This window comes from Niastella sp. OAS944 (genome assembly GCA_024809215.1).
Taxonomy (GTDB): Bacteria; Bacteroidota; Bacteroidia; order Chitinophagales; family Chitinophagaceae; genus Niastella.
Genome location: JANUBW010000003.1, coordinates 115344 through 173014, shown reverse-complemented (window position 1 = coordinate 173014; position 57671 = coordinate 115344). Strand labels below are relative to the sequence as shown.

General features: G+C 43.7%; 45 protein-coding genes (1 of these 45 only partly in view). 27 read left to right on the top strand and 18 right to left on the bottom strand.

Going from position 1 to position 57671, the window contains the following annotated elements; all coding sequences use genetic code 11:
* Positions 1-227: the 5' end (the start) of a M60 family metallopeptidase gene (locus GGD38_RS15290; RefSeq protein ID WP_375297114.1), read on the bottom strand. The gene continues 3355 nt to the left of window position 1, outside the view; 227 of the gene's 3582 nt are visible here — the first part of the coding sequence; the start codon lies at positions 225-227; the stop codon falls past the left edge of the window.
* Between the two features lie 181 nt (positions 228-408).
* Here GGD38_RS15290 and GGD38_RS15285 point away from each other — a divergent pair, with 181 nt between their 5' ends.
* The 9 genes from GGD38_RS15285 to GGD38_RS15245 all read left to right on the top strand — a co-directional run bounded on the left by GGD38_RS15285 (position 409) and on the right by GGD38_RS15245 (position 15205).
* Entirely contained in the window at positions 409-2376 is a 1968-nt protein-coding gene (locus GGD38_RS15285) for a WD40/YVTN/BNR-like repeat-containing protein (protein ID WP_375297113.1), read from the top strand.
* A 118-nt stretch (positions 2377-2494) separates the two neighbouring features.
* Positions 2495-3070 carry an RNA polymerase sigma factor gene (locus tag GGD38_RS15280; RefSeq protein ID WP_375297112.1) on the top strand — a complete coding sequence of 192 codons (576 nt, stop codon included), beginning with the start codon at positions 2495-2497 and terminating at the stop codon, positions 3068-3070.
* 88 nt (positions 3071-3158) lie between these two features.
* A complete protein-coding gene (locus GGD38_RS15275; RefSeq protein WP_375297111.1) occupies positions 3159-4373 on the top strand; it encodes a FecR domain-containing protein in 1215 nt (404 codons plus the stop codon).
* A gap of 126 nt (positions 4374-4499) precedes the next feature.
* Complete coding sequence (locus tag GGD38_RS15270) at positions 4500-8033, top strand: TonB-dependent receptor (protein WP_375297110.1); 3534 nt, start codon at positions 4500-4502, stop codon at positions 8031-8033.
* 24 nt (positions 8034-8057) lie between these two features.
* Entirely contained in the window at positions 8058-9806 is a 1749-nt protein-coding gene (locus GGD38_RS15265; protein ID WP_375297109.1) for a RagB/SusD family nutrient uptake outer membrane protein, read from the top strand.
* A gap of 27 nt (positions 9807-9833) precedes the next feature.
* On the top strand, positions 9834-11846 hold the full coding sequence (locus GGD38_RS15260; RefSeq protein ID WP_375297108.1) for a phosphodiester glycosidase family protein: 2013 nt from the start codon (positions 9834-9836) through the stop codon (positions 11844-11846).
* Between the two features lie 142 nt (positions 11847-11988).
* Positions 11989-12861 carry an endonuclease/exonuclease/phosphatase family protein gene (locus GGD38_RS15255; protein ID WP_375297107.1) on the top strand — a complete coding sequence of 291 codons (873 nt, stop codon included), beginning with the start codon at positions 11989-11991 and terminating at the stop codon, positions 12859-12861.
* A 5-nt stretch (positions 12862-12866) separates the two neighbouring features.
* A complete protein-coding gene (locus tag GGD38_RS15250) occupies positions 12867-14087 on the top strand; it encodes a YdcF family protein (protein WP_375297106.1) in 1221 nt (406 codons plus the stop codon).
* A gap of 23 nt (positions 14088-14110) precedes the next feature.
* On the top strand, positions 14111-15205 hold the full coding sequence (locus GGD38_RS15245; protein ID WP_375297105.1) for an SGNH/GDSL hydrolase family protein: 1095 nt from the start codon (positions 14111-14113) through the stop codon (positions 15203-15205).
* Between the two features lie 41 nt (positions 15206-15246).
* On the opposite strand, the gene GGD38_RS15240 is transcribed toward GGD38_RS15245, so the two are convergent.
* From GGD38_RS15240 to GGD38_RS15220, 5 genes are all read right to left on the bottom strand, one after another.
* Positions 15247-15921: a TIGR02117 family protein gene (locus tag GGD38_RS15240; RefSeq protein ID WP_375297104.1), complete on the bottom strand. Its 675-nt coding sequence runs from the start codon at positions 15919-15921 to the stop codon at positions 15247-15249.
* 142 nt (positions 15922-16063) lie between these two features.
* A complete protein-coding gene (locus GGD38_RS15235; protein WP_375297103.1) occupies positions 16064-17122 on the bottom strand; it encodes a DNA polymerase beta superfamily protein in 1059 nt (352 codons plus the stop codon).
* Positions 17109-17873 (bottom strand): DNA polymerase beta superfamily protein, encoded by a 765-nt coding sequence (locus tag GGD38_RS15230; RefSeq protein WP_375297102.1) that lies wholly within the window; start codon positions 17871-17873, stop codon positions 17109-17111. Before GGD38_RS15230 ends, GGD38_RS15235 begins: the two co-directional genes overlap by 14 nt.
* A 1-nt stretch (position 17874) precedes the next feature.
* A complete protein-coding gene (locus GGD38_RS15225; RefSeq protein WP_375297101.1) occupies positions 17875-18198 on the bottom strand; it encodes a S24 family peptidase in 324 nt (107 codons plus the stop codon).
* Positions 18199-18655: 457 nt separating this feature from the next.
* Complete coding sequence (locus tag GGD38_RS15220) at positions 18656-20884, bottom strand: hypothetical protein (RefSeq protein ID WP_375297100.1); 2229 nt, start codon at positions 20882-20884, stop codon at positions 18656-18658.
* Positions 20885-21379: 495 nt separating this feature from the next.
* Here GGD38_RS15220 and GGD38_RS15215 point away from each other — a divergent pair, with 495 nt between their 5' ends.
* Positions 21380-22408 (top strand): helix-turn-helix transcriptional regulator, encoded by a 1029-nt coding sequence (locus GGD38_RS15215; RefSeq protein WP_375297099.1) that lies wholly within the window; start codon positions 21380-21382, stop codon positions 22406-22408.
* Between the two features lie 244 nt (positions 22409-22652).
* Here the strand turns inward: GGD38_RS15215 and GGD38_RS15210 are convergent, their stop codons facing one another.
* Entirely contained in the window at positions 22653-25424 is a 2772-nt protein-coding gene (locus GGD38_RS15210) for a T9SS type A sorting domain-containing protein (RefSeq protein ID WP_375297098.1), read from the bottom strand.
* A gap of 1279 nt (positions 25425-26703) precedes the next feature.
* Between GGD38_RS15210 and GGD38_RS15205 the strand changes: the two genes are divergently transcribed.
* The 5 genes from GGD38_RS15205 to GGD38_RS15185 all read left to right on the top strand — a co-directional run bounded on the left by GGD38_RS15205 (position 26704) and on the right by GGD38_RS15185 (position 30147).
* Positions 26704-27312 carry a hypothetical protein gene (locus GGD38_RS15205; protein ID WP_375297097.1) on the top strand — a complete coding sequence of 203 codons (609 nt, stop codon included), beginning with the start codon at positions 26704-26706 and terminating at the stop codon, positions 27310-27312.
* A gap of 220 nt (positions 27313-27532) precedes the next feature.
* Positions 27533-27853, top strand: a complete 321-nt coding sequence (locus tag GGD38_RS15200) for an ArsR/SmtB family transcription factor (RefSeq protein ID WP_375297096.1) — start codon at positions 27533-27535, stop codon at positions 27851-27853.
* Complete coding sequence (locus GGD38_RS15195; RefSeq protein ID WP_375297095.1) at positions 27850-28347, top strand: SRPBCC domain-containing protein; 498 nt, start codon at positions 27850-27852, stop codon at positions 28345-28347. The genes GGD38_RS15200 and GGD38_RS15195 overlap by 4 nt, the downstream gene beginning before the upstream one ends.
* 285 nt (positions 28348-28632) lie before the next feature.
* Complete coding sequence (locus GGD38_RS15190) at positions 28633-28953, top strand: hypothetical protein (protein WP_375297094.1); 321 nt, start codon at positions 28633-28635, stop codon at positions 28951-28953.
* A gap of 12 nt (positions 28954-28965) precedes the next feature.
* Positions 28966-30147, top strand: coding sequence for a hypothetical protein (locus tag GGD38_RS15185; RefSeq protein ID WP_375297093.1), 1182 nt, complete (start codon positions 28966-28968; stop codon positions 30145-30147).
* A gap of 110 nt (positions 30148-30257) precedes the next feature.
* Here the strand turns inward: GGD38_RS15185 and GGD38_RS15180 are convergent, their stop codons facing one another.
* Positions 30258-32018 (bottom strand): hypothetical protein, encoded by a 1761-nt coding sequence (locus GGD38_RS15180; protein WP_375297092.1) that lies wholly within the window; start codon positions 32016-32018, stop codon positions 30258-30260.
* A gap of 462 nt (positions 32019-32480) precedes the next feature.
* Here GGD38_RS15180 and GGD38_RS15175 point away from each other — a divergent pair, with 462 nt between their 5' ends.
* The 7 genes from GGD38_RS15175 (at position 32481) to GGD38_RS15145 (ending at position 44858) form a co-directional block, all read left to right on the top strand.
* On the top strand, positions 32481-35519 hold the full coding sequence (locus GGD38_RS15175) for a SusC/RagA family TonB-linked outer membrane protein (protein WP_375297091.1): 3039 nt from the start codon (positions 32481-32483) through the stop codon (positions 35517-35519).
* A gap of 19 nt (positions 35520-35538) precedes the next feature.
* Positions 35539-37200, top strand: a complete 1662-nt coding sequence (locus GGD38_RS15170) for a RagB/SusD family nutrient uptake outer membrane protein (RefSeq protein WP_375297090.1) — start codon at positions 35539-35541, stop codon at positions 37198-37200.
* 91 nt (positions 37201-37291) lie between these two features.
* Positions 37292-38368: a metallophosphoesterase gene (locus tag GGD38_RS15165; protein ID WP_375297089.1), complete on the top strand. Its 1077-nt coding sequence runs from the start codon at positions 37292-37294 to the stop codon at positions 38366-38368.
* A 20-nt stretch (positions 38369-38388) separates the two neighbouring features.
* Positions 38389-39696, top strand: a complete 1308-nt coding sequence (locus GGD38_RS15160) for an MFS transporter (protein WP_375297088.1) — start codon at positions 38389-38391, stop codon at positions 39694-39696.
* Positions 39697-39869: 173 nt separating this feature from the next.
* On the top strand, positions 39870-41267 hold the full coding sequence (locus tag GGD38_RS15155) for an FAD-dependent oxidoreductase (RefSeq protein ID WP_375297087.1): 1398 nt from the start codon (positions 39870-39872) through the stop codon (positions 41265-41267).
* Between the two features lie 9 nt (positions 41268-41276).
* Positions 41277-42221, top strand: a complete 945-nt coding sequence (locus GGD38_RS15150; RefSeq protein ID WP_375297086.1) for an endonuclease/exonuclease/phosphatase family protein — start codon at positions 41277-41279, stop codon at positions 42219-42221.
* Between the two features lie 75 nt (positions 42222-42296).
* Positions 42297-44858: a ShlB/FhaC/HecB family hemolysin secretion/activation protein gene (locus GGD38_RS15145; RefSeq protein ID WP_375297085.1), complete on the top strand. Its 2562-nt coding sequence runs from the start codon at positions 42297-42299 to the stop codon at positions 44856-44858.
* 2 nt (positions 44859-44860) lie between these two features.
* On the opposite strand, the gene GGD38_RS15140 is transcribed toward GGD38_RS15145, so the two are convergent.
* A complete protein-coding gene (locus GGD38_RS15140) occupies positions 44861-45970 on the bottom strand; it encodes a hypothetical protein (RefSeq protein ID WP_375297084.1) in 1110 nt (369 codons plus the stop codon).
* 123 nt (positions 45971-46093) lie between these two features.
* On the opposite strand from GGD38_RS15140, the gene GGD38_RS15135 reads away from it, so the two are divergent.
* Positions 46094-46957, top strand: a complete 864-nt coding sequence (locus GGD38_RS15135) for an ester cyclase (protein ID WP_375297083.1) — start codon at positions 46094-46096, stop codon at positions 46955-46957.
* A 45-nt stretch (positions 46958-47002) separates the two neighbouring features.
* Complete coding sequence (locus tag GGD38_RS15130) at positions 47003-47854, top strand: helix-turn-helix domain-containing protein (protein ID WP_375297082.1); 852 nt, start codon at positions 47003-47005, stop codon at positions 47852-47854.
* Between the two features lie 66 nt (positions 47855-47920).
* On the opposite strand, the gene GGD38_RS15125 is transcribed toward GGD38_RS15130, so the two are convergent.
* Positions 47921-48205: an OsmC family protein gene (locus GGD38_RS15125; protein ID WP_375297081.1), complete on the bottom strand. Its 285-nt coding sequence runs from the start codon at positions 48203-48205 to the stop codon at positions 47921-47923.
* The gene (locus tag GGD38_RS15120) at positions 48202-48384 is read right to left on the bottom strand and encodes a hypothetical protein (protein WP_375297080.1); all 183 of its coding nucleotides are present in this window, start codon (positions 48382-48384) and stop codon (positions 48202-48204) included. The genes GGD38_RS15125 and GGD38_RS15120 overlap by 4 nt, the downstream gene beginning before the upstream one ends.
* A gap of 182 nt (positions 48385-48566) precedes the next feature.
* On the opposite strand from GGD38_RS15120, the gene GGD38_RS15115 reads away from it, so the two are divergent.
* Positions 48567-49451, top strand: a complete 885-nt coding sequence (locus GGD38_RS15115) for a ceramidase domain-containing protein (protein WP_375297079.1) — start codon at positions 48567-48569, stop codon at positions 49449-49451.
* A 169-nt stretch (positions 49452-49620) separates the two neighbouring features.
* The gene (locus GGD38_RS15110) at positions 49621-50751 is read left to right on the top strand and encodes an RtcB family protein (protein ID WP_375297078.1); all 1131 of its coding nucleotides are present in this window, start codon (positions 49621-49623) and stop codon (positions 50749-50751) included.
* A gap of 58 nt (positions 50752-50809) precedes the next feature.
* Here GGD38_RS15110 and GGD38_RS15105 read toward each other — a convergent pair whose 3' ends face one another.
* The 5 genes from GGD38_RS15105 to GGD38_RS15085 are packed head-to-tail and all read right to left on the bottom strand — an operon-like array spanning position 50810 to position 55922.
* The gene (locus GGD38_RS15105) at positions 50810-51517 is read right to left on the bottom strand and encodes a hypothetical protein (protein ID WP_375297077.1); all 708 of its coding nucleotides are present in this window, start codon (positions 51515-51517) and stop codon (positions 50810-50812) included.
* A 44-nt stretch (positions 51518-51561) separates the two neighbouring features.
* A complete protein-coding gene (locus GGD38_RS15100; RefSeq protein WP_375297076.1) occupies positions 51562-53106 on the bottom strand; it encodes an acyl-CoA carboxylase subunit beta in 1545 nt (514 codons plus the stop codon).
* Between the two features lie 11 nt (positions 53107-53117).
* The gene (accC, locus tag GGD38_RS15095) at positions 53118-54590 is read right to left on the bottom strand and encodes an acetyl-CoA carboxylase biotin carboxylase subunit (RefSeq protein ID WP_375297075.1); all 1473 of its coding nucleotides are present in this window, start codon (positions 54588-54590) and stop codon (positions 53118-53120) included.
* Between the two features lie 25 nt (positions 54591-54615).
* Positions 54616-55104 carry an acetyl-CoA carboxylase biotin carboxyl carrier protein subunit gene (locus GGD38_RS15090; RefSeq protein ID WP_375297074.1) on the bottom strand — a complete coding sequence of 163 codons (489 nt, stop codon included), beginning with the start codon at positions 55102-55104 and terminating at the stop codon, positions 54616-54618.
* Between the two features lie 50 nt (positions 55105-55154).
* Positions 55155-55922, bottom strand: coding sequence for a hypothetical protein (locus tag GGD38_RS15085; protein ID WP_375297073.1), 768 nt, complete (start codon positions 55920-55922; stop codon positions 55155-55157).
* Between the two features lie 130 nt (positions 55923-56052).
* Between GGD38_RS15085 and GGD38_RS15080 the strand changes: the two genes are divergently transcribed.
* The gene (locus tag GGD38_RS15080; protein ID WP_375297072.1) at positions 56053-56562 is read left to right on the top strand and encodes a GNAT family N-acetyltransferase; all 510 of its coding nucleotides are present in this window, start codon (positions 56053-56055) and stop codon (positions 56560-56562) included.
* 61 nt (positions 56563-56623) lie between these two features.
* Here the strand turns inward: GGD38_RS15080 and GGD38_RS15075 are convergent, their stop codons facing one another.
* Entirely contained in the window at positions 56624-57016 is a 393-nt protein-coding gene (locus GGD38_RS15075; RefSeq protein WP_375297071.1) for a response regulator transcription factor, read from the bottom strand.
* Between the two features lie 370 nt (positions 57017-57386).
* Positions 57387-57572 carry a hypothetical protein gene (locus GGD38_RS15070; protein ID WP_375297070.1) on the bottom strand — a complete coding sequence of 62 codons (186 nt, stop codon included), beginning with the start codon at positions 57570-57572 and terminating at the stop codon, positions 57387-57389.
* Between the last annotated feature and the right edge of the window lie 99 nt (positions 57573-57671).

The window sequence follows — 57671 nt, the reverse complement described above, 5'->3', positions numbered from 1 at the left end:
AGTATGGTAAATGCGGTATTGGCGGTTGCCCTAACACCGGTAGGTTCAAAATCGGCCACCTGTAGCGATGTTTTTATGCGGCCGGTTTCGGTGGCAATGTTGGGCACCTGGGTAAGCTCCCAGGTAGTGCGGTTGATCATAACGTTTGGTGGCGAAGCTTTTGTTCCCAAAAGGGTGAGGCACAGTAATAATGCCAGCAATAAGCGGCAGTTAGTTTTTAGTCTCATTTTGTTTGGTATTTGATTTAAAAATGGAAGATGACTAAAGCTACCTGTTCATTTTTTCATGAATACCCGACAAAACGGGCAGAAATACCGGGGAAATTATTCAAAAGTTAAAGTTTAGGCGGCCTGTTGCGTTTGCTATGTAATTTTCAGAACTTCTGCATCCTACTTTTAAATTAACTGCATGAAACCCTTGCTAATTTTTTGTCAGCTCCTGACTGCAGCAGTTTCGCTGGGCCAAAATTCTGGTAACCCTTTACAATTCAGAAGCTTTGGTATTAGCCTGGGTGTTGGAAGGGATGAATGCCTGGTGCTTGCTACAAAAGTGGGCGAGGTTGGTTTGGCTGGCTCAATAACAGGTAACTGGCGCAGAGTTGATGTAGCTAAAGCCGATGAAATTGTATACGGAGCTTACCTGGAAAACCCTTGTTTTTTCAATAAGGATACAGGTTTTGTTTCCGGCTCCATCTATTCAAAAAATTATAAAGACGATATTATTTACCATACGACAGATGGCGGCAGTAAATGGAAGGCTATAAAATTTGGCCAGAATGGCCGGGTCGACGATGCTGTTTATACTGATAGTGGCCAGGCATGGTTAAGCATCACTGGTAGTGGTATAGCCTATTCAAATGATTATGGGCTTACCTGGAAAAAATGTAAAAACCCTGACGTAAAACAACGGTTTGCACATATCTTCTTCAATACAAACAGACAGGGCATCATTGGTTCTTTATGGAATCTTCTTGCTTACACAAATGACAATTGCAATACCTGGAAGTATTTACCTACCCCGCTCGACCAGAAAAAATACGACAAGACAGCTAAGAAAGAGAGGGCTGATATTAACCGCGTAGCCATTTTTAAAGACTATTTTCTGGCTGCACAGGAAGATCTGGTCTTTTACAGCAAGCGCGATTCTATAAATTGGATCTGGTTGCCAGATTATTCCGATTTCTATACCGATGCCAATAATTCGGCTTTATTTTTCAGAACTAATAAAAACAATTATGTGCGGGCCGATGACAACTTCAAGCCGGTCCATACTCTTGAAGTAACAGGAACAAGCTATGATGCGAGATGCAGAAATGGCAGCCTGTTTGTTGTATGTAATAACAAAATGATTCAATTGACTACCGGGAATGAGATCGTAAGTACTTTATTTACAGAAAAAAATGCGCCCGGTAATGAACCTGTAAGTATAGGATACCAGCCAGGTGGAAATATTGGTTATATGGATAATAAGATCTTTGTGCAGAAGCAGTACAATGGCAGCTGGCAATATCTTTTCACATTCCCCATGGTGTTAGATTCCAATCATATTATAAATATAACGAAGGAAGGAAGCCTGTTATATTTTCACGGACAAGATTCCTTGTTTTATTTTGATTTTACGGGCCGCCTTATTAAGAAAACAACAAAGGATACCATGGTAGCCGGCTTTGTTAAAAGCGGTATTAAACAACTTGTTTTCAGCAATGGCAGCCGTGGTTGTTATCATTACCAGTTGGCTAAACTTCAGTATACAAATATGGGCGATGAATTTGGCGGGGCGATAGAATCGGGCGGCACTGTAAATGGTAAAGGCATGCCTGATAATGAAGACCGAATAGGTGTAAGGGATGTAGCTGATTTTGCAAACCTGATCCCTGCACTGTATAACCCAGTACACGCAACTACAATAGAGGATCTTGGTTTTAGCGAAAGCGATTACAAGCAATGCAAAAAAGATATATTGGAATTTCAGCAGCGTTTATCAAAAGATAACAAAAAAAGCAGAGAGGATGATTTTACGTTCTACCGGAATAACCTCGATTTTGACCGTTTGCTTAATCTTGTTGATTCCATAAAGTATTTGGATACAAACAGGGTATTTGCTTTTTTGATGGGTTTTGATCGTTTTTTTAGCACAACCACCAATTGGAAAACGATCGAGCTTGTTAACAATGATAATGAAGTGTTGTCTGTCTCCTACACATACAGCAGCTTTCCTAATGTATTTCATTTTCCCTGGCAGGTGAGTTTGAATGGATACAGCACCGTTTCAATAGATATAAATATTAACCGGTTTATTGAAAAAGTATATCCTTCATTTTTGCCGGGCTCTGGTAAGGTGAAGGTGTTACATGAATTGGTGAAGAGGTTATATTGAAAAATTATCAAATCATTATCTTCCACCCCAACACCCACCGCAAATATCATTCACCGGTAAAAATTCGGAAATTTGTGAAATAATCATAAATTCGAATTCGACCAACTAATTGTTACCGGTGTTACATCCCCTGAAAGATAATGATATGCTACTGGCTATTGCGCACGATGATGAACGCGCATTCAATAGCTTATTCTATGAGTATCACCAGCAATTGGGCCGTTTTGTTTTTTCCGTCACCCGCTCAAAAGAACTTACCGAAGAGATCATTCAGGATGTTTTTGTAAAGCTGTGGGAGAACCGCGCAGCATTACCCGCCATAAAAAACTTCAGTGCTTACCTGTTTATTATTACCCGCAACCACACCCTCAACACCATCAGAAAACAGGTGCAGGAAAAAGAAAAACAACAACAGCTGGCACAGCATTATGAACAGGCAGAAGAAGCAGGAACAGTTGCTGAAGATACGCGTTATGCCTTGTTAGACAGTGCCGTAGATCAATTGCCCCAGCAACAAAGAAAAGTATACCTGTTAAGACAGCAGGGGCTTAAAAATGCCGATGTTGCCTATGAACTCGACCTCTCTGTTAACTCTGTAAAAAAATACCAGCAGTGGGCTATGCAAACGATTGTGAAACTCATAAAGGCAGGCCCTTTTACCGGGCTCATTATAATTTCTTCCAGATTTTTTTAATTTTTTTCTTTTCCATATCTCCCTTTTTCACCATCCTGTGTCTTTAATTATAAACGGGTAGTGCCGGCACTACAAGAATTTTTACACCATGGCTAATGCAAGGCTGAATTCGCTTATTGAACGCTTTCATAATAAAACCATCAGCGATGCTGAGCACGAAGAGCTATTGGCCCTGCTTTCGCAAAATGAACATGCAGCCATTGCCCGCAAGTTCTTTAGGGACGTAATGGAAAGCCAGGGCAGTAATGAACCGTTCTTTACAGAAGCGAACAGCGAAGCCATATATAGCTCGGTGCAGACGAAGATTGGGGCCCGGGAACAAAAACGTAGCGTACGAATGCTGCCTGTGTGGAAATGGGCGGGTGTTGCCGCAGCAGCCTGTGTATTATTAATAGCCGGCTATTGGGTGTTTAAACCAGCTGCACAAAAAGAAGCGCAGCCGGTAGTGCAAACAGAAAACGCAAATCCAGATCTGTTGCCGGGTAAGAAGAACAAAGCTGTGCTCATACTGGCCGATAATAAACAAATAGTGCTCGATTCAACCGGCGCAGGTGTGCTGAGCACGCAGGGCAATGCAAGTGTTAGAAAAGATGCGAACGGACAGATCATTTACGAAACTGGTAGCGCAAATAATATACCCGCCGGGGTGGTATATAATATATTAGAAATTCCAAATGGCGGCGAATATGAACTGGTATTATCAGACGGTAGTAAGGTATGGCTCAACAGCGCATCACGAATAAAATTTCCGGTTAATTTTTCAGGCAATACAAGAGATGTGGAATTAAGCGGCGAAGCCTACTTTGAAATTGCAAAAGATAAAGCCCGGCCCTTCAAAGTACATTTCAATACCTCAACTGTAGAAGTACTGGGCACGCACTTTAACGTGAATGCTTATAATAATGAAGCCACACAGGCGGTTACTTTATTAGAAGGCTCGGTAAAAGTTTCAAATTCGCTAGAAGGCATAAAAATAAAACCAGGCCAACAGGCTATGCTGGGCAATGAGAATAAACTAAAAGTAAAAGAGGTAGATGTAGAAGAGGCCGTTGCCTGGAAGAACGGGTTGTTTATTTTCGTTGACGAAGACATAAAAAGCATCATGCGCAAACTGGCGCGCTGGTACGATTTCACCCCCGAATACCAGGGTAATATTGGCGAAGAAGAATTTGGGGGTATGATCTCCAAATACAGGAATATATCAGAAGCACTAAAAATGTTTGAATCTACCGGTACCATTCATTTCAAAATAATTCCGGGAGATAGTTCGGGTAAAGGAAAGAAAGTCATCATCACTAAGTGAAATTAAATTAAACCTCCCTGTTGAATGTGGGCCGGCGGTGTAAACACACTGCCCGGATAACTATTCACTTTTCAAAAAATAAAACCAGGTACACTCCATTTATAAATTACAACCAACTGAACGTATATGGTATTTTATACAGTGCCCCCACGCAAATTGCTGGCCGGGATGGTTTGGATCATTCTTCTGTTGCAGGTAAGTACAACCGCATTCGCACAGAAAGTAACCATCAATGAGCGCAACAAACCCCTTACAGATATTTTCAAAGAAATTAGAAAACAAAGCGGGCTCGACTTTGTGTACAATGTAAAAGCCGTTAAAAAAATAGGGAACGTTTCGGTTAGTTTAACGAATGCAGATGTATCATCTGTATTAAGCGCCTGTTTATCGGGTTCCAATCTTTCTTTTGAAATAAATAATAAAGGCATCATTATAAAAGAGGCAGTTAAAAAGCCGGAAGAAAAACCAAAAGAAGCCCCGCCTGTAAATATCAAAGGAAAAGTAACTGATAGCAAAGGCGCACCACTGGCCGGCGCTACGGTAAGAACGCGCAATTCAAATCGCACAACATTAACCAATGATAACGGCGAATTTGAGTTGTTGAATGTTGACGAAAAAGATGTGGTGATCATTTCATACACCGGTTATGTTACCAAAGAGCTGGCGGCTTCCAGCGCTTCCTTTGCAGTTTCGCTTAATGAGTTAATGCAGAACATGAGCGAGGTGGTAATTGTAGGTTATGGCACTACAAAAAAGGTCAACCTCACCGGCGCCATTTCACAGGTGGGTGGCGAGGCCATCAATCAACGACCCACATCAAACGTGGTGAATTCGTTGCAGGGTTTGCTGCCGGGTTTGAATATACAATCGAACAATGGTAACCCGGGCGAAACACCCGAGATCAATGTACGGGGGTTCAACTCCCTCAATGGCGGTTCGCCTCTGATACTGATCGACGGTATAGAAGGTAGCATCGATCGCCTTAACCCCATGGATGTAGAAAATGTGACGGTGCTAAAAGATGCAGCTTCTGCCGCCATCTATGGCGCCCGGGGGGCATTTGGCGTAATACTTATTACCACCAAAAAAGGGAAGGAAGGTAAGGTGCAGATCAACTATACCAACAACTTTGGTATGGCCCGCCCAACCAACCGTACCGATTTTATTTCAAACCCATACGAATATGGTAAAACGGTTGACGCCGCTTTGTATGGCTATAATGGTACCACTTATACAGGTTACAACGATGCAGATTATGAAAAACTGCAACAGGTGCTTGCCGGCGAACGTGAGCCTTTCAGGGAGCTGCAACCCAACGGCAGTTATAAATTCTTTTACAATACCAACTGGTACGATTACCTGTTTCGCAAATGGCAATATTCTTCAAGCCACAACCTTTCGCTTTCGGGTGGTAACGAAAAATTGCAGGGATATCTTTCTGCCCGCAAATACGAAACGCAAAGCATACAGAATGTAAATGATGCCGACCTGAAGAAGTACAATATTAAAGGAAATCTGAAGTTCAAAGTAAACAACTGGATCGAGATCAGTAATAACACCCAGCTGAGTTCTGATGATCAGTTGGAGTTTGCCGGCGCCAAATCGGGCTACGGCGGCTTATGGAGCAACACCACCTGGTATTTTCTTTTCCCTTTTTACCCAACCGAAATCGACGGCACGCCGTTCGACTTCTTCGCCAACGGCGCACAGGCAGCCTTACGCGATAAATCGAATTATATAAAAACACATCGCGAACAACTGGTAAATACGATCAGCGGAAAAATAACACCATTTAAAGACCTGCAGATAAATATTGATTACAGCAATACCATAAATCATTTGGCCCGCACTACCCGGTTGAACCAGTTCTCTTTTTTGGGTGGCGATAAAGTGCAACTGCAAACAGGCGGCGTTAACAGGCTTACCGAAGAACGCGACCGCAGCAATTACAATGCATTGAATATTTACGGTACCTATACAAAGAGCTTACAGCAAAAGCACAATTTTAAGTTGCTTGTTGGGTTTAACCAGGAAGAAGCGAACAGCGACCAGGTAACGGCAGAACAAGGTGGTTTGCTGGCTAACAATTTGTCGAGCCTTAATTTAGGTACTGAAATACTAAGGGCTACCGGTGAAGGCTATACTTGGGGTGTGCAGGGTTATTTTGGCAGGTTTAATTATGATTATAAGAACCGCTATTTGCTTGAAGTGAATGCCCGGTACGACGGATCTTCGAGGTTCCCGGCAAATAGCCGCTGGGGTTTCTTCCCTTCCGTTTCTGCAGGCTGGTATGTTAGCCGCGAAAAATTCTTTGAACCGGTGAAGGATGTAATGAGTTCTTTCAAACTCAGGGCATCATATGGTAAATTGGGTAACCAGAACATTGCATATAATACCTTTTTACAATTGCTGGCAACCGGACAAACAAGCTGGCTGATCAATAATGCAAAGGCGAATTATGTAGGGGCGCCACCACCCTTGCCAAAGGTGGTGAGTTGGGAGAATACACGCACCGCAAACTTCGGCGCCGACCTGGGTTTCTTTAACGACCGCTTCACAGCATCGTTCGATTATTTTGAAAAGAATGTAGAAGACATGTACCTGCCGGGTGAAAAATTGCCATCGGTATTTGGTGCAGCAGAACCAAAAGAAAATATTGGCAGTTTACGTAACCGCGGTTTTGAATTAAGCCTTGGGTACAATAACAGCTTTTTGGTAATGGGCAGTCCATTACGTTTTAGAGCAACCGCCAGCGTATACAATTTTGTGGGTGTAATTACAAAGTATCCTAACCCCAATGGCTTAATGACAACTTATTGGGAAGGTCAGAAGCTGGGCACCATTTACGGTTACAAAACCGATGGCCAGTTCAAAACCGATAAAGAAGCGCTTGAATACGAGAACAGCTTCAATGCCGGCGGCCGGGCGCCGGGCGTTAACCTGGGCCAGGTATATAACTACGAATTGAACATTGTACAAAATACCGAGTGGAAACATTTACGCGCTGGTGATTTAAAATACCTCGACGTTAATGAGGACGGCGCCATTAACAAAGGAAAGAGCACATTGGAAGATCATGGTGACTGGGCTGCTATTGGTAATGCCATGCCGCAATATCCGTTTGGGTTTACCATCAACGCCGACTGGAAAAATATTGACCTTTCGATTGCAGGCGCTGGAGTAACCAAACAAGACTGGTACCCTTCGGGCGATATCTATTGGGGAACGTATGAGCGGCCTTATTTATCATTTATAAGAAAAGACCTGGTGGCCAATGCATGGACGCCGGAAAAACCCGGCCGCTACCCGCAAATACAACGCGGCTATGCAGCGCTGAATACCAGTGGGCTTCGTTCGCTGGGCGAAACCAATGATAACTATCTCACCAATGTGGGTTATTTAAGAGTTAAGAATTTAACTATTGGCTACACACTTCCCGACCGGTTAACAAAGCGGGCGCAGATACAAAAATTACGTGTATACATAAGTGGTGAGAATATTCTGACCTGGAGCTTTGGCGGCCTCACCCGTTATCTCGATCCTGAAATGGCCGGGGCCGGTGTTAATTATTCAAGCCCCGGTTCGGCAGTTGTTCGCGGAAGGGCTGAAGACTATCCTATTGGGAAAATATTTTCAGCAGGCATCAACCTTACTCTCTAATTCATGATCTCAAAAGAAATTGTAATGAAAAGGCTAGCAATTTTACCGGCAATAATAACCGTACTTTATATAAGCAGCTGTAATAAAAGCGACCTGCTCGATAAAACCTCTAAAGACAGCATCGATGCCGATAAGTTCTTCAATACGGCAACCGATTTACAGGTATATACCAACGGATTCTATGATATGCTGCCCACAACAACCGTATATACCGACGATCAGTACAGCGACAATATGATACCGCTTATAGTAGGCGATCGCGTAAAAGGGGCCCGTATTGTTCCTGCTTCCAATACGGGCACCAACTGGCAATGGGCCGACCTGCGCCGCATAAATTATTTTCTGGAGCATTATGAAAAATGCCCCGACAATGCGGCCAAACTGAAGTACGGCGGCATTGCCCGCTTTTTTAGAGCTTACTTCTATTATGATAAAGTAAAGACCTTTGGCGATGTGCCCTTTTATAATAAAGTACTGGCGGCAAATGATCCCGATCTGTATAAAGCCCGCGATTCGCGCAAGCTGGTAATGGATTCTGTATTGGCCGATATAAATTATGCAGTGGCAAACATTCCCAAAGAAATTCAGCTGAACCAGGTCACTAAATACACTGCCCTGTTATTAAAAGCCCGCATTTGTTTGTTTGAAGGCACATTTAGAAAATACCATGCGCTGGGCGATCATGAAAAATTTTTAACGGAGGCCGCTGCCGCAGCTAATGAACTTATAAACAGCGGTGCTTATAAATTGCTTACTACCGGTGGGGTAAATGCATCGTACCGCGAATTGTTTGCCCGCAATGATCAGGATGCCACAGAAACCATACTGGCAAGAGATTACAACCCAACATTCGGCCGTCATGGATTGAGCTATTTAATGGTGGCGCCTACAGCCGGCGTATACGGCATTCCGAAAGATATGATCGATAGCTACCTAATGAAAGATGGAAGCCGCTTCACTGATTTACCTGATTATAAAACCAAAGGTTTTTATGACGAAATGCAGAACCGCGATCCGCGGTTAACGCAAACTACACCCGGTCCTGATTTTACAGCGTATAAAGAAACAACCCGCGAACCGGTAAACCTTAACATTACCACAACCGGTTACCGCGTTATAAAAGCACTGGCCACCCGCGACCAGTGGGGTTCGCTAAATTCATATAACGACATCATTATTTTCCGCTATGCCGAAGCATTGCTGGTGCTGGCCGAAGCAAAAGGCGAACTTGGAACACTTACCCAGGCCGATCTGGATAAATCAATAAATGTATTAAGAACAAGGGCCGGAATGCCTGCATTAAACCTGGCTGTTGCAAACAGCAATCCCGATCCCTTTCTTGCCGATCTGTATCCCAATGTTACTACAGGTGTTAACAAAGGTGTGTTGCTGGAGATAAGAAGAGAGCGGCGGATAGAAATGTTTAATGAAGGTTTGCGCTGGGACGATCTTATGCGCTGGAAAGAAGGAAAGAAATTAGAAAAACCAATGGTGGGTATGTACTTCCCGGGCCTGGGCGCTTTTGATTTCAATAACGATGGCAAGGCCGATGTGTATTTACATACAGGCAATGCTTCCGGCGCACCTGCCGGCACTCCCAGCATCATTAATGTAAATCAAAAGAAATTGACCAATGGTACATCGGGCAACTTCAACCCCTTGTCAAATACCCCGCGCACCTTTAATGAGCTCAAAGATTACTATTACCCCCTGCCCATTGAAGACCTGACGCTTAACCCAAACCTGGACCAAAACCCTTACTGGACGAACTAATTCCTTAACCATATAATACTTGTTACTATGAGAAAAATGATCTCATTGGGCATCCTATGCTCAATAGTGTGTACCTCTGCCATGTCGCAGTATACGCTCGATAGTACCCGCCGTATGTCGCCGGGTGTGGTGTACAAGCACTATAAAACAACTTCGCCCATACGGCGAATCCATCTAATGGAAATAGACCTTACAGAATCAACGGTAAACCTGCAGGCGGTAAAAGCCGGCGATACCATCAATGGAGCAGAGGAAACAGTGCCGGTAATGTATAAAGCCCATGATAATTTTCGCGCGCACGATGTAACGGCAGCCATCAATTCAGATTTCTTTACCAGTAACCTTACGATAAAGAACACCCGGCATATGATGATCGGCGATGGAGAGATATTGTATGATACCATGCTGAACAGAACGGTATTCGGAATAACGGAAAGCAGATCACCGTTCATTACCAAGCTCAATGGGGCCTATAGCGTTACGGCCGGCGCAACAACCCGTTCCATCGATCACATTAACCGCTATGGTGGTACCGATCAACTGGTGATGTACAATCGTTTTAAAGGTGACAGTACCCACACTAAACCTGGCGGTACTGAAATTAAAATAGTGCCGGTAAATGGCATTGGCGACTGGAAGGCCAATGCAACTATTTCCTGTAAAGTGCTGGCCAAATCAACTACCGGTAATATGGCCTTCGATTCGGGGCAGGCCGTGTTGTATGGATTGGGCACCGCACAAACATTTCTCAATAACCTCAACGTCAATGATGTGATCTCGCTGAACCTGCAGGTAATTGATAACTCAACCGGCATCACTAACATTAAGCAACTCTCCGGCGGTTGGTTGAAACTGGTGAATGATGGCGTTAATTACGTTGCCATAAGTAGGGCCGACGAAAACGGACCGATACCAGATAGCATGGCGCCCAGAACCGCTATTGGTTATAATCAGGCGAAAAACAAGATCTATTTTGTAGTAGTTGATGGCCGCCGGCCTGGTATAAGTGAGGGCATGACCCTGCCGCAATTGGCAGACTTTATGATATTCTCTGGTAGTTACCAGGCCTTGAATTTCGATGGCGGCGGCTCATCTACCATGATGGGTAGTGATATGTTGAAGAATCTTCCATCAGATGCCGGCGGAGCAAGGAAAATTGCCAGTTGTTTGCTGGCCTATCTTTCAAGTATTACCCTCGATGATTTTGAAAATGGCGTAGGGCATTTTAATCGCAATCCAAACTACAGTTCAACAACCGTAGGTGTAAGTACTACTTCTGTGGTTGATACTGCAAAAACCTGTCACAGCGGTTACCGCTCACTCATTGTAAAGCTATACGATAATACGGCCGTGACCACCGCCTGGAAGGCGCGCATTTTATCGGGTGACGGCGAAAACAGTAAAAACCGCTACTTCGACAACCATGGTACAATTAGTTTTTATATGCGTACGGAAACGGCCAACACCAATGCAAAAGTTCGGCTTTGGCTTAATGATAGCGATGGTATTGAGTTGTCGCCGCAGCTTAACGTGATCAATGACGGGCAATGGCATAAATATGTTTGGAACCTTACCAACTTCAATGGTACTACTTACGATACCGGTAACGGGGTACTCAATAGCAATGGCATCAGGTTGAACTCCATTGAATTTACACAACCAAATACCGCCAATACCTGGTTTATTTTTTTCGATGATATAATGGTTGATCCCAATGGTACCGAAACAACAGGCGCCCGTATGATGGGTGAACCTGAAAAAGCGGCGTCGGCTGCTGCAACTGAGATGATACAGCGAAATGAAAATAAGATTATAGTATATCCTAACCCGGGCACGGGTATTTTCACCATTGATTTTAAACAAGAACCTGTGAACGATTTCAGCGTGAAAGTGCTGGATACGTACGGAAAGAAGTTGTCGGAAAGAAAATATTCCGGCGGCACGCAAAAGATCGATCTGGGTCATTTGCCCAAAGGGGTGTATATTCTATATGTAAATTCAACGGCAGTAAATGAATCGTTTAAAGTTGTGATAAAATAAGTGAGTTGTGAATGGTGAGTTGTGAGTGGCTCTCCGAATAACAAAACGGCTGATAATTCGCGACCATTGCGATTGTTCAGCATGCCAAAAAATTCAGGCACCCACTCACCACTGACCATTCACCACTGACATTAATAAGCAAATGATGAATCTCTTGAAACATATTCTTGTTTACCTGTTCCTTTCTATTTTGGCTTCCCCCGCTTTTTCGCAAAACAATCAATTGCGTGTAATAACCTACAATATATTGGAAGGTATGAAGCTCGATACTGCGGCGGGCAAACCTGTTTTTGTTCAGTGGGTAAAACAAATGGACCCCGATGTGCTGGCCTTACAGGAAGTAACTGGTTTCACTCAGGCTTCGCTTGAAAAGCTGGCCGAATCATACGGGCATCCTTATACTGTGCTATTGATTGAGGGTGAGAAGTTTCCGGTGGCCATTACCAGTAAATACCCTATCGTAAATGTGCAAAAGGTAAGTGATAATATGGACCGCGGTTTTATAATCGCTCGCATAAAAGATTTTTATGTAGTATCATTGCATTTTACACCATTCGATTATCGCAAACGGCGCCAGGAGGTTGATCTGTTGATGGCGCACATTAATGCACAATCCGCAAAGCAAAACTGGTTGATCATGGGCGATTTCAATACGCTTTCGCCGGCCGACTCAGCCAATTACAGCGATGGCCGCATGGTGGAGAATTACCTGAAATACGAAAAGAAATACGCACCCATAAAGAAACTGGCCGATAATAAACTCGATTATACGGTTATTGAAAAAGTGCTGGCGAATGGGTTTACCGATGCCTTAAAGAAAACGACACCGGAATTTGTAAAAACGGTTCATCCCAAACGGTTCGAACCAAAGACAGGTACTGATGTAACATCGCGCATTGATTTTATTTTTGTGAGTAAGGACCTTGTAAAAAAGATTGCAAGTACAAGGGTGATCGTCGATGACTTTACCAACAATTACTCAGACCACTATCCGGTTTTGCTTGATCTGAAATGAAAAAAATGAAATACCAGGTTTTAAAATTCTTTAGCTGCAGTTTTGTGCTACTTACGTTTACGGCCACTATAATGGCTCAAACCGAAAAAGACAAATACCTGCAGCTAAAGAATTTTCCTTTTTTGTACATGATTGAAGTTCCACTGCAGCGATCAGCCGTACAGCCAAACAGTTTTGTTGAAAGTTATTACCGCATCATGCGCGATGTAGAGAATATGAAGGATTGTAAAACGGCCAGCTGTTACAGCACTGCTTTACAATATACCGATTCCGAAATTGCAGCTATTGGCAACGACCTGGTGCATTTGGTAACGACACCGGGTTCTGTTAAGGAGCGGGTACGCAAACTAAAACAAAGCGGATTGTATCCATTGTTTATGAAAGAACCCGATACCGCTTTTGTTCGCAAGGCCTGGGAAACCGATGCCCGCGGTATTGCTTATGTGCTTAACACCTATATAGCAGGAAAGAAGCCTTTGTATCCAAAGATCGACTCTATTAGTTTTGATAAAGCAGATGCCGGTTTTCGCGATAAGGTAGCCGCCAGTGTACAAAAGGTAATGAAGAATAAATCGGGCGCTTTTTTTAGTATGTCGTTACTGTTTGCAGTGGAAGCATTGAAGTTGAACGACCGCGATGAAGCTGCCCGCTATCTGCCGTTGACCGCTGGTGAAAATGCCGCAGCGTTTAACAGAGTTCAAAAAATAAAGTGGAAGAATTATCCGTACAGTGCCATTCTTGTTCCGGGGCTTGGGCCAGAACAGCCAGATGTAAAGCTCGATCCCAATGGCGCCAAACGGTGCGACAGTGCAGCAGTTCGGTACCTTGAAGGTAAGGCGCCCTTTGTGATAGTTTCCGGCGGACATGTTCATCCAAATAAAACACCTTATTGCGAAGCCATTGAAATGAAAAAGTACATGGTAGAAGTACTGCACCTTCCCGCTTCGGCCATTATTATAGAACCACACGCACGCCATACCACTACCAACCTTCGAAATGCCAATCGCCTCCTTTTCCTTTTCAAAATGCCATTTAATAAACCTGTGTTGATCGTTACCGACGCTTCGCAGAATACTTATATCAATGGCAGTATGAAAGATAAAGTGGTGAAAGAGCTCGGCTACACGCCTTTTAGTTCAATAACAAAACTAAGTGCAACAGAAACGGAGTATCTGCCATCGGATAATTCACGGCAGGCCAATTCACTTGACCCGCTCGATCCCTAATACAATCCTTTAAATATAGACACATGAAAACCCCTTTACCTAAACTTTTGCTTTCTGTTTCGCTGCTGATGGTATTACAGTTATCTTTTTCACAGGACACGATCAGGTATGTTGATGCCGGCACCTTGTTAATGACCGGCAAGGCAAAGAACACCGATTCAATTTATTGGCGTGTTGATAGTGTTGATGCCATTGGCTTTCCCCCCAATGTTAAAAGACTGACCAAACACAGTGCCGGCATTGCCGTGTTATTCGAAGCAAATTCAAGCGTTATTCGTGCAAAATGGAAGTTGCCGGCCGAAGTGTACATGCACAACATGACACCCATTGCACACAGCGGTCTCGACCTGTATTGTTTAAAAGATGGCAAGTGGCAATTTGTAAGCACAGGCAAGCCGGCCAAAGGAACTGAGCAGGACCAACTGATTGTTCAGAATATGGATGGCAGTAGGAAACAGTTTATGATGTACCTGCCGTTGTATAATGGCATTGGCGATGTGCAAATTGGCGTACACACAAATGCAACCATTAACAAACCCGCACAGCCAGGCATTAATAAATCAAAACGTATTGTAGTGTATGGATCCAGTGTAGTACAAGGTGCTTCGGCCAGCCGGCCTGGTATGGCCTACCCCGCCATACTGCAACGCCGCACCGGTTACGATGTAATTAATTTAGGTTTTAGCGGCAGTGCAAAAATGGAACCTGAGTTGGCAACATATTTAGCCACTGTACAGGCAGACTGCTATGTATTGGACTGTATACCCAACCCTTCGCCCGAACAGATAAGAGACCGCTCACAATATTTTATAAAATATATTCGAGAGCATCAGCCAAATACACCCATTGTATTGGTAGAGACGGTGTTCAGACAAAATGGCCTCTTTGATCAACAAATAGGTGAAAATACAAGAAGACAAAACGAAGAGATAAAAAAAGCATATGAGAAGTTGAAACAGGAAGGCGTAAAGAATCTCTTTTATATTGAAAGTGAAAAACTTATTGGTGACGATCATGAAGCAACCATAGATGGCATACACTTAACCGATGTTGGTTTTATGCGTATTGCCGATGCCATACTGCCGGTTATAAAGAAAGCGATGAACGAAAAGAAGTAACTCACCTGTGCCACACTTTCAAGGTGTGGCACACTTACTTATTAACGATACTGCGATTTTATTATATCTGCAAACGGAGTCCACCAGCAGGCTTTTTGGCCGCAGGCCTTCAATGCATCGTTGGCCCATGTGTTACAGGTATGAAATAAACTGTAGCGGCCTTTGGCTTCATAAAAAGCATCGTGGTTGCCATACACTTTTTCTTTACCAATAACAATGGGCGCCCCGGCGCTGTTGAACTGCAGGCTTTTTTCAATAAAGGTTATCAGGCGCTGGTATTGTTCGGAAGAGATCTCAAGTTTTACACAGTTCTTACCTTCTTTAGGTGTTTTATAATAAGTGGTGTGAACGGCAGATGAGCTAAGCCAGAAGGCAGCTTTAAAGGCGGTGCTGGCTTTGAGGTCGGCCCAGGTAGGTGTTTCAAGGTAAAAGCCTTTATCGCCCCAGCCAAAAGCCAAATAATTGAATGTGGAATCGCTGGTGCGGGTGTCTTTATATAAAAAGCTTTGGCTCCAGTCTTTAAACGTTGTTTTAACAGGTAATAGCAGATCGGTATGAACAGGACTGCTTTTTATATAGATGGTTACCTGGTGTGCAGTATTTTTTTCGGGGGATACAGACAGGCGCGAGAGCGCCCAGGCACAACCGAGATATAATAGAACGAGGCTTACAATGGTTAAAATGGTGTAACCAGTGTATTTCAGAATCTTTCTCATGTGTGGAAAGGTTATTGATCTTCTCTTTATTCCTAAACCCACATGAAAGTAACCTATTTAGTGAAGAAACTATGGCCCTGAAAAATGTTAAAACTAACAGAATGGGCCATAGTTATCGAGAGTGCCCCGTCTTTTTACGGGGTTACTTATACAGTGTTTCCCGCATTTGCACTAATACCAACTCAATCTGTTCTTTGTTGGGGACATTGGGTAGCGTGCTGTTCTCATACGCCGCCTCAATGTCGGCCATCAGTGAATCGGCCATTGCCAGCAGATCGTTGTATTGGTATTCACCGGTTTTAATGGAAAGTAACTCCTGCCGGTTTAACCGTTTTACGTTCAATGTTCCCTGTTCTATAATTTCTTTCGCTACCTGCAGTAGCCTTATGGTGTGCATCATGTTCTTGGCATCGTACCCTTTACCATGTTCTGCATTACCCAGGTAACGGTGCTCATTACGCTTTTCAACCCATTCCCAGTACTCCTTATAGTCTTTGCAATAAGAAGAATAATGTTCCAGGTTAAAGAACAGATAGGCTACTTCTTTTTCGCCTTTAGGTATTGAGGAAAGCGATACCTCATTGGCCAGTTCACTGCTCATTATACCGCGGTACCGGTGAACATTATTTTCATCATAGAACAGGGCATACAATCCTTTTGTATGGGTGATGTTTACAAGGCCACACCTTTCCTGCACATAATTGTTTTGCGCCAGCCATTCGGTTAACGGAACCGACTGATGACCCTGCATTATAAAACAAAAATCAAGTACCGATTTTCTTACTTCATCAACGGGGTTAATGATCTTCTTTTTATAACCCCTTGCTTTTTTTATTTGGGTAAGGGCATAGCCCCCAAAGGTTTCTTTGCAAAGCTTCGACAGGAACATATTTATATGCAACCTGTTCATAATGGGGTGGCGGTACAATACGCAGTCTTCGGGCGATGCCAGCAGCTCGAGTATATTGGGATTGTTCTTTGTTAATAACTCAACAAAACGCCCCAGTTCATAATACACTTCATCGCTGGTTTCATTGCTTATTTGCGGAATATATTCCAGTCCGTAGAATTGCGCCTTTGGCAAATAGTAAACACCTTTAATGTCTGTATCAGACGTGGGCGTATTTAATCCATATGCCTTACTGCCGCTGATGCATTCAAACAACAGCAACCCCTGTTCCTTTATATCATTTATGGTCATACTTTGTAATGGTGTTTACAAAGAATTCATCCAGCCGTTCGGCATAGAAAGGTTCTTTGGGAAGTTGTTTCGATGCTTCATCGATGCGGGCGAACTCCTGGTCAATATATGTTTTCAATTCGGCATCTATGTTTATTATAAAGCCTTCGGCAGCGGTTGACTTAACGGTTATTAACTCACTAACCTGTTGTTGCAAATGTTGCGGCAAAAGCGTCATAAGCGGCCCAATGGTCATGGGTGCTATACTTTCCTTTTGGAGGCACCATTTGGCTGCCAGTAAGGGCCTTAGTACATAGAACAGTTTTTTGATGGTTATTTCGCTGCCATTGGTCATGCCGGCCAGTGCGCCCTGGGCTATACCAAGGTAGTGATGAATATTGGAACGCCGGCTGAAATAATGCTGGCACAACGCCCATAGGTCTTCTTTAAAGCCAGGCTCCTGGCGGTAAATAATGGGCGATTGCAACCACTCAAAAGGGGTAACGTTCGATTTGCGCATCAGCTGCAACACCTTGCGAATGTCCCAGCCATACATGTCTAAATCGCCGCTGATGGCGAAGTTGAGATCGTCGGTGCGTTCCATTACAGAAAGATAGTAGCGATAAGGACGCACGTATATAAACCGTACATCAAAATCGCTATCGGGGCTTGGAAACTCCCAACCCCGGCTACCCGATTCGCACGAGAACAGGATCTTTATGTTGTGTTCTTTTTCAACTGCCGCCAGCTTATCTAATATCAGCTGTTTCATACTATTCTTTTTTATAAATGATCTTACCCTGGTATTCGCCAAGGACCACTTTGCCATAGATTATTTTCGTCCAACCATTTTCGAAGCCATGGTTATTGGCTATTAAAAAACCTTTGTTGGCATCTTTCTTCACTACTTTATGCGCATCGATGTATCTGCCTTTTACTTTACAAAATACAATATCGCCAATATGGTAATCATCTGCCTTTACAAATGTTAGCAAACTTCCGTTTTTCAATATCGGCAACATGGAGCTGCCAAACGCTTTTAATTTTCCGCTTCCGGCTACATCGAGATCGGCTTTAAGCCTTTCATACTTATTCATGTCTTTCTAAAAAAAATATCTTATGTGATTCTAAGGAAATGAAGTAATATGTAGGAAGAGTCTGTATTTTCCTGCCTCCTACTTCTTATTTCTTACTTCATGTTCTTCGTGACTCAAACTTTGTTTTTAATATCAGCGCATTTATATTGAGTCTAAGTGCCCCCGGTGGGATTCGAACCCACATACTCATCGCTGAGCTGCATGGCTGTAAATACGCTTCCCTACTTTACTGAATGGTATTCGGTGCACTGTAAACTCTACCCATAATTTCGCATAGATATTACGGGAATGTCCACACACGCTGCGGTCCCAATTTTACCGCAGGCTTTTCCTTTTAAGCTACAGGGGAGTTTGGAAGTAAGAAGTAGGAAGTATGAAGTAAGAAGAGGTTGAATTTCGGGTTTTCCTACTTCTTACATCTTACTTCCTGCTTCAGTTACTTAAAACAAAAATTATTCTAGTCTATCAATAGCTTCGTCACTGCCGCCGTATTCAATGCCCACTCTTTAGTGTATACTTCATCGGCTTGTGGAGTTTCAACCAATTGCAGATTTTGGGCTTCGGCCTTTATTTGCAACAACTCACCAATGGTTAGTTTGCTTTCCAGTTTTTTCAGGAACAAATCCACATTTCCACCCTGCAGGTTGGCAACGATCGCTCCGCCGAATTCCATTTCCAACCAAATGATCTCGCTTTTTTGCACATCCAGTATACCAAACACCAAACCTTTGCTAAGGTTATTTACAATACGCACCTGGTGTTGTACACAAGATGGGTCGTAAGCCACACCGGTAGTACGTGAAATTTGCATTGGGTGTTTGCTGTTCATCCAACCTACCACAACGGTATTTGAAATAGCGCCCGCACTAAAAGCATTGCAGGTGAAAGAAACATACTTCGCGCCTGCCTTTTGCAGTTCAGGAATATTTATTTCTATATACTCTGCAGTACCAATTTTATCGGGTATGCTCACAAAATCACCACTGTGTTTACAACCAGTGGTAACCAGGTTGTAATAAGAGCAGGCATCTGTTTTATCGGCATATGCAATTTGACAGCTCAGGTCCATATCTAAATGCATAGCAGGTAAACCAATACCCCATTGCATAAACAAACGAACGGTATCACCTTCTACGGCAAAGCGCGTACCCATTAATGCGGCCGACATATCCTGCACCGTAGTACCGCGGTCGCCAATAGAAACCGGTATCTTGTACAGCATCGGTTCTATATACATGGTTTTACCTTCAGGTTTTACTTTGGCAAAACGCTTTCTAACAGTTTCTATACACAAGCCTTTGACAGCTTTTTTCATTTCATCGAGGTCTTCAACGCCATACAATTTCAGCAGGCGGTTAGGCGCTATGCTTTTATTGGTGCCGCCAAGCGGTTTTACCACACGCTGATTGTTATGGTCGAAATAATTATCGGCATACATGCTCAGCGTAAACAACAGGCGGGCCGGTACTTTGTCTATTATTTCGCTAAATGCATTGATGGTAACATCGGTTCCAAACCAAAGCATATTGGCAAACAAAGAGCGTGCAAATAAACCCGGACGCTGTTTCAACAAGCCAAGAGTTGTGGCCGCATCATGGCGAAGACGATACTGATCAACCTTACCCTGCCATACCTCGTATTCTTCTTTATAGAACTTATCTAACAGATCGCGCAGTTTATCGTAACCTTTACGTTGACTGTATTCAGCCAATCGTAATGCTCTGATGAAACGTACCCAAATACCCCGTTTAGGGTGCATCATTTCGCACATCTTTGCCGTATCGGTTTGCAGGTTGTTCAGCCAGGTGGCAACCATTAAACAATCTTTACGGATATATTTCAACTTTAAGGCGGCTTTTTCCTTCAGCTTTTCTGCTGCGCCATTTCCTTTATGTATAAGGTGCCGGTTGTTCTTTGCTTTGCGATTGATAATTGTGGCTGGTTCAAGTATCTGCGCAAACCCGGTATGTTTGTACCACAGGTAACGTAAGATATCGGTTGGTGAGCTAAAGAATTGCTGTGCTTTTTCGGGCTGGTTCTGGATCACAAAAACATCTATCACGGCCATCAACGTTTCCTTTATACCTATGGTTACATCGGGCAAAGGAAATTCTGTCAGCAGGATCTTCAGGCTATCGGTTTGCGTTGCATCCAACGCGGTTTTGGAGGTCAGCAGGTCTTTCAAAAATTTACCAGCATCTTCACGGTGCCATAACTCCAATACCTTTTGTTCACTACCTTGTTTGTAATGTTCAATTTTACCAAACTCAAACGGTGTTTTACAGTATGGGCAACCGGTATACCGGTTCAATGGGAACGTATTATCGGGGATAATATGTCCGCATGGTAAGGTGGTGCCGTTTGTTTTGAACACATTGGCAAAAAAAGTAATTATATGATCGAGTACTGTTTCGTTGGTAGGCACATCCCAGCCTTTTACCAGGGGTGTCCAGTTCTTGTTCACACCGGTTACATCGCGCAACATGTCAAGCACTTCAAGTTGATAGCCGGGTGTGGCATTGTTCAATGCCGTCAGCAGGTTTTCAGTAACACCAAACCCCAGGCTGGCTAAATTGGCTACTAACAAACTGGTATTCCCTGTAAGAGAATTGAATTTGTTGACAATAGCTGTTTCGGGAATAAATATGGCCTTTTGACGAAGGCTCACTTTTAATAACGCATTCATAAGACTAAGTTTAAAAACCTGGTAATTTTGCTGCTGAACCAAATAGAAGTAAGCAACAGTTGACCAAAGTTTGTGAAGCAGGTTGGATTCGAACCAACGACACATGAATCAATAAGAAGTAAGTACTAATTGACCAGGGTAATTTTTAAACAGATCCAAATGTTGAAGTATGTTTAAATTGACCGCCAATAATTTTAGAACTTTTCATTGCTCTACCACTGAGCTACTGCTTCCCCACAAAAACGGTAATTGATTAAGTTTATTAAAGTTAGAAGTAACTTATTCTTGACCTGCTTTTGATATAGCAAATATGCACATACGCCTGCGCAGCGTATTTGCGCAATAGGAAATTATTTTCTTCTTTGTTTTTAAATGTTTGAAAAACAGTTGAATAAAGCTGAAAATAATTGAAATAATGAAAAAGTAGCGCATGGCTGCGCAGTTCTATTGCGTAGTAAAAAGCGGCATATTATATTTACTGCACCAAAACCGTATATGTCGATAAATAAACTGGCCCTGATTCGGTATAAAACCATTGACGACTGTTTACGTAACAGGTATCGGAAATGGTCGTTAGATGACCTTATTGAAAAAGTAGCGGATGTTTTGTACGAGCTGGAAGGAATTACCACCGGCGTAAGCAAACGCACCATTCAGATGGATATTCAGGTAATGCGTAGTGATAAACTTGGTTATAATGCCCCCATTGTTGTAACCGACAGAAAGTTTTATGCCTATAGCGAACCCGATTACAGTATTACCAATGCCCCGGTAAACAAAGCCGATGTAGAAAAAATGAAGGAGATCGTGGGCGTGCTGAAGCAGTTCAATGAGTTCAGCTACTTCGATGAAATGAGCGATATGATAGCCCGGCTGGAAAATAACCTTTACCGCACTACGCACCAAGGGCGTAACTATATACAGTTTGAAAATAACCGGCTGTTAAAGGGGCTTGAGCATATTAATCCTATTTACCAGGCCATATTAAATAAGCGATCGTTGCTGATAGAATACAAATCATTTAAGGCGCTCGCCAGCCAGCAATTGATCTGTTATCCTTATTTGATGAAGGAATACCGCAACCGCTGGTTCCTGATTGCGCGGGCCAAAAAGAAGAAAATGTTATTCACCCTGGCCCTCGATCGTATTATCGAATTTCAGGAGCTGGTAAAAGAGCCGTTTGTTGAAGAAGAGAAAATTGACTTCGACCATTACTTCGACGATCTTATTGGCGTTACAAAAACGGAAAATGAAAAAGCGCAGCGGGTGGTATTGTTTATTGACAAACACAATGCGCCGTATGTGCTTACCAAACCCTTACATCATTCGCAAAAGGTGGTAAAGGAAGATGAGAACGGCATCATCATTCAAATAAACGTGGTAGTGAATTTTGAGTTGGAAAGAGAGATCCTTGGCTTTGGCGAATGTATGAAGGTGCTGGGGCCGCGTATGTTGGCGATGAAGGTGAGTAGAAGGTTGAGTAATGCAGCCGGGTTGTATGGAGGGAAGTTGACGGGGAGTTGACGAGTTAACAAGTTGACTAGAAGTTGAAAAGTTGATGGCGGTGATAAAGTTGATAAAGGAAAAGGCAAGTAGTAAGTAGCTAGTGGCGAGTGGGAAATACAAGCTGCCCTGAGTTTCGGAACAATTGTCGATTGCCGGGTAACGCGAGTCTCGAAAATAAACGACCATTTCACGTTTCACGTTTGCCGTTTTACGAAAAAAGCCCCTGATATTCACAGAGGCTTTTATTATTTCAAAAGGAATTTTATTTAACAAAAGTACCAGTCACTCTCGTCTTATTGCTGGTAATTACCAAATGATAAACACCGCTGGCAAGTTGCGAAAGAACAGGAATTGTTTGCACCGCGGTACCGCCGTTGTGCTGGTAGCGGGTTGAAGATACTGTTACTCCGGCGCTGTTGACCACTTGCAATGTATAGGCGCCTGCTGATAAGCTGGCTTCAAACTGAAGCGTATTGTTTTTTACCGGGTTGGGTTGTACGCTCACATACTGCGTTGCATTGTTGTTACCTTTAAGCGATACAATAGATGAATAACGTACGTTGCCCGCCGCTTCTTCAATGCGAAGGCGGTAATAATTAACACCCGCTAATGGCGATGCATCGGGGTAATTATAGCTATGGCTTCCATTTGTATTGGTTGCAGTTACCGTGGCAAGTGTTGCGAATTTACTGCCATCTGCAGATCGTTCGATTATATAACGTTCAATACTGCTTTCATCGGCTACCTGCCAGTCGAGCTGAACGGCGGTATTTTTCCATTGCGCGGCAAAACGGGTAATGGTAACAGGCAGTACAAACCCAGGCGAGGTAACAAAGTATGGTAAATAATTGTCTTCTGAATAATAAGCAATGGCGGCGCCGGTTCCCGAGCTGATCATACTTGCATGACTGCCTAAATTTTCGCCAGTATTAACAGCCCGCACCGGCGTGCCCCAGGTTGTACCGCTGGCATTGGTAGCGCGAATGAATTTTAGTTTGTAACTGGTGGCGTCATAATAAGAAACAGCCGGATAGCTATTCATTATCTGCAGGGAAGGGTATGCGCCCACATCTGAAGTTGCATCGAGTGTTAACGCAGTTCCCCAGGCGGTTCCGTTGGCATTGGTAGCCCGAATGAACTTCAGGTCTCTGCCTGTTAAATAATAATAAGCAATAGCCGGAAAGCCATCTACTATTTGCAGGGAAAGATGATCGCCAACATTGTCGTTATCTACCGTTATTGGCGTTCCCCATAAGGTTCCATTGGCATCAGTTGCCTGAACATATTTCAGGTCGCCATTAGTGTTATCAACATAAGCAATAGCCGGAAAGCCATTTACCATCTGAAAGGAAATTTGTGTAACCTGAGTATTTGTTCCGGCAATAGTTATGGGTGTTCCCCAGGCTGTTCCATCGGCGTTAGTGGCACGAATGAACTTTATAACCTTGTTGGTATTGTCGAAATAAGCAATAGCCGGTAAGTTATTCACTAACTGAAGACGGGCGTAATAACCAACGTCGGCAGTTCCGCCATTATCCACAGTTGCCGGTATACTCCAGCCTGTTCCATCTGCATTAACAGCCCGAACAAACTTCAGATCGCCGGTGGTAGCCGTGTAATAGGCGATGGCCGGATTTCCATTCACCACCTGTAAAGATGGGTACAGACCTGTATTGCCGATAACATCAGGAGATTTCTGTGTTGCCCATGTAAATCCGCCGGCATCATTGGCCCTTGCATATTTCAGATCGTCATTGCCGTCGTCATAATAAGCCATGGCGGGGTTGCCATTTACCAGCTGTAAGGAAATGTAGAGCCCTGTGATGCCTACTACATCAAATGTTTGCGGCGTAGCCCAGGTTGTTCCGTTTACATTAGTGGCCCGTACATATTTTAAGTCGGTATTGTTTTGGTCGTAATAAGCGATGGCGGGCATGCCATTTACTACCTGTAAACAACTGTATGTTCCTGTGGAGCCGGCTGCATCGATTAATACAGAGGCGCCCCATGATGTTCCATTTACATCGGTGGCCTGCACATAGCACGCCCGGCCGTAAAGAAAGCGGAAATATGAAATAGCAGGTAGCCCATTTATTACATTCAGGGAAAAATAAGCGCTGTAGCCCATACCCGTATTTACCGGAGCGCCCCAGCCGCCGCCATTCGCATCGGTAGCCCTCACAAAATACAGGATTTCGTTGGTAGCATCTGAATAGGCTATAGCGGGAAAACCATTTATTGTTTGCAGCGAGGAATACAGGCCAACGCTGGCAGTTGATGCATCAACTGTAAACGGTACGCCCCAGCTGCTGCCGTTGGCATCGGTAGCACGTACATACTTTAAGTTGCGATTGGTAACGTCATAATAAGACATAGCCGGAAAGCCATTAATTACCTGCATAGAGATGTAGGTTCCTACGTTATCCGTTCCACTACCATCTACCGTTACCGGTGTGCCCCATGAAGTTCCATTGGCATCAGTAGCCTGTATGTATTTCAGATCGCCGTTGGTAGCGTCGTAGTAAGCAATGGCGGGCAAACCATTTACTACCTGCAGCGTGGCATATTCTCCAATATTGCCTGCTGTTTGTATGGTAATTGGTGTACCCCAGGCCGTGCCATTGGCATTGGTAGCTCTTACAAAGTTCAGATCGGCGCGACCCGAATAGTAGTAGGCTATGGCAGGGAAGCCGTTCACTATTTCCATAGACGAATATCTGCCAACACTACCCGATGAATCAACCCAAATGGGTGCGCCCCATGAAGAACCATCGGCATCATTCGCCCGAACATAGGTCAGGTTCGTGTGCGTTTCGTCATTAAAAGCAATGGCCGGGTTGCCGTTCACTACCCGTAGTGAGGGGTAGTACGAGCCAGCTTGTCCGCCTGTGCCATCAAAAGGGTTAACTACGCGCACAGGTGCATTAAAGGTTTGTGAATGGCTGGTTTGTACTGATAAAAGAATTAGAAAAAACAAAATACTAACAGGGGGTGCCAGTTGCATAGGTCTGGCGTTAGGGTAAACAGACTTCATAGATAAAATTAAGTTACAGTAATTGAGGGATCACTTTATTAAGGGCATTTCAAACGCAAATTTTATGCTAAGAGCCGGGTAGAAGCGAGTATGTGACTAAGAATGTTATTGTTGGTGATTGATATAATTATAACCGTTATATGATGGCGAAAAGGGTAATGGGTTTGGGTAGAAGGGGTTATTTGTGTATTGGTGATTTGATGTTTTAAATTGACGATTTGATCTTTTAAGCTAAGGTTTAAAGTTTCAAATTGATGATTTGAATTATTGAATCATTGAATTGATCTTTTGAATAATGATTCAATTCGTTTAACCATCGATTTCATATTATGAATGGGTCGGTTTGATCTTTTAAGCCATCGTTTAATAATTCAAATTGACGATTTGAATTATTGAATCGTTGATTTGATCTTTTGAATGACAGTTCAATTCATTTAACCATCGATTTAATTTTATGAATGGGCAGTTTAATTCTTTTAAGCCGTCGTTTGATCTTTCAAATTGATGATTTGAATTATTGGATCGTTGATTTGATCTTTTGAATGACAGTTCAATTCATTTAGCCATCGATTTAATTTTATGAATGGGCAGTATAATTCTTTAAGCCATGGTTTGATCTTTCAGGTTGACGATTTGAAGGATTGAACCGTTGATTTGATCTTTTGAATGACAGTTCAAATCATTTAACCATCGAATTAATTTTATGAATGGGCGGTTAAATTCTTTTAAGCCGTCGTTTGATCTTTCAAATTGACAATTTGAATTATTAAATCGTTGATTTGATCTTTTGAATGGCAATTAAATTCATTTAACTATCGAGAAGGGGTTTTAAAGTCAATTTAGGATAACAAATAGCGTTAGAAATATTGACGACGGTCAGGGTTTGAAGATTAAAATATGCCGCTAAAAGTTCAGTCACTAAGTAGTTCTACCTAGGAAATGTTGCCAAGTGTTGCCAAATGTTGCCAAAATTTGGAAGTCGCATGCTGGCCACCGTATCTTCGAATTGTCAATTGATCGCCGGTATAACAAGCGCAAGAAAATAAGTTCCCGACATGTCTGCTAATTAGCTCCTCCGTTCCGTGAAAATAGGATGTTTGCATTCCGGTCTTTCTGTTTTACTATGATCTTATGGTAGTAGTATAAAGGATCCTGCAGAAGCGCAGGGGTCGCAGCCATTCTTATGCCTTACCTATTCTTTATTGGCCAATTCTCTGGTTATCCTCCTGTATAAGTAGCGCGTGTTCAAAACCATTTTTTCACTGTTAAATTAAGTATCATGAAAAAGAAGATCATTTCTTCGTTTATATACTGCCGGGATGGCGAATTAGTAAAAATCACCCGCCGGATCCTGGACAGTATGAAGCAGAATGCCAGTTTCCCAAATGCAGGTCCCTTGCTGGAGCTGATAGAAAAAGCGCTGGAACAATATGCAGCAGCCCTATCAGCTGCCGGTGGCCGCGACCGGGTGTTGGCTTCTATTAAGGATGACAAAAAGACCGCGCTGCAACAATTGCTTACAGAGTTGGCTTATTACGTAACCCAAACGGCTAAAGGTGATAAAAGCCTGCTGCTTGCCAGCGGTTTTGATATCAATGCCGATAAAAATCCGTCGGAAAAACCTGCGCCTAAACTTGAGGTTAGTCTTGATGTGCCTGGTCAGGCTACGATCCGCATACCACGGGTAACAGGTGCAAGGGCTTACGTACACCAGTATACAGCCGATCCGTTAACATCACAAAGTGTTTGGATGAGTGAGACCTCACTTAAGCCCGAGCACACCTTTAACGGGTTTGGGTCAGCGGCTAAGATCTGGGTAAGGATCATTGTCATCAACAAAAAAGGCGAGTCAATATACTGGGAACCGGTTTCCCGTATTGTTCAGTAAGCCTTTTGTTTCGTTAAGGTCCGGGCCGGCAATGGCCCGGACTTTTTTTATGATATGCCCAGGTCTGCACTGTTGGGAAGTTTGAATTTGCATATAAGCCAACCCTTTGGTCGCTATTTAGCATTGGCCATTCACCATTGACCAGAATAAATTTGCGCAACCGATCAGGTTGCGTGTATATTTGCAACCGAACGGTTGCTAAATTGGCCGTTCTGTTCTTATGAGACGCGACGTATTTCAGGCTATTGCCGACCCAACCCGCCGTGCAATTCTTAGTTTGCTGGCTGTACAGGCCATGACCCCCAACGCCCTGGCCGAGAATTTCAATACCAGCCGGCAGGCTATATCAAAACACATCAGGATCCTTACCGAATGTCAACTCGTAACCCAGGAACAAACAGGAAGAGAGATCTACTATTACTTTAACGCTAAAAAACTTAAAGAAGTGGACAAATGGCTTCAACAGTTCCGGGCACAATGGGATACCCGGTTCTCACAACTTGACACTCTATTAAAGAACATTAAAAACAAAAAGTCATGATGGTAACTAAAGAAACAAATTATGCTACCGATGCTTCAAACAAAAAGCTATTGGTTGAAAGGGTTTTTGATGCACCGGTTGAAATGGTATGGAAAGCCTGGAAGCAAAGCGAACTGTTAGATCAATGGTGGGCGCCCAAACCCTGGAAGGCCAATACCGTATCGATGGATTTTCGTGAAGGCGGTAAGTGGTTCTATTATATGGAAGGCCCCGATGGTTCACGCCATTATTGCAAAGTTGATTATAAAACTATTGTTCCCAACAGTTCATTCAGCGGTTATGATGGCTTTGCCGATGAGAAGGGAAATACCTTAACCGAGCCGCCTGGTATGGATTGGAAATGTGTGTTCAAAGCTGAAGGTGATATAACAAAAGTTGAAATAGAAGTTACGTTTGCTTCAGAAGATGATATGAAGAAGATCATTGAAATGGGCTTCAAAGAAGGTTTTGCTATGGCCCATACCAACCTCGACGAATTGCTGGCGAAACAATAATATTTATATAAAAGGGCGGGTCGCTCTTAATGTGTAGGGAGGGTACTCCGCAGCTGGCGGAGTGCTCTCCCTTTTTCTTTCACCGTTAGTAACGTACATATTTAACCTGCGGCATATAGTCACATACTCACCTTTAGTGTTAAACTAAAAACTATAAACTGAGAACTATAAACTTTGTTTTTTTGTAGCTTTAGCAACTTAAATACCTCATCCATGGCTAAAAGCGCAAAAAAAGCAAAACCAAAGCCTAAGCCTGACACTACTTCAAATACCAAAACTGAAACCATGACTACTCAAGGATTAACTGCTAATTCCCTTGCAACAGCAGAAGCCCCCCATTCACAACCGGTAGATGTTACTTTTAATTTTACCAGTGGCGTTGGACAAGCCACCGCAGTTCTCTTTCGTAAAGGTGTTTTGATCAACATGCAAAGTATTAGTAAAAGCGGCAATGTTAACTTTTCTGAAGTGCAAAGCGGAGATGTGATCTCTATAAGTGGCGTTTGCGCCGGAAAAGCCAATGTTGCTATTAACACACCTACAACCCCTGTTACACCCGAACAATTCAATGCCGGATTGATCATCGCAGGTTATTTAGTTAATTAATAAAAAGGTAATATGACTGGAAAGTTTTCCGTGCTAACGGCAGGGTTACTTATATGCCTGTGCGTACAGGTGAAGGCGCAACAAAAAACACCCAACCCGGTGTTTACTGCCGATTCTTTGGCCACAGGTAATTATAAAGATGTGCTGAACAGCTTTTTTCAATTTGCATTTGAAAGAATGACAAGTCCCAACAAAGAGCTAAAGTTCACCGGTACCCCATTTGCTGTAATGGCCAAGCTCGACACTACCTTGTTGGTCGATACCCTGTATACAAAATACAGAGCGCTCAGGAATCTCAATTACATGGTCTCTTTACGGCTCGATACTTCTTTTAGGTTCAATGGATTTTCATCGGGTATAAAATATGCCATTATCAACAAACGCGATGAAACTGTGTCGCGGGTATTCCTGAACACCGTACGTAATCATGCCCGGTCGAAACAACTGTTTGCACTAAACGATCTTATTATGGCAAAGATCTCAACCATGCCTAACCCGGCTGGTGCTATTATGGAGTATACCGGCTTCAGGCAAGGCATAACAAATTTCAATGCATTGAGCCAGTCTTTGCAGGATACTATTCTGGCCGTAGCCGCCTCAAGCGATGCTACCCGCGGGCTGGGCGAAATATTAAAACGCAACAGTGATTTTAACCTGGCGCAAACGGCCGATAGTATTTACCAGGACCTTCGCTCAAACTTCAACCAGAACTTGCTTTGGACGGTAGGTGTTACTGACACTACATATAAGGATCAGTTGATGTTCTCCAATATTGTAATTCATACAGAGCTAATAAAAGGGTTGAACAAGTTTAGTACAAGCAAAAATGATCTTGAGTTGAACATCAGGTCGCAATTACAACTGGCCGATGATACCCTGCAGCTAAAGCGCGATCTGAAGCGGGCCGTTTTTAATTTTGAACCGGGCATTAACTGGGCAATAAAAACAAGGCATACCCGCAAAAGCTACCTTGAATTAAAATTCAGCGGCGGCTATTTTTATAATTTCAGTCAGCTATATGCCGGTGAAGAACGCAACCGGCTTTTCTTCAATGGCACAATTAGAATAAGGGTGATGAATGATATTTGGGTGCCGGTTGAATTTAAGTACGAACCAAAGAACGGCAACCTGTTTGGCTTTATTAATGTGAGGGCGAATTTTAAGGCGCTGGCCGGCGCTGCGAGGATGTTGTAAAGATGAGTTGACGAGTTAACAAGCGTGATAAAGGCAATGAAAGTATTCCCCTCCCCCCACCGGGGGAGGGGCCAGGGGCGGGGCCAATGTATCCCTTTTCCCAGTCTCCCCTACGGCGCATTCTTAAACGTAGCCGGCACACCACCATCAGTGTCATAATGTGTAGGTGCTTCGCCGGTACCATCCCATGCATCTATAAGAATAGAAGAGGAGAGTTTGCCGCTGGTTAATCCATTGGGGTTCTTTAAAATCAGGCCGCTGCTTCCTGAAAATACCAGCGGAATGTTCATGCTGCCAAAGCCTTCAAGCCCTACCCCCAGCGTACGTGCAGGGTCGAGCGAACTACCGTTGCAGGAAGTTCTTTTTACCCGCACGCCTGTGATCACTTCTTTTATATTAAGCCATATTCTGATAGTTATACCATCTGCCGACTCCCATTTTTTGACTTTGAAACCGTTGACGCTTGGAGTTGTTGGTGAGTTCATGGGTTGCATGCCCGATGAGGCAGGAAGCGAAACGCTGGTTGTGGTTGCGCATGTACCAGGTTTAGGCGGAGTAACAATTGTTGCGCTGCCCGATAATGTAAAGCGGGCCGCCGTTCCAGTGGCCAGGGTGTTTTCCTCAGATAAAATGGGTGTTACGTTTGATGGGCATGGTTGGCCAAATCCGCGGTATACAAGTTCAAATAAGGTTGTTTCTTTTAAAGGTTCTTTAGTGGTTGAGTTCAGTACGCCACCCTGAAAGCGCTCGTACAAAAATTTCCCGGTGAATTTTCGCAGGGTCGCCTGGGCGATTGTTTTTCCATTGGCCTGTATATCTATAGCGCCTGAAATTGTTTCGTCTATCTTACAGCGAATGATCGTGGGGGCCCACAGGTCAACTTCAACCGCGGTGCTGTTAATGGTTACAGATCGTTTGTCTGCGCCAGGATCAGCGCCAAAGGAGCCATACATATATAACCTGCATTTTCCGCCGTTTGTGGATTTCATGTCGTCTTCATCAACCTGCAGATAGGCAACGTTTTTATTCGATACTACAGTGATATTTGAAATGAGCATGAATTGTCCTTTGCGATGCATTTGAATATTCACTACTATGGCTTCCGGATTTGCTGCGGGTACTTTCTTCGGCGCCGTGTAAGAAGCAACTGCACCGCGTGGTGCCAGTTTTCCTTCGCCATGGTACGTCCAGCCTTTGATCTCATCGGGCCGCAGCTCACGCGGCGCTGTATATACAGGTGTGGTTGCTTCACCTTTGGGTTGGTCATCGGGATCTACATAGGGAAACCGGGTTGTAACTTTCAATGCTACTTCTTCTTCGGTATTTACTATTTTTTCAGCAGGTGTAAGTGTCATGCTTTTAAAATAACCCCAGTCGCTAAAATGAGTGGTGGTGACTGTTAGGGTACGCTTTGTGCGGTCAACTATAGTAGTGTTAAGCGCCTGCCAGTCGCCTTTTTCATCCTGAAAGGCAACATCCAAAAATTGCGGCAAGGTGTTCAGGGTATCTTCTGCTTTATAATTAAAAACAATAGTTACGGGTTTGCTGAACCGTTCGCCATGTGGTAAAATGCGAAAAGCCTGTCCAATGCCGCCAGGCAATTCATTGCCGATGGGTTGAATGCTTAATTCTTTGGCGGCGCTTAGGGCGCCGGCGGGAATGATCACCCGTATGCGGCCATCGGCGCTGGCCAGTTCGCCACCCTGGGCGTCAATTGTTTTTTTAACTGCAGTGCCTGCGGGTGAGCCTACCGGTGTTTGGGTGTTGGTGTCAATGGGTTCATCAAGCGCACTGTTCTTGCGCCCGCATGAGCATATTAATAATATGCTAACTGCTGCTATTGCCGCGGCAAATGAAAAATACTGTTTCATGATTGGCTATAATTAATGTGACTGCAAGCTAGGCCGGCAAACAGGGCCAGGCCAGTACAGCATTCATTGATTGCGGTTAGTGATGCATGAATTGAAGAAAGGGTGAGCAGACAGAGCAGAAAGAGCAAGCTTTAAATATCTTTAATTATCTTTCATTTTAATGATTGTTTAATGCATTTAAATCCAGGTTTCAGTTATTTTTAAAGTATTAAAACTCGTCCGGTTAGCCGGTCTGATTCTTCATTTGTTATATAACTAATTAAAATTCAGTTAAATAAAAATGTTAACATTCACGTTTTAATTTGATATTATTTACTTAACATTGTGCTTTAAATAACTTAAAATACATTTAATTCATTTGCCGAAACTAAATGTATTTGTTATGATAGAAAATGTAAGACGGCAAACACCTGCCACAACGAAACGATTGTTCACTGATTTTTCACGCTCTAACCTTGCTATATGAGATCAAGTTCTTTCTTCAGGCAATTAATGCTGCCCACCATATTTGTGGTGCATGCTTTGTTCCTGCTGCTGGCATCACCCACAGGAACATATGCGCAAACCAAACAGCCCATTAAGATCGAAGGGCAGGTACTCGATGATAAAGGCACACCACTGTCAGGTGTAAATATTACCATCAAAGGCGCCAGTTCAGGTGTAGCAACCGACGGTGATGGCAACTTCATAATTGACGCACCAGCCGAAAGCGCTACCCTGGTATTTTCTTCCATTGGCTACGTTACACGCGAAATAGCTGTAAAAAGCACAACAAAAAACCTTTCCATAAAACTGCAGTCGGCCAGCAGTACATTAAATGATGTTGTTGTAATTGGCTACGGTACACAGAAAAAAGTAAACCTAACCGGTTCGGTTGAAAATATTGGTGCAGCCCGCCTGGCCGACCGCCCGGTAACGCAATTGTCGGCTGCATTACAGGGCATAGCGCCCGGCGTTACTGTAACCACTGCTACCGGCGCCCCCGGCAGTGATGCCGGCACCATACGTATTCGGGGTATTGGTACACTTAATAACGCCAACCCGCTCGTTTTAATAGATGGTATAGAAGGCAATATGAATGAGCTCGATCCCAATATGATCGAAAGTATTTCGGTGTTGAAAGATGCCGCATCTTCTGCTATTTATGGTTCCCGCGCTGCCAATGGCGTACTGCTGGTAACTACCAAAAGAGCAAAAGGCGAAAAGCTTACTATTACTTACAATGGTTACATGGGTAAACAAACACCCACCAATTTACCCGATAAAGTAGATGCACTCGATCATATGCGCATGTTGAACGTGGCGTATAAAAACACAGGCATAACCCCCGTATACACCGATCAGTTTATTGAAAAGTACAGCCAGGAAATGGCCAATAATCCCGATCTGTATCCTGATACCGACTGGCAAAAAGAAGTGTTGAAGGGCTCGGGTATGATGCAGAACCACTCGGTAGGCATTAGCGGAACATCGGGAAAATTGCGTTTTCTAACTTCATTAGGTTATCTGAAGCAGGATGGTATTATAAAATCATCTTCATTCGAACGCTATACCCTGCGTAACAATGCCGATGTAAAGTTCAGTAATAAGGTAAGCATGAAGCTCGATCTGCAATTGATAAACCGTAATACAACACAGCCTGGTCGCGGTATGACAAACGTGTTCTCCCAAATGAACCGTATTCCTGCAGTACAGCTTGGCCGTTTATCTGATGGCAGATGGGGCGAAGGCTGGAATGGGAATAACCCGATAGCCATGGTAGAAGACGGCGGTACCTTGAAAAATAATACGCTGAGCCTGCAGGGAAATTTACAGCTGACCTATAAACCCGTTAGCTGGTTAACGGCCGACCTGGTAGCAGCACCCCGTTTCGTAAACTCTTACGACGACAATTTTATAAAAGCGGTAACCACCTACACAGGCGCTGGTTCGCCTTTAATACCCCAGCCGGCTAAAAGCGAAAAAACAAATACCAATGCCCGCTCGTATTATGGTAACTATCGCGCCAATATAACCGCAGATAAAGAATTGGGCGAACACAGTATTAAGTGGTTGGTGGGTGCATCAAAAGAAACCTATTACGCTTCTGACTTTACCGCCTTTCGCGACAACTACCAGTTTCCCGATTATACAGTACTTAACGCTGGCGACAAAAGCAATCAGCAATCATCCGGAACCGCTTCTGAGTGGACGTTGCAAAGCTTTTTCAGCCGTATTAATTATAGCTTCAAAGGACGATATTTGTTCGAAGCCAACGCCCGGTACGATGGCTCAAGCCGCTTTGTTGAAGGGAAAAGATATGGGTTCTTCCCTTCTTTCTCGGCCGGCTGGCGCATTAGCGAAGAAAATTTTATGCAAAACCTGCGCAGTGTGGTCACCGATCTGAAATTCCGTGGAAGCTGGGGAACATTGGGTAACCAGAATATAGGTACCTACCCTTTTGCGTCGAACATTGCATTGGGCTCTTATACAATGGCCGGACAGGTTGTTTCGCTTGGCGCCCTGAACGATATGAACAATGAAGAAATTACCTGGGAAACTACCACCATGACGAATGTGGGTGTTGATGTAACGTTGTTCAAAAACCTTTCAATCACGGCCGACTGGTACCGGAAAATTACCGACGATATTTTAATGACCCTTGATATTCCTTTATACATTGGGTTGAACGCGCCGTTCCAAAACGCGGGTAAAGTAAGCAACATTGGCTGGGAGTTAGGCATTAACTACAATGGTCGTGCTGGTAAAGATTTCACCTATGGCATTGGGTTCAATATCTCAGATGTGAAGAACAAGGTACTCGATCTAAAAGGTATCAGTGTATCGAATCTGTTGCAGAACCGCGAAGGATATTCCATCAATTCAATTTATGCACTGGAAGCCGATGGATATTTTCAGTCGCAGGATGAGGTTGCTAACCATGCAACACAAATTCCTGGAACCGGCCCTGGCGATATCAGGTTTGTAAATCAGAATAAGGATAACATCATAAATAATGATGATTATAAAATTATAGGCAGTACCATTCCCCGCTATACCTATGGCCTTAACCTGAATGCAGCTTACAAAGGCTTTAGCTTTAATGCCTTTATACAAGGTGTGGGCAAAGCCAATGGCTATTTATATTCATATGCCATTCAGCCATTTTATAGCGGTGGAACTGCACATGAAATACATAAGGATTACTGGACACCCGAAAATCCCAACGCACAGTTTCCCCGCCTTACCTATAATGATAATGGTAACAACTATCAGCCTTCCGGTTTTTGGATGAAAAATGCGGCTTATGCCCGTTTGAAAAATATTCAGTTGGGGTATTCATTGCCGGTATCGCTCATTAATAAATGGGGCATGAATGCAGTGAAGGTGTATGTAAGCGGCCAGAACCTGCTTACCCGCGATAAATTCTGGAAAGGGTACGATGTGGAAACGCCTGTAGGAACGGGTAATGCTTATCCGCAGGTGAAAGTGTATACCGTTGGTTTGGACATTAAATTCTAAACATCCTTATTTACAAAACATGAAACGTACTAGCACTATAATATTGTTTGCCGGTATTGTCGCCGGAATAGCGGCGTGTAATAAATCGCTTGACAAACTGCCGCTCGATAGCCCCTCTTCAGAAACATTTTATAAAAATGCTACCGAAGTGGAAATGGGAATTATAGGTTGTTATAAATCATTAAACTGGAATTTAAAAGATGCCCGCCCCTGGCCGGTGATGCTCGATAATGCTTCTGATATCAGTTGGAACCGAAGCGCGCATGCAGTGCAGGAGCTGGGCAATGGTACCGCCACCAGCGCCAATGGTTCGGCAGAACTTGCCTGGACGCAGTGTTACAAATCCATAGGCCGCGCCAATTTTTTGTTAGATAATATTGACAGGGCTACCGATCTTACTGATGTGTATAAAAGCCAGGTGATTGGCGAAGCCCGTTGGATACGGGTATTCAACTATATGCTGCTTACAGAATTGTTTGGCGATGTACCATTGGTGACAACAAGTATTACATTGGCCGAGGCTACACTGGAAAGAACGGCAAAAGCAGAGGTGGTGAATTTTATTTTAAAAGAGCTGGATGAAGCGGCGCCTGGCCTCCCCGCATCGAATGTAGGGGTGACCGGCAGGGCTACCAAAGTTGCGGCCTATGCGTTGAAGGCAAGAGTAGCATTGTATAATGCGCAGTGGCAAACGGCAGCCGATGCTGCAAATGCAGCAAGGGCAATAGGTAAATACGGGTTGTATGACAATTATGGCAATCTGTTCAATTATGCTGGTGAAACCTGCAAAGAGCAGATCATCTCCCTGCAATTCACAAAAGGTATTGTTTCACATTCAAACAGCAATTTCCTTTCCTCGCGCCTGGCAGGTGGGGTGGCCAATGAAGTGCCTACACAACAAATGGTAGATTCATACGAATGTACCGATGGGCTTACTATTGATAAGTCGCCACTGTACAATCCATCGAAACCATTTCTGAATCGCGATCCGCGGCTGGCCATGAGTATTGCGCTGCCCGGTAGTACTTATTATGGCTATCAGTTTGAAACACATCCTGACAGTTTGAAAGTATGGAACTACAATGTAACGCCGGCTGTGCGGGTTAATAATACCGACGCTACTAATCAGTACGCCACTTTCACCGGCTATATGTGGCGCAAATGGACCGACATAAAAGATATGAAAGACGATGAGAACTGTGAAGGCGATATTGCTCTTTTTCGCTACGCGGAGTTGTTGCTCACTTATGCAGAGGCAAAAATTGAAGCAAACCAAATCGATGAATCGGTATACAAAGCATTGGATTCAATAAGGATAAGAGTGGGTATGCCTGTTGTGCCACGTTCGCAAACGCAGGCCTACATGCGTTCGCTGGTACGTCGCGAACGTAAAATAGAGCTGGCCAACGAAGGGCTGCGCCTCTTTGATGTTCGCCGTTGGAAGATTGCCGAAAAAGTAATGAAAGGCCCGCGGTACGGCCGCAGCCGTACTACCTGGCTTACTTCGGCGCCAACGCTCGATGAGAACAGTACTCCCGATTACAGCAGTGTTTCAAACACCAGTGTAATGCGCATTATTGAGAATATGGTGTTTAATGCCAAACGCGATTACCTGTGGCCGGTGCCTAATGTTGAAGTGTTGACCACAAAAGGCCTGGTAAAGCAAAACGATAACTGGTAAGCGTAATTAGCTAATGTGCTAATATGCTAATGCTTGCCCGTCCGAAGCCTTGGCGAAGGCGGGTGCTAATGAATACAAAATACAATAGTTTATGGTGAAGCAGTTTGTTCTTTGGTTGTTTATGCTGGTACCCTTTTTTGCAGGGTTTGCACAAACGGACAGTATCCAACCCGTTCTTAGTGATCCCAATGCATGGACGGTAGTGGTATTGCCCGATCCGCAGAATTATGTAAAGTTCAAACGTAATCAGCCATTGCTCGATATTATGATGAACTGGATCGCCGGGAACCAGGAACGGCTTCATATAAAAATGGTTTTGTGCACCGGCGACCTGGTTGAGCACAACAATATCACCAACCCTGATGGAAAAAAGATGGACCAAACCGGTTTGCAGCAATGGGAAACCATTGCTGCAGCCTTTGGCAAAATTGATGGCCGTATACCCTATGTGGCTGCCGCAGGCAACCACGATTACAATATTTTCAGTTACACCCACGAACCCAAACACACCAACTATCCAAAATATTTTACACCCGACAAGAACCCGCTGAACAAGCAAATGCTAAGGGAGTATACAAACAATCCCGATAATACACCCAGCCTCGAAAATTCCTGTTTAGAGTTCACTTCGCCACAGGGCAAACCATTTTTGTTTATGACCGTTGAGTTTGCCCCGCGCGATACCATTTTACAATGGGCAAAAAAAGTAGTGGCCCAACCGAAATATAAAAACCATACAGTGGTATTGCTCACACACGCATTTCTTAATTATAAAAATGAACAAACGGCAACAGCGCGGTACGATTTAAAAGATGCTAATTACGGCCAGGCTATCTGGCAGAAATTAGTGAAGCCTGCAGGTAATATACAAATGGTGATCTCGGGACATATTGGCGAAAAAGACGATGCCCGCAAACATGTGGGCTTTAGAACAGATAAGAATGATGCCGGTAAAAACGTACAACAAATGACCTTCAATGCCCAGGCTATGGGTGGCGGTCATTACGGCAATGGGGGCGATGGCTGGTTGCGCATACTGGAATTTTCACCCAATGGCAAAGCGGTACAGGTAAAAACCTTTTCACCCTTCTTTGCTATGTCGCCCAGTACAAAACACCTGGCCTGGCGCAGAGAATCGTTTGATGAATTTTCTTTTGAACTGAATTGATTGCATAAAAGCGAAATGGAATGCTTGCCACACAAAAAAAGAATTGGTTCAATGATAATCGCCGCTGGTTTATAGTGGGGATCATATTTGTAACGATTGTGTTTAATTATGTCGATCGTCAAATGGTGTCGATCTTAAAGCCGTTATTGAAAAAAGAGTTTACGCTCGACGATAGTGGGTATGCTTATATCGTAAACATCTTCACCATTTGTTATGCTATCATGTACCCGGTATCGGGCTGGCTCGTTGATAAATTCGGCGCCGGTAAAGTTATGTTGTACAGCATCATACTATGGTCAGTAGCCTGCATTGGCGGCGGCATCAGCCGGTCGGTGACGCAATTTTCGTTTTTCAGAGGTATGCTGGGCATGGCAGAACCGGCCAATTTTCCGGCGCAATTAAAAACCGTTACTGTTTGGTTTTCGGGCCGGGTGCGTGCAACCGCCAACAGTCTTTGTGTGGCGGGCAGTTCTATTGGCGCCATTATAGCACCGCCTCTGATAGCCTGGTTAACACTGGCATTCAGTTGGAAAACTGCATTTGTTATTTGCGGAAGCGTGGGATTGCTGATCGCATTGTTATGGAAGATCATCTATCGCCAACCACCAATAGAAGTAACAAAAGGCGTGATGCAGTCGGAAGGGCGCGATGCATCAGAAAAATTCACCTGGCGGCAGCTGTGGACCACTAAAAGTTTGTGGGGTGTGCTGCTGATAAGGTTTGTAAGTGACCCTGTATGGTATTTCTGTTTGTTTTGGTTGCCGGGGTATTTGCAGGAAGGGTCGGGACTTACATTAGCGCAAATAGGTTTATTTGGCTGGATCCCTTTTTTAATTGCCGATGCAGGCAGTATTGCAACCAGCGCCTGGAGCGATAAAATGGTGCGCGGTGGTAAGCAGCCATTGCGGGCCCGTAAAATAATGTTAACGGCAACGGTGGCCATGGCGCCTTTATGTGCATTGATCAATTACCTGCCCGGTGCTATAAGCACGTTGATCGTGTTCAGCCTGGTGGCTGTAATGGCCCTGAGCTGGCTGGTATCATTAAGTGTGGTGGTGGCCGAAGCATTTCCCGTACATAATGTGGCGAGTGTATTAGGTATAGCCGGCGGTTTTGGCGCATTAGGCGCCGTGCTGTTCAATTATTACGTAGGCCAAATGATGGGCAAGCTGGGAGCGGGAAGCATATTTATGATCATGGCGGTGCTGCATCCATTGGCTTCTTTGATATTATGGACTATGGTTAGAAGAGAGAAGGTCCTGAGCACAATCGAAGGAACTGATCCGAAAGCGTTGAGCGCAGTCGAAACGCTGGAACAGGAGTCGTAAAACGTGAAACGTGAAACGGCAACGCTTTATCTCGAGCCTCGTAACTGTTTTCAATATTTCGGGTGTTGCAAGGCCATAAGCGATCTCGAAATTCGTGAACCCTTTCACGTTTCATCCGCCGGCTGGCGGACCGTTTCACGACCAATAGTTAAAAAAGATAAACTAAATATTATATGAAAACTAACTTACGAACAATCAAAGAACCTGCAAGAGAGATACCCGTACGAACACAGGTAGACGTACTCGTAGTAGGCGGCGGCCCTTCGGGCATAACAGCTGCTATGGCGGCAGCAGAAGACGGATTGAATGTATTGCTGATAGAAAGCCGCAGTTTTGTTGGCGGTAACATGACCATCGGGTTGCCTATTCTTGGTTTTCTGGGTCAAAAGGGCAACCAGATCATAAAAGGGTTACCGCAAAAACTAATTGATCGTTTGAAGGAGCGCCAGGCGGCAAGCGAACATCGTCCCTGCCCCTTACATATGAGCTTAACGCTGGTTGAGCCGGAGAGTGTAAAAACAGTAGCGCTTGAAATGTTACGCGAAAGCAATGTATATGTATTGTTCTATACATTCTGTGCCGGTGTGGTAATGGAAGGCGATGAGCTGAAAGGCGTTATTATAGAAAGCAAAGCCGGCCGCGAGGCTATTCTGGCAAAAGTAATTATCGACTGCAGCGGTGATGCCGATGTGGCTTACCGCGCAGGTGTGCCTTGTGAATATGGCAACGACCATGGCGGTGTGCAACCACCCACCCTAATGTTTTGCTTAGGCGGTGTAGATACAGAAAAGCTTCGATTAAGTGTTGCCCAGGAACCAAGAACGTATTTAACCGATTTTATTCCTGCTGAATATTTTGGTCAGAACAACCAGTTTGTGTTGGTAGGCATGCGCAACCTGGTGCAAAAAGCACAGGCAGATGGTTTAACGCTTACCACCGAACGTACCATCCTGATCACTGGTTTGCGTAAAGGCGAAGTGTGGGTGAATATGACCCGCGTAAATGGCGTTAATGGTACCGATCCCGAAAGTTTGACCCATGGCGAAATAGAAGGCCGCAAACAGATCTACGATATCCAACGCTACCTGATAGAATATGTGCCCGGTTTTGAGAATGCATATTTTCTAAAAACAGCGCCCTTCCTTGGTATTCGTGAAACAAGACGCATCAATGGTTTGTACACCATGACCCGTGAGGATATTATGGGTTGCCGTCATTTCGATGATGCCATTGCAGTGGCCAGCTATCCGCTCGATATACATCACCCACAGGGCGGTGGTTGCACGTTGGAATGGTGTGGCGATTGTTACGATGTTCCTTACCGTTCACTGGTTCCGCAAAAAATAAAGAACCTGCTGGTAGCCGGGCGTTGCATTTCAACTACGCACGAGGCTATGTCGGCCATTAGGGTAATGGCGCCTTGTATGGCCATGGGCGAGGCTGCCGGTCGTGCTGCAAAACAGGCAGTGAGAAAAAATATTCAGCCTGCAGATGTAGATGTTCAGCAGCTGCAACAGGAATTGATAAGCAAGGGCGCTTACCTGCGCTTAAATAAGGAAGCGACTGTATAAATAATTAACATGAAAAACACAAGCCACGAGAATATGGCTTACCGCAGGCGATTGTTAAAGGGGTTGGGCGCGGTTGCTTTAACCCCTTTCCTCCCTGCGGCCACAATGGCAACAGCTAGCCGCGCATTTATAAAAAGCAATGGCAATCACAAAGTGCTTACCTGCAATATACGTGTAGCCTTACCCGAAGACGATGCAAAAGGCCTTGGTTGGAACGCGCGCCGTGAAGTGTGCGTGCGGCTTATAAAAGATCAGCAGCCCGATATCATCGGTTTTCAGGAGGTGTTGAAAGAACAAGCTGACTATCTGCAACAGCAGATGCCGAAATATAGTTTGTTTGGTTTTGACGGGCCCGAAATGGATGCAAACCCAACCGGTTATCATGGCATTGCCAAGAACCCCATAATGTGGTTAAAGCAACGCTACGAATTGCTGGCTGGCGGCACCTATTGGTTGTCAGAAACGCCATTGGTGGCCGGCAGTATGTCGTGGAATACGGCACGGGCGCGACATGTGAACTGGGTGCGCCTGCGTGAAATAAAAACCGGTAGGGAATTTAGAGTAGTGAACCTGCACCTCGATCATAAATCGGCCGAAGCTAAAGTGCAACAGGCAAAACTGATGGCAACGGAAAGCAGTCAGTACCAACCCAACTTTCCACAAATACTCACCGGTGATTTCAACTCAAGAGCGTCGAGCAATGTATTCGACAGTGTAAGGGCAGCTGGTTTTATTGATAGTTATGCAGCGTTGCATGGCGAAACCGATCCCGGCGTTACTGCTCATGGCTTTGAACCGGTTGACAGTCCAAAACTTACAGATAAAGGCAAGATCGATTTCGTTTTTTGCAAAGGCAATTGCAAGCCGCTGGTTGCGGGTATAATAAAAGACAAACCGAAAGGCATATTCCCCAGTGACCATTTTTTTGTGTCGGCGGAAATAGGTCTTATCTAAACTGACAAATAACAAGTTGCGCATCCCTGCCACCGTTGCTTTACCCGTGGCACAATTTTATAATAAGCTTACTGTATGCGCTGCTTTGTCAGATCATACATATGCCTGGGGCTGGTATTGATTTCCCTAAACTCAACCGCCCAACAAACAGTAGTAGATACTACCAAGAGCAAGGTTATTGTGGCAGGTCCCGAATATAAACGTAGTGCCCGCTACCAAAAAATATGGGGCCATAATCACCGGGTTGAATGGACAACGCCTGTGCGTGTTCCGATCTTAAAACTGGATACCGCATTTGGTGGATTAATTCCCTATAAAACCGGTGGTGGTAATGAATCAAAATCGCTTAAGCTGCATACGAAGTCGGGCAAAGAATACGCACTGCGTTCCATTCGTAAATCAAGAACAGAAGTAATTCCTGAAAATTTAAAGGGCACAATGATGGAGGATATCGTTAACGACGGTGTTTCCATGTCGCACCCCTATGGGGCGTTTGCCGTTGGTTATATGATGGATGCTGCCGGTATTTATCACACCTGGCCCAGGCTGGTGTATTTACCGCAACAAAAAGCGCTCGATACCTTCAATGCAAAATACGGGAATGATCTATATCTGTTGGAGCAGAAGGCCGAGGGCGACTGGCACGAAGCAGATAACCTGGGCAATTTTCGCAGCTTTAGCAGTACAGAAGAATTATTGATGAAGCTTCAGCAAAGCAATACCAATAGGGTCGATCAGAAGGCTTATATAAAAGCCCGGTTGTTCGATATGCTTATTGGCGACTGGGACCGTCATGAGGGTAACTGGAGTTGGGGTGAAGTGGCTGTGCCTGGTGGTATATTATATAAGCCTGTTCCCCGCGATCGCGATCAGGCGTTCTTTTATCACGACGGACTTATCATCGATCACGTATTAGGTGCGGCCGGGCTTTTTTATATGCAGGCTTATGATAGCGTTGTTAAAAATATTTCAAATGTAAGTTATGCCGCCCGTTATATGGACCGCATCTTTACCAATGAATTGACGTTGGAAGATTGGGGGCGTGAAGCAGTTGCTTTACAAAAAGCCCTTACCGATGAAGTGATTGAGAGATCTGTGGCGCAATTGCCGCAGGAAGTGTATGCAGCCAAGGGTAAAGAACTGGCAGATAAAATAAAAGCCCGCCGCAACCAGTTGCAGGCTTTTGCGGTGCATCATTATCAAAAAATTGCCGAACAGGTAGAAGTGGTGGGAAGCAAACAACGGGAATACTTTGAAGTTACTAGCAATGGAGATAATAAAACAGTAGTATCGGTATATCGCCTGAATGATAAAGGGGAAAAGGAAGAAAACCCTTATTATAAAAGAACGTTCAATGCCGATGAAACAAAAGACGTTCGGTTGTTTGGCATCAATGGCAAAGATGTATATAATGTTAAAAACGAAGTAGAGGATATTGATGTACGCATTATTGGCGGCCCGGATAGAGACTCTGTTATACAATCAGAGCGGAAAATACATATCTACGATAATAAATACAATGATTTTGCGACCAGTTCTGCACGCATGCATTTATCTTTCGATACTTCAATACATAGATGGGATTACAAGTGGTTTAAAAAAGATAAGAGTAGGTTCTTACCGCTTGTCTTTTATAACAATGCAGACAGGATCTATGCAGGCTTGCGGTACCGCATGCAAAAGAACCGGTGGCGCCAGGATCCTTTTGCATGGTCGCAGGAATTAGGCGTACATTATTCTATTTCGCAAAACGCGTTCAGTGCATTTTGGGAAGGAGTATATCCCAACGTAATAGGTAAGTGGGGCCTTTTATACCGCGCCGAATATGATTTTATTCGCTGGACGAATTTCTACGGTACGGGCAACGAAACTGTTTCTACAACAAGTGATATCAATTTCTATCGAATGCGCAGCCGCGAGTGGTTTGTAAATGCGGGGTTGTTTAGAAAATTTGGACGACGAAGCACCGTACAGGCAATTGGTTTTTATCAACAGGTGAAAAGCATTAATGATAGCGAGCGTTATTTTGGAAAATTTTTCTCTCATAACCGCGAGGTGTTTGAAACAAATCCATACGCGGGGTTACAGTTATCTTATTCATATGTGAATGTTAACGATTCTGTAGTGCCGGTATCGGGGTTTACTGTTTTAGCCAATGCCGTGTATTCAAATAACTTCAGGCAGAATGAATTCTTTCAACGGTATAATGTGCATGGGCAGTTATATATCCCATTACTCGATAAAGTATCGCTGGCTATGCGCTTTGGCGGCGAAACAATTGTAAACGATGATGTATTGGGCTCGGGCCAGGTATATGAACATGCTGTTGTTGGTGGGCCGCGCACTATACGAGGTTACAGACGTGAAAGGTTCTGGGGTAAAACGGCAGTTTACAATAGTAATGAGCTGCGGTTTATTACGAATTTTAAAACCTACTTATTGACTGGTAAAATAGGGGTGTTTGGATTTTTTGACCAGGGGCGGGTATGGATGCCCGGCGAGAAGTCGAACAAGCTACACTACTCCTACGGACCGGGCATCATAATAGTTCCTTTTAATAAGTATAATATTTCAGCTACATACGGCATCTCCGAAGAGATCAGGCTTGTGCAGTTACGGTTGAACCGAATACTATAACATTACTCAATTTTTGCAATGTTGTAAGATACGGTGGCGCCATCGGCAAAAGAAAAGCTGCCGGCAACATACAGGTTGTTCTTATATACAGCCATAGTGTAAACCGAGCCTTCCATATTATACACTACAGGCGACCAGCTATCAGATTTAAATACACTTAGATTTTTAGCCGGTTTTGTATCTTCTCCAGTAGTGAAGTTTCCACCTGCATAAAGATCATTTCCATATCCCACCAGGGTCGACATCCAGTGGTAAGGTATGGTTCCGCCCAAACCTTTCGAAGTATAATTCCATTTCCTGCCATCAAAACTTACTACAAAAGGAGCAGGTTTGTTATTTAGTTGACCAAAGTAACCACCAGTGTATAATTTTTTGTTATGAACTGTAAAACATGAAACCGCACCGTTGAGTTGAACGCCCGCATCTTTCCATTTTTTACCATTCCATTGCATTACGCGGGCATTGGAATTGGGTAAGAAGGTGCCACCTGCATATAATTTATCTTTATAAACCGCAAGTGCAAATACATCGTTGTTATATGTTGTTTTAAGGGGAGTCCATTGTTGGCCATCCCATTTAAATACATTGGCCTGAAGATTTTCGTCTTCGGCATAAGCGCCGCCGGCGTATAAGGCGCCTTTATAAACTACAAGGGCCTGAATATCGTATGTGCCTGTTTCCCCAACAGCCGACCATTTTGTTCCATCCCATTTGGCAATATGTTTGGCGGCAATGCCGCCGGCTGTTTTAAAAGAACCGGCAACATACAGCTCATCATTATAAATGCAAAGTACAGAACCAGGGTAATCGAGGCCGGCGCCAACCGGCGCCCAGGCCTTGCCATTCCAACGGGCAATGTTATTGGCCTTTACATTACCAGCTATTTGAAAGCTGCCGGTTGCATACAGGTCACCTTTATATTCAATCAATGCCTGTACGGTGCCATTCGATAAAAGCTTGCCACTCTCTTTTATTATGTGGGGCGTTTTTTTCTTTTCAGAAGGTTTTTCGTTGAACAGTCCGGCACTGAACTGCGATAATTTTTGGGCGTTGGCAGAAGTACTAACACTAATTAGGATAGTGGTTGTTAGGAATAGGGTTGCACGTCTCATTAATGCCATTGTACAGGGCTTGGTTTAGGTTGCAAAACGGGTTTCAGCGGGTTTTAAGATCAATGATTTTTTACAATTCTACGCTTGTTGGGGATGATAGTTTTGTACTACAAAAAGACACTCATGAAAGCAATAATCACCAAATGCCTTATAGCAACATTGATAGTTCCCGGCACTATTAACGCTCAGTATAGAAATAATGATATAAAACACAATAAAAACAATGATATGATAACAAACATGGCGCAACAAAACAAAGAATTAGTAAAGAAGATCTATGATCAATGTTTAAATAAAAGAAACTTCGATCTGCTGAAAGAGCTGGTAGCTGATGAATATACAGGACTATCGGGTAATAAAGGCGCTGCTGGTTTTCAGGAGCCCATGCAGGCGTTGATAAAAGGCTTCCCCGATATGCAATGGATATTGACCAGCATTATTGCTGAAGATGATAAAGTGTTTGTAAACTGGCGAGTGGAGGGAACACATAAAAATACTTTTAATAACGTGCCGCCAACCGGCAAGTTAATCAGTAGTGAAGGCATGGGTATTATAACGCTGAAAGATGGCAAAGTTATAAGCACAAAGGTGTTAACAGATAGAATACATTTCTTACAGGAACTGGAAGTGCTGCCGGCTGATATTAATGTTTTGATAAATAAGAAAACAAAAAAAGACCAGGTGAATTTCATCGACAAATTCTTTGTGCCTGCTGCGTCTATTAAAGAATTTAAAGATCGGGTGAATATCAACCGTACGTTTATTAAAAAACTGCCCGGTTTTATTGAAGATGCGGCTTATGAATACACCGATAAAGATGGTAATCTTATTTTCATAACGGTGGCCTTATGGCAAAATAGCGAGGCATTGAACAATGCAAAAGAAGCGGTCCAGACCGAATACAAAAAAGAAGGGTTCGATGCGCCGGCAATGTTCAAAAGACTGGGCATAACGGCCGACCGGGGAATTTATACCCAAACGCATTAGTGAAAAAGGGTGGGTTTGGCCAAATGCCGTGTAAATGTCGTAACAATGCCCGTACCAGTTCGCCTGCAAAGCGAAGTGGTATGGGTAATTTTAGTTAAATTCATTTATATGACACAGCCATTATTAGGGACCCGCATAGCCGAATTAAGAAACCAAAAAGGCATTACCCAAAAGGAGTTGGCCGATGCCTGTAATATAGATATCCGTACTATACAACGAATAGAGACCGGAAAGGTGCTGCCCCGCATGTATACCATTCGATTGCTGGCAGCAGCATTAGGTACAGATATAAATTATTTTAATGGGGATAATGCTTTCACTGACCAGGCCCCGGCGGATAATTTTTTAAAATGGTCGTTCATTGCCGGACTGATATTTTCTCTGAATTATATTCCCGTAGTATTGAACATATTGACCCTGGCACCCGATACAGTTTTGAAAAATGTATTTACAATAATTCATATAATTAGCTGCGTGTTCTTCTTTAAGGGTTTTTATTTGTTAGGCAGGCAAAGCCAAAATCAAACAATGGCCATTTCATCCTTAATAGCGATGGTGTTGTTGCCGTTGTTGAATTTGATCAACATGATACAGGGGATACTCTTTTTTGATACCATAAATATGGCGGTTATTCTTATTGTGGCATGTGTAAATGCCATTGTATTTGGAATAAGCCTGCTACGCGAAGAAGGTAACTTGTACAAAGCGGCCGGGTATATTACATTAGTGCAAAGCGCACTGTTATTGACCGGCAATTTCCCTTTAGTAAGCTTTGGGCTACTGATCTCAGTGTTCTGCAATTTTGTAATGACTTTCATTTTATATAAAGAAAGCCGTGCAGGCCAAACGCCCCATGAAGATACAAGCGTAAAAAAGAGCTACCCGGTCGCTGGGTAGCTCTGGATCATAGATTGGATTAACAGTAAAACAACCGGAAAGGTAGTTAACACAACGTTTGAAAGGTTACAACTGGTTATGGGTTACCACCAGGTCTTCTTTATGTATAACAGGTACAAAAACAATTTTCGATTTAACCGAGTTTGAGATAAGGCAGGCGGCTTCAGACTTTTCAAGTACCCGCAGTGCCTTTTCTTTATCGAGTTCATTTTTTATGATCAACTCCGGTGATAATACAATCTCGCTGATCATAAACTTCCCGTCTACTTTCTCCAGTTTGCCATTGGCGTTACAGGAGAAACTCACAAAATCGAGTTTTGAATTTTCAGCAATGGCGAGAAAGGTGGTCATAAGGCAACTGCTAACGGCGGCCACCAACAATGTTCGGGTGACCATATGCCGGGCATGCCTTTAGGAAATTCAGGCGGTGTGGCCACTTCAATCTTCGTATTCAGTACAGGCGAGCTAACCAGACCTTCCCGGTCTGCAAGCCAATCGAGGTCCACTTCATAATAATGGGCATTATTCATTCATTCGTGGTTTTAATCTTTCACAAAACTAAAAGTGCAGGCGCGAACCGCGGCTGATGATGGTTGGTGGGGAGGCTGATGGTGATCAGGCGGGGTAGGGTAATGGGCAATAATGTTAATTTCTTTGTGTGGCCCGGGTAATAATAATCGTTATATTTATTATTACCATTAAACCAATACATATGCAATTCCGCACTAAAGTTATTCTGTTGGTTATTATAACCCTGATTGCTATAATTACTGTGGCGCTTATTAAACCGCAGCCTCAGGACCTGGCCTACCACAATTTTGCGGATAATGTGACCTGGATGGGAATACATAACTTTCTGAACGTTTTAAGTAATCTGCCGTTTTTATTTGTTGGCGCTATTGGAATTAGTTATTTGGGAAGATCTTCAGCCAATAGTGCAATAAGAGTAATATATTTTACATTGTTTACCGGCATTATGCTAACCGGGCTGGGCTCAGCATATTATCATTTCAATCCCAATAATAATAGCCTTGTTTTCGATAGAATTCCCATGACAATTGTATTTATGGGCTTTTTGAGTGCGGTAGTTGCAGAATGCATAGATCAAAGGGTTGGAAGAAGATTGTTATTCCCGTTGGTGGCGATTGGTATTTCCAGCGTGCTTTGGTGGAATTATACCGAACTAGAAGGGCGCGGGGATATGCGTTTTTATGGGTTTATCCAGTTTTATCCAATGCTCATAATCCCAATTATCTTACTTATGTTTCCTTCTCCAATGAATGCGAAGGTATGGCGGCCATTATTGTTGGTAGTAGGCTGGTATGTGATCGCAAAAGTTTTAGAGAAGTTTGATGTGGATATTTATGCCCTAACGGGTTTTCTTAGCGGCCATTCTTTAAAACATCTTGCTGCTGCTGTTGCTACCTGGTATATGGTAGTTATGTTTTCCAAAAAGTATACTTATGTCATTGATGTAAACCTGAATGATTATAGTAAGGACCCAACCTTTATAAAGGCAGGGGAAAAGGCAGCTGCTTTTTTGAAAAAGAATCCCGTGTCCAAGGAATTCACACAGCCCAAAAAGAAAGGAAAATAATTGATCACACAAGCATGCTGTTCTGTTTCGTTTGGAGCTACTTGCATTAATCAAACCCATTTTATATCTTTGCACTTCCGATAATATCGGCTGCTGACATCTCTGTAAGGGGCAGATGTTCCTACCAAGGCCCCACGATCTAATCTTTTTTTATTACAAATTAAGGAAAATGCAATCTATTGGATTCTATTGCGATGCCAATAGCATTGAACAAAATGCTATGGAGCAGTTGCAGCAGTATGCGCAGAAGCCGTTTGTTAACGACATTCGCGCCTTTACCGATATTCATTACTGTGCCGAGAAAGCGCTGCCGGTAGGGGTGGCATTTAAAACAACCGACTATTGTTACCCTTTAATAACCGGTAAGGATATCGGTTGTGGAGTAATGTACCTCAAAGTGAACAAAGCCTGGTGGTTAAAACCGTTCGATAAAAAAGCCCATTTCCCCGCCCTGTACCTGGCCCATCAAAAAATGACCGATGATGGCCTGGGCGGTGGCAATCACTTTTTGTCGATTGAAGAAGACAACGAAGCGGTATATATAATTTGCCATACCGGCACACGCGACAGGGGCATTGCCCTGTATCAGCATTGTTTACAACTCACCCGGGAGTTCTCCCGCGAGTACGGACAGGATGTTGATTTTGTGCATAAGGATTTTTTATCGGCCGGGTTCAGACAGTATTACAATGCTACGCTTACGTTTGGTTACGAGCGGCGGAAGAACTTTTGTATAAAGACCTTGCTCTTTTTGCAAAAAGCGAACTATGTGCGTTGCGATAAAAATGCTATTGATAAAGATTACCTCCACTTCAATTTTAAAGAGCTGGAAGAAGAAGGTGATCTGAATGGAACACCGTATAAAATGGAAGATTCTATTCACAATCATGTGCGATTTGCTGAGCAGTACATCATGCACCGCAAAGGAAGTACCGAACTGGCCAAAGGGAAAACAGTGGTGATACCACTGTCAATGTCAAGAGGCAGTTTACTGGTTCAGGCTGGTTCTGTTGCTGCCATGGAGGCGGCGCTGAATTCCTGTGCACATGGCGCCGGCAGAAGGTTATCGCGCTTTGATGCCATGAAGCACTGGAAAACGGTATTAAAGGAAAAGCAACGCCGGGAATATAAAGAGCGCTTTCGCGAGTTATTGAACCGAAGCGGTCAATTTCCTCCAGGTTATATACAGGAGTTTGATTTTGCTTATAAAGATGCAACTGATATTTTCAACTATCAGCCGCATTTAAAAAAGGTAACACAAACAACACCGGTGGTAACGGTAAAGTATACTGAGATTTAAAAGATAAAGGTGGCCACTCTTGTTTACGAGTCAAACAAGGGTGGCCACCTTTTTTTTATTAAGCTTTCCAGAAAATATCAGTTTTACTCAAATAGCCTAAGCCTGGTTGTAGATCTTTTCTTTTATGAAGTTCAGAGGGGTCAATGCTCCAGTTAGCGGCAATCTCCATTACAGTTGACTCATGGGGATGTGTAATGTCTTCTCTTGAATAATAGTCTTTCTGTTTTGCTTCTTCTGAAAAAGTATTTAGCAAATTAAGTCCTGCCTCATATTCAGTAGGCTCGCCTTCAACAATTAAATTTTCTCCATCGGCATAGCCGTACACACGAATGACGTTACCATTTACAGCTTTCATCCATGTACAAAAACCTGAAGTGCGGTGAGTGCCGAAATACTGCGCTTCGCCAAATACATTGCTCAAAGTTGAAAGCACATTTTTTACTTTCTCGATCTCGCCAGGTGTATCGCCGGTAGGCAGCCCCCAGCCAAGTACCATCGTATAACCATCTACGGGCGGTGTAACAAATATTTCACCTTCATAAGCTTTTCTTACCCCAACATACCAGTTACAGGGTTCAAGGTGGCCAAGGTTCATGGTTTCTGCAACCTGTAACGGGTTTTCTGAAGGAATGGCAAACCAAATGCATTTAGGTCCAAAACACTCTGGTGTATCTGGAATGGATTCGTCTCGGCCGATTAAATCGTTTTGAAATACTGACGGAGGTGGTGTTTGATCTTTTTTCTTTTTTCGGAAAAAATTGAACATGATAACTGTGTTGTGTCATCCAAAATAATCTAAAATAGTTAACCCTACAACGGTATATTCCCATGTTTCTTCCTGGGCAAGGTTGCCACCTTATTTTCTAACATGGCAAAGGCTTTTATAAGTTTGGCACGTGTATATTTAGGTTCTATTACTTCATCAACAAATCCTCGTTCAGCTGCCAGGTAAGGTGTAGCAAACTTCTCGGCATATTCTGCTTCTTTTTCGGCCAGCTTTTGGGCCGGGTCGGCCGCTTCGGAAATTTCTTTTTTAAAGATGATCTCACTGGCGCCTTTGGCGCCCATCACTGCAATTTCGGCGGTAGGCCAGGCATAGTTCATGTCGGCCCCAATATGTTTTGAATTCATTACATCATAAGCACCACCATACGCCTTACGGGTGATCACCGTAACCCGCGGTACCGTTGCTTCGCTAAATGCATACAACAACTTGGCGCCATTGGTAATAATGCCATGCCACTCCTGGTCGGTGCCGGGTAAAAAGCCAGGCACATCAACCAACACCAGCAAGGGAATATTAAAGCAATCGCAAAAGCGGGTGAACCGCGCCGCCTTTTTTGAACTATCAATATCAAGCACACCGGCAAGGCTTATAGGCTGATTGGCAACAATACCAATACTTCTGCCTGCCAGCCGTGCAAAGCCGATCACTATGTTTGTGGCATAGTCAGGGTGAATTTCAAAGAAAGAACCTTCATCACAAATGCCCGCTATCACCGCCCGCATATCGTAAGGTTGATTGTTACTTTCGGGTACTATTGTTTCCAGCACTGGTCTTGTTTCATCACCGAGCGTATAAGGAACTTTAGGAGTAGTGTCTTCGCAGTTCTGCGGTATATAGCTCAGCAGCGTTTTTATTTCTTCAATACACGCTACATCATTGGCAGCAGTAAGATGGGTAACGCCCGATTTGGTGGAATGTGCCGATGCGCCGCCCAACTCTTCGGGACTTACTTCTTCATTGGTAACTGTTTTTACCACGTTAGGGCCGGTCACAAACATATAGCTGGTGTTTTCTACCATCAACGTGAAATCGGTCATGGCGGGTGAGTAAACGGCGCCGCCGGCACAGGGGCCCATAATAGCAGAGATCTGTGGTATTACACCCGAGGCCAGTACATTGCGATAGAAGATATCGGCATAACCGCCCAACGATCTTACACCTTCCTGTATGCGGGCGCCGCCCGAATCGTTTAGCCCTATCATAGGCGCACCGGTTTTCATCGCCAGGTCCATCACCTTGCAAATTTTTTCGGCATGCGTTTCTGATAAGGCGCCGCCAAATACGGTGAAGTCCTGCGCAAATACATATACCAGTCTGCCGTTTACGGTACCATAACCTGTAATTACGCCGTCGCCATAAAACTGCTGGCTCTCCATACCAAAATCCTTGGTGCGATGGAGCACCAGCGCACCTATCTCTTCAAACGAACCGGGGTCCATTAACAGGGTAATGCGTTCACGTGCTGTAAGTTTTCCTTTTTTATGTTGCGCCTCGTTCCTGTGAGCGCCACCACCCTGTTTCCCTTTCTCTATCTTTTGTTGTAATACTTCCGTTTTATTTTTTTTCATGCAGGCTTCTTTTAATGTGACCGAAGGGTCCAGTTTGTGGATAGTGGCTCCGCTGCCTTTACCTCATTTTGTTTTTGCAGCCAGTATTTTAAAGCGATCATAGCTGCCAGCGCGGCCTTGTTTTTTTGCTGCGCCAGCAGCTTTTCGGGCGAATAATATTTTTGAACGAACTGTGTATCGAACCGGCCGCTTAAAAAAGCCTCGTGTTCCATAACAAATGTGCCGAATGGCAAGGTGGTTTGTACGCCTTCAATACGATATCCGACAATTGCCAATTTCATTTTTTGAATAGCCTCTGTGCGGTTATTGCCATGGGTTATTAGTTTGGCTATCATGGGATCGTAATAAACCGGTATGGCCATCCCTTCGGTATAACCATCGTCTACCCGTATACCTTCACCTGTTGGCTGTTGGTATTTGTTGAGTGTGCCGGTTGAAGGCAGAAAATCGTTCAGCGGGTCTTCTGCATACACCCGTAATTCCAGCGCATGACCGTTGATGGTAATGTCGTTCTGTTTAAAACGTAGCTTTTCGCCACGGGCAATTTTAATTTGTTCTTCCACCAGGTCAATACCTGTTATCATTTCCGTTACAGGATGTTCAACCTGTAAACGGGTATTCATTTCAAGAAAATAAAAATTAAGATCTTCATCGAGCAAAAACTCTACGGTGCCTGTACTGCGGTAGTTACATGATTTGGCCACCATTACTGCAGCCTCGCCCATTTTATTTCTAAGCTCAGGTGTAAGAACGGAGGAGGGCGATTCTTCAACCACCTTTTGGTGCCGGCGTTGTATACTGCATTCCCGTTCAAACAAATGAACGGTATTGCCATAGTTATCGGCCAGTACCTGTATTTCAATATGGCGGGGCGATGCAACATATTTTTCTATAAATACCGATCCATCGCCAAACGATGATTGTGCTTCGCTGGTGGCGCGTTCTATTTGTTCTTCCAACTCAGCTTCTTTGGCTGCTATACGCATTCCTTTACCGCCGCCGCCGGCCGATGCTTTTATAAGAACAGGATACCCTATCTCTGCAGCGATCTTTTTAGCAACGGCAATATTATCTATGGCTTTATCAATGCCGGGCACCATGGGAATGTTATACTTCTTTACACATTCCTTGGCTGCCAGCTTGCTGCCCATTATACGCATGGCTTCGTGCCCGGGGCCAATAAAGGTGATGCCTGCGTCTTCTACTTTTTTTGAGAAGGCAGCGTTCTCGCTTAAGAAACCATAACCCGGATGAATGCCATCCACTTTCAGCTTTTTGGCAAGGTCAATAATGAGGTCGCCATTTAAATAGCTTTGGCTCGATGGGGCGGCGCCAACACAAACTGCTTCATCGGCAAACAGCACATGTGGTGAGTGGCGGTCGGCCTCGGAGTATATGGCAACCGTTTTAATGCCCATTCTGTTTATGGTGCGCATGATGCGTAAGGCAATTTCTCCCCGGTTGGCTACAAGTATTTTTTGCATCGTTAATTGTGCTTTTGGTAATAGGTTATTCCAGCTCAACAAGTACCTGTCCTTTTTCTACCGCCTGCCCGGCTTTTACATTCACTTTTTTTATGGTGGCGTCGGCATGTATCAATATACTGTTCTCCATTTTCATGGCTTCCAGTATTAGTATACGATCGCCTTCTTTTACCGCTTGTCCATCAGTTACATTAATTTCAAGCACCAGTCCCGGCATGGGCGCTTTGATCTCTTTTACCTGTTTGCCGGCAGAAGTACCAAAACCCATTTGCTCAAGTTTTTGGTCGAGAGCATCTTTTATTGCTACCTCAAACGTTTCGCCGGCGGTTTCAATAGTAAATGTTTTGTTAAGCAGGCTGGCATTCACCAACCGGGCATTTACCGATTGGTTGTTGTTGATGGCGTTAAATTCTGTGGGTGATATATTTATCAGGTCAAGGGTATCGAGGTCGGTTTTTGTGAAGTAGAAAACAAACCCATTGACCAGTATCTTATACGAATCGTTAGCGGGCATCAGCAGTATTTTTCTGTAATTTAAGCAATTGGAGAATGCAATAGAAATTGCTACGGTTTTACGGCAACAAAACGCAGGTTGTACTTATTTGCAATGGTTGCAATTTTGGCCGGTTCAATAAACAAAAAACCAATATCATTGGTGTCAATCGATCTTATAAATCTTTCCTTTATAGGTTTGTTAAGCAGAAGTTTGTTAATGGCCAGTACGAAAGGTGCAAACACGTCGCGATCGCCATATGTATTTATGTGCAGTGTGGTTTCGGTTGAGCTTATTTGTAAGTCGTACCAGTAATGATCGCCATCTTTTTGCGTTTTTTGTACCACATGTATGTCGTTTATGCCTGCGTTCATCAGGTTGTGAAGAAAATACGTGTTGAATATTTCTTCGAAATTCCAGGGCTGATGATAGAGCTCGTGTATTAATCCAATATGTTTACTGCAGTTTGCTATAAAGTAGGTGGTTATAAAACCCGACGCTTTAATGTTCTCAACCTGCGGCACTTCTTCCTGCACATCGTAAAAGTATTCTACAAAATCATTGGTAAGATATTCGTCAATTAAACCAATGGAGCGATAATCGTTAAGCATAGCTGCCAATGCCTCCTTTTTTTCAATACTTAACTGCTCTACCTGTTGCAGCCAGCTTTCGAGGTAGTCATCGCTTTTAAAAGCGCCTTTATAATGTTGTGGCATGGTGGTGTGGGCAGGTAATGTATGTTCCGGTTGTATTGTGTTAATAGCTACATTGGGAAAAACATAACTGTTATACACTTCATCGAAAAAGCTGTTTTGGAGAACGGTATTTTCTGTGATCATAGTAGTTTATTTCAGATGGTTCAATGTTATAACTATGCCTCAACTGTAAAATAACTAAAGGGTGGCAAAGTTCATGAGCAGGCCGGTGTTATTTATTCAACGTGCCGGGCAGATTGCGTAATTTTAATAAGTGAATATAAACGTTTCAATATACCTGGCTACAACAGATGATGCGGAAGCCATAGCTGAAGTGATCACAGATGCCTCACAAGACCTTACCGATAAGCATGGGCCGGGCCAATGGAGTGCGGTAGCTACCAAAAGAGGTATTCTGCATAATATGAGCAAGGCCAAAGTACTGGTGGCCAAAGTTGACAGTAAAGTGGTTGGTACATTGCGGTTAACAGCCTCGAGGCCCTGGGTTATTGATCCTGCTTATTTTACACCTGTTTACCGGCCTATATATCTTGTTGATATGGCTGTTAGGCCAGGCTATCAGCGCATTGGTGTTGGGCGGGCATTAATTGAGAAGGCAAAGGCGATGGCTGCTGCGCTCACGGGTGATTCAATAAGGCTCGATGCTTATGAAGGTATTGCCGGCGCTGGCGGGTTCTATGAAAAGTGCGGGTTTACCGAAATGGGCCTTATTGTTTATAAGAAGGTGCCGCACATTTATTTTGAATGGCTGATAGAAAAATAACACCCAACATATAACGCCAGGTGTTACCCTTCTTGTAGTGATTATAATTAAAACTAAATACTTATACTGCCTGTGACATGGGCTGCGGAAGCAGGGCGCTCAACGTTCTGGTAAATTCTTCAGTTGAAGCGTCTTTACACAGGTAACCATCTGCACCCATTTCCATTGCTTTCTTCATATAAGTTCTTCCATTTTGCATGGAGAAGAAAAGGATCTTGATGCCCGGCCTTCTTTTCCTAAGCTCAACAGCTGTTTCAAAACCATTCATTTCCGGCATATTGATATCGAGTAAACAAAGGTCGGGGGAGGGTGAGCTTTCAAGTTTATCGAGAAATTGTTTTCCATTCTCTGCTTCAATAACCACTTTGTAGCCCATACTTGTAAGTCTGAAATTTACCGCTTTACGCAGTAATGCATGATCGTCAACAACGGCAACAGTCAATTGATTTTCCATAGATGCTTAATTAAAGTGATGGATTAAGTTTCAGCCAATTCGCCGGAAGGTGACCAGAGAATTGTGATGAAAACCGGAATATCCACTTCCGGAATCTATAACCCAACACCCCATAATGGGTCTTAAATTATAAATCAACTTAAATAATGAAAATTTGGGGCCAACTATGACCTGGTTTGCATAAGGAAATGGGAAACGCGGGGGAGATTGCTACTTCTATAGAAACAAGTAATGCAGTGCTGTTTACTAAATGTAATTGTTATTTGAATGGCTACTGAGTGATTTCCGTATAAACATGTAAGTGATACTACTTATTGATGCGGGGCGGTGGTAACGCAGCGCTTACTAACGGGGTGGTATTGTGTAGTGTTCACTTATTGTCCTTACCCTTAATTGGGTATCGCCTTATTTCGGCTAGCAGCTTCTTCACATTTGTTCTGATGAGTATAAGCTCATTACGAGACGCATTTTCCTTTAATGCCTTTATAAACCTGCCAACTTCCGCCATATATTGCCGGTGGAGGATCATAAGATAATCGGTGGTCGTTTCTTTCATGCTCACAAATTCTCGAGGTACACAATTGTTTTGTAATATATTACAAAGAGTGTACCGTGACTTTGGTACCTGACGCCTGCCGCTTTTTGCGAAAAAATG

Excerpts from the sequence above, each read along its gene's own strand:
- GGD38_RS15120 (WP_375297080.1), bottom strand. The coding sequence starts at position 48,384 with ATGAATAATGCCCATTATTATGAAGTGGACCTCGATTGGCTTGCAGAC.
- GGD38_RS15165 (WP_375297089.1), top strand. The coding sequence starts at position 37,292 with ATGGTGAAGCAGTTTGTTCTTTGGTTGTTTATGCTGGTACCCTTTTTT.
- GGD38_RS15130 (WP_375297082.1), top strand. The coding sequence starts at position 47,003 with ATGCCCGTACCAGTTCGCCTGCAAAGCGAAGTGGTATGGGTAATTTTA.
- GGD38_RS15085 (WP_375297073.1), bottom strand. The coding sequence starts at position 55,922 with ATGATCACAGAAAATACCGTTCTCCAAAACAGCTTTTTCGATGAAGTG.
- GGD38_RS15240 (WP_375297104.1), bottom strand. The coding sequence starts at position 15,921 with ATGAGAAAGATTCTGAAATACACTGGTTACACCATTTTAACCATTGTA.
- GGD38_RS15175 (WP_375297091.1), top strand. The coding sequence starts at position 32,481 with ATGAGATCAAGTTCTTTCTTCAGGCAATTAATGCTGCCCACCATATTT.
- GGD38_RS15075 (WP_375297071.1), bottom strand. The coding sequence starts at position 57,016 with ATGGAAAATCAATTGACTGTTGCCGTTGTTGACGATCATGCATTACTG.
- GGD38_RS15115 (WP_375297079.1), top strand. The coding sequence starts at position 48,567 with ATGCAATTCCGCACTAAAGTTATTCTGTTGGTTATTATAACCCTGATT.
- GGD38_RS15160 (WP_375297088.1), top strand. The coding sequence starts at position 38,389 with ATGCTTGCCACACAAAAAAAGAATTGGTTCAATGATAATCGCCGCTGG.
- GGD38_RS15270 (WP_375297110.1), top strand. The coding sequence starts at position 4,500 with ATGGTATTTTATACAGTGCCCCCACGCAAATTGCTGGCCGGGATGGTT.
- GGD38_RS15200 (WP_375297096.1), top strand. The coding sequence starts at position 27,533 with ATGAGACGCGACGTATTTCAGGCTATTGCCGACCCAACCCGCCGTGCA.
- GGD38_RS15100 (WP_375297076.1), bottom strand. The coding sequence starts at position 53,106 with ATGAAAAAAAATAAAACGGAAGTATTACAACAAAAGATAGAGAAAGGG.
- accC (WP_375297075.1), bottom strand. The coding sequence starts at position 54,590 with ATGCAAAAAATACTTGTAGCCAACCGGGGAGAAATTGCCTTACGCATC.
- GGD38_RS15195 (WP_375297095.1), top strand. The coding sequence starts at position 27,850 with ATGATGGTAACTAAAGAAACAAATTATGCTACCGATGCTTCAAACAAA.
- GGD38_RS15140 (WP_375297084.1), bottom strand. The coding sequence starts at position 45,970 with ATGAGACGTGCAACCCTATTCCTAACAACCACTATCCTAATTAGTGTT.
- GGD38_RS15145 (WP_375297085.1), top strand. The coding sequence starts at position 42,297 with ATGCGCTGCTTTGTCAGATCATACATATGCCTGGGGCTGGTATTGATT.
- GGD38_RS15275 (WP_375297111.1), top strand. The coding sequence starts at position 3,159 with ATGGCTAATGCAAGGCTGAATTCGCTTATTGAACGCTTTCATAATAAA.
- GGD38_RS15250 (WP_375297106.1), top strand. The coding sequence starts at position 12,867 with ATGAAATACCAGGTTTTAAAATTCTTTAGCTGCAGTTTTGTGCTACTT.
- GGD38_RS15210 (WP_375297098.1), bottom strand. The coding sequence starts at position 25,424 with ATGAAGTCTGTTTACCCTAACGCCAGACCTATGCAACTGGCACCCCCT.
- GGD38_RS15245 (WP_375297105.1), top strand. The coding sequence starts at position 14,111 with ATGAAAACCCCTTTACCTAAACTTTTGCTTTCTGTTTCGCTGCTGATG.
- GGD38_RS15220 (WP_375297100.1), bottom strand. The coding sequence starts at position 20,884 with ATGAATGCGTTATTAAAAGTGAGCCTTCGTCAAAAGGCCATATTTATT.
- GGD38_RS15185 (WP_375297093.1), top strand. The coding sequence starts at position 28,966 with ATGACTGGAAAGTTTTCCGTGCTAACGGCAGGGTTACTTATATGCCTG.
- GGD38_RS15110 (WP_375297078.1), top strand. The coding sequence starts at position 49,621 with ATGCAATCTATTGGATTCTATTGCGATGCCAATAGCATTGAACAAAAT.
- GGD38_RS15235 (WP_375297103.1), bottom strand. The coding sequence starts at position 17,122 with ATGACCATAAATGATATAAAGGAACAGGGGTTGCTGTTGTTTGAATGC.
- GGD38_RS15150 (WP_375297086.1), top strand. The coding sequence starts at position 41,277 with ATGAAAAACACAAGCCACGAGAATATGGCTTACCGCAGGCGATTGTTA.
- GGD38_RS15260 (WP_375297108.1), top strand. The coding sequence starts at position 9,834 with ATGAGAAAAATGATCTCATTGGGCATCCTATGCTCAATAGTGTGTACC.
- GGD38_RS15170 (WP_375297090.1), top strand. The coding sequence starts at position 35,539 with ATGAAACGTACTAGCACTATAATATTGTTTGCCGGTATTGTCGCCGGA.
- GGD38_RS15105 (WP_375297077.1), bottom strand. The coding sequence starts at position 51,517 with ATGTTCAATTTTTTCCGAAAAAAGAAAAAAGATCAAACACCACCTCCG.
- GGD38_RS15255 (WP_375297107.1), top strand. The coding sequence starts at position 11,989 with ATGATGAATCTCTTGAAACATATTCTTGTTTACCTGTTCCTTTCTATT.
- GGD38_RS15180 (WP_375297092.1), bottom strand. The coding sequence starts at position 32,018 with ATGAAACAGTATTTTTCATTTGCCGCGGCAATAGCAGCAGTTAGCATA.
- GGD38_RS15205 (WP_375297097.1), top strand. The coding sequence starts at position 26,704 with ATGAAAAAGAAGATCATTTCTTCGTTTATATACTGCCGGGATGGCGAA.
- GGD38_RS15155 (WP_375297087.1), top strand. The coding sequence starts at position 39,870 with ATGAAAACTAACTTACGAACAATCAAAGAACCTGCAAGAGAGATACCC.
- GGD38_RS15190 (WP_375297094.1), top strand. The coding sequence starts at position 28,633 with ATGACTACTCAAGGATTAACTGCTAATTCCCTTGCAACAGCAGAAGCC.
- GGD38_RS15125 (WP_375297081.1), bottom strand. The coding sequence starts at position 48,205 with ATGACCACCTTTCTCGCCATTGCTGAAAATTCAAAACTCGATTTTGTG.
- GGD38_RS15070 (WP_375297070.1), bottom strand. The coding sequence starts at position 57,572 with ATGAAAGAAACGACCACCGATTATCTTATGATCCTCCACCGGCAATAT.
- GGD38_RS15285 (WP_375297113.1), top strand. The coding sequence starts at position 409 with ATGAAACCCTTGCTAATTTTTTGTCAGCTCCTGACTGCAGCAGTTTCG.
- GGD38_RS15135 (WP_375297083.1), top strand. The coding sequence starts at position 46,094 with ATGAAAGCAATAATCACCAAATGCCTTATAGCAACATTGATAGTTCCC.
- GGD38_RS15265 (WP_375297109.1), top strand. The coding sequence starts at position 8,058 with ATGAAAAGGCTAGCAATTTTACCGGCAATAATAACCGTACTTTATATA.
- GGD38_RS15215 (WP_375297099.1), top strand. The coding sequence starts at position 21,380 with ATGTCGATAAATAAACTGGCCCTGATTCGGTATAAAACCATTGACGAC.
- GGD38_RS15230 (WP_375297102.1), bottom strand. The coding sequence starts at position 17,873 with ATGAAACAGCTGATATTAGATAAGCTGGCGGCAGTTGAAAAAGAACAC.
- GGD38_RS15090 (WP_375297074.1), bottom strand. The coding sequence starts at position 55,104 with ATGCCCGCTAACGATTCGTATAAGATACTGGTCAATGGGTTTGTTTTC.
- GGD38_RS15225 (WP_375297101.1), bottom strand. The coding sequence starts at position 18,198 with ATGAATAAGTATGAAAGGCTTAAAGCCGATCTCGATGTAGCCGGAAGC.